We start from the raw sequence: 56,598 nt of genomic DNA on the forward strand, positions 1-56,598 counted from the left end.
TGCCCGCCGAAGCCGGGCTCCACCGACATCACCAGCAGCGTGTCAAAGTCCTTGAGCACCTCAAGATATGGCTCCAGCGGTGTGCCCGGCTTGATGCTCAGTCCGGCCTTGGCCCCAGCGGCGCGAATGTCACGGGCGACGGCGATGGGGTTGTCGGTAGCCTCCGCGTGGAACGTCACGTTGTGCGCCCCCGCCTCGGCGTACCCAGGTGCCCAGCGATCCGGGTTGTCGATCATCAGGTGGCAGTCGATCGGGATATCTGTAGCGGCCAGCAGGCTGTCGACAACGGGTAGACCCAGCGTCAGGTTCGGTACGAAATGTCCGTCCATCACGTCCACATGCAGCCAGTCGGCCCCTTCCACGGCCGCCATCTCGTCGGCGAGGCGTGCGAAATCGGCGGAGAGGATCGACGGGGCGATCATGGGAACGCGGTGAGACATGCCGTTCAGCTTATGTGCCGCTTCAGGGGTGTTTACGCAGGAGGGCGGTGAACATGGCGTCAGTGCCGTGCCGGTGTGGCCACAGCTGTACCGCATCGCTGTCGCCGAGACCGTCCACTCCGGGGAACAGCACGCGAGCATCCTCGGCGGTTACCGCATGACGCCGCACCGCATCGGAGACCACTCCCACGGTTTCCGCTAGATGCGGTGAACAGGTGCTGTACACGACAACCCCGCCGGGCCGGGTCAACTCGATTGCGCTGGAGAGCAATTCGCGCTGTAGCTTGACCAGGCCCGGAATATCGCCCGGTTGGCGCCGCCACCGAGCCTCCGGGCGGCGCCGCAGCGCGCCGAGCCCGGTGCAGGGGGCGTCGACCAATACGCGATCGAATGAGGCGGGCGCCAACCCGCTCTCGCGCCCGTCGACGGTGAGCACTGTCACCGGTAGGGATTTCGCGGCGGTGGCTACCAACTGCGCGCGGTGCGCGGCGACCTCGATAGCGGTGACCTGTGCGCCACGTTCGGCCGCCAACGCACCCAACAACGCCGTCTTGCCGCCGGGACCGGCGCACAGGTCGAGCCACCGCTCGTCGGAACCGTCCAGCGGGGCCAGCGCGGTCGCACGTGCGATGAGCTGGCTGCCTTCGTCCTGCACCTGCGCGAGGCCGTCGCGCACGGGCTCCAACCGGCCCGGATCGCCGCCCGGCAGATACACGGCGAAGGGCGAGTACCGACCGACGGTGCCGCCTACCGCCTCGGCCAGCGATTCGGCATCGATACGTCCCGGACGGGCCGCAAGGTGAACGAGCGGGCGCTCGTCGTCACTGGCCAACACCTCGGCAAGTTCCGAACCTGCCGGTCCCAGCGCATCGGAAAACGCTTGAGCGATCCACCGGGGATGCGCCGTCGTGAAGGCCAACCGGCCGACTCTGTCCGATTCCGGAGGAGCCAGCTCGGCCACCCATCCCGACTCATCGCGGCCCGAGATGGTGCGCAACACCGCGTTGACGAAACCTGCTCTGCCCTGGTCGAATTCGACGGCAACCGCGTCCACGGTCGTCGACAATGCGGCATGAGGCTCGACGCGGGTGCGCAGCAGCTGGTAGGCACCCAATCGCAAGGGGTCGCGCAGCCCCTCGTCAACCTGGTCGATCGAGCGATCCGCTGCCGCAGCGATGATCGCGTCGAGAAGGCCCCGAGCCCTGCATGTTCCATAGGTGAGCTCGGTCGCGAACGCGGCGTCGCGACCGGTGATGCCGCGCTCACGCAGCAGCGCGGGCAAGGCCAGGTTGGCGTAAGCGTCCTGACGGGACACCGCCCGCAGCACGTCGAGTGCGGCCTGGCGTGGTGGATCGAGCTTGCGGCGCGGACGATCCTGCGAGCGTGAAACCCGGCGAGAATCCTGATTGGGCCGGCGGCGCGGCGGACGCGTGCTCACAGTGCGCGCACCTGCCCGTCCAGTCGTGCGCCACGCGCCCAGTCCGCGGCGTTCATCAGCTTCTTGCCCTGAGGCTGCACCTCGTTGAGTGCGACCGCCGTGGTGCCGGTGCCGACCAGTACGTCACGTTTGCGGACCGCGATGGCGCCGGGCACCAGTTCCTCACCGATCTCCACTCCCACCGGTCCGACCTTGACCCGCGTCTGGCCGATCGTGGTCCAGGCGCCCGGTTCGGGAGTCATGGCCCGGACGTGGCGGTCGATCGCCTGTGCGGGCAGATCCCAGCGGATGCGCGCCTGCTCCACGGTGATCTTCGGAGCCGTGCTTACCCCGTCGGCCACTTGCGGCACCGCCACCAACGCGCCCTCCTCGATCCCGTCCATTGTCGATTCGAGCAGGCCCGCCCCGGATTCGGAGAGCCGACCCAGCAGCGCGCCTGCGGTGTCACTGGGTGTGATTCGTTCGGTGACCACTCCGTAGACGGGTCCGCTGTCCAATGCGGGCTCGATGAGAAAGGTCGTCGCACCGGTGATCTCGTCGCCGGCCGCGATGGCTGCCTGCACGGGGGCAGCGCCCCGCCACGCAGGCAGCAGCGAGAAGTGCAGGTTCACCCAGCCGTGCGTGGGCACCCCCAGCAGCTCGGGTTTGAGCAGCGCTCCGTAGGCAACCACCGCACAGCAGTCCGGAGCCAATTCGGCCAGTTCACCGACGAACTCAGGATCATTGGGCCGCGCCGGGGTGAGCACCGGCAGTCCGTGTTCACGCGCCAACTCGGCGACCGGCGAGGCTGCCGAGGCCCGGCCCCTGCCCGCACGGGCATCGGGCCGGGTCAGCACGGCCACGACCTCGTGACGGGATGCCAGCAGCCTTCGCAGCGACGGCAATGCCGGAGCCGGAGTACCGGCGAACACTATGCGCACCGCGTCAGTCTAGGAAGGGCGCACCGTCCACATCGAATCCCGACGTACCGGCATCCCCGGGATCGGCCGCCAAGATTCGCCCAGGATAGGGATAGATAGTCTGGATACATCCGATAGCATGATTTCGATGGCTACCAGAGGACGAGGCCGGCCGAGCGGCGCTCCCTACGATCGCAGACTGCGAACCGAGGAGCTGCTCGATGCCGCAGAGCGGGCGATTCGCAACAGTGGAGGCACTGTCTCCATTGCCGAGGTAGCCAGGGAGGCCGGGTTCGCCAGGTCTGCCTGCTACGCGGTTTTCCCCACCAAGGCCGACCTCCTGCGCGCGCTGAGCAGGCGCCACGCCGACAGACTGATCTCCGGGGCATGGCAGGACCGCATGGTCGGCGATACGCGCGACCAGATCCGGGCATTTTCCGCTCTGGTCATCGACTGGATCAGCGCGGAACCGGAACTGTACATCGCACTCGATCGAGACCTCACTGCCCAGGAACAGCTCGACCACGGGGTCTTCGACCTCATCGCGCAGGTGACAGAGGAGCATTTGCACGCACAGTTTCCCGACGAACACATGATCATGCTGGCGCCGATCTGGTCCCGGCTGGCGGTGGGCGGCGTGCTGATGACCATCAACTGGTGGAGCGCATCTCGGGTTATCAGTAAGGAACAGCTCATCGGCTACATCGTCGAGACATTCGCAACGGGAATCGCCAACCAGCCCAATCTCGTCTCCGCAAATAGCTGATATTCGCCGGATCACCCCACGTGTAGCGGATCGATCTGAATCCTGACGGGTTCGGCGTCGCGCCGTGCGCTCAGCGTTGCCACTCCACGGCGCAAAGCCGCGGCCATCTCGAGGCCTGCGGTGCGTCGAACCCGCACCAGCATGCGCACCACCTCGACGCCATCGGATATCCCGGCAGGTCGCCGCGCCCCTACCGGCAGGTCGACGGGGCCCAGCAGTTCCGCGCCCTCGGGAAGATCGGCGGTCTCGATGAGCGCACCCACCGCCGCCGAGGGCCCGTCGATGGCCGCGAGGTGCACCTGTGGGGGCAGACCGACCTCGGCGCGCGCCGCCAGCTCGGCGGCGGCATGCCCCACCGGATCCCACCGGATCAACGACTGCACCGTGGGAAGGGTGGCATCCGCGACCACCACAACCGTTCCCCCTTCCTCCTGCCCGCGCACCAGCGCGGCCGCGGCCATCCACTTGCGCAGGGTGTCCTCGGCGGCGCGTAAGTCCTGGCGACCCAGCAGCGCCCAGGCATCCAAGAGCAGCGCCGCGCCGTATCCATTGGGTGTCAAGGGTTCTGCGCCGGGCGTGCACACCACCAGGGTGGGCGGCCCGGTGACCGTGGCGTGAACCTCACCGCCGCCGGACGTCACCACCGGAACTCCCGGTAGCGCCCTGCCCAGCTCCTCAGCCGTTCTGCGGGCCCCCACCACCACGGCGCGTACCGCGGTGGAACCGCAGCGGGCGCATCGCAGGTCCGCGTCCACCCGTCCACACCATCGGCACGTAGGGCTGACGCCGTGGTGCGCCGCGCCGGGTCCTTCCAACGCCAGCGGGCCCGTGCAGTGCCGGCATCGCGCGACAGTCCGGCATTTCGTGCAGGCCAGTGCCGGCACATAGCCGCGGCGTGGAACCTGGACCAGCACCGAGTGCCCACGTTTGAGTGCGTCCCGGGCGGCCGTCAACGCGATCATCGGCAGGCGTGCCGATCGCGCTGCCGGATCGCGCTCCTGCGCGTACCCGCTGTCGTCCAGCGCGCTGATGCGCGCCGAGGCCTTCCGGACCACGGGCCGGGCAGCGACCAGGTCATGTGCCCAGCCGCTCTCCACCAGCGCCTGGGCCTCAGCCGTGCGCGCATACCCGCCGATCACCGCGGCGCAGCGCAGCTGATGTGCGCGCAGCATGGCGACGTCTCGGGCATGCGGGTATGGGGACCGGGGCTCGGCGAGGTTGTCGTCGCCGTCGTCCCACACCATCAGCAGACCCAGGTCGGCCACCGGCGCGAACACTGCAGCCCTGGTACCGATCACCACGGTCGCGGTACCGCGCAGCACCGCCAGCCAGCGCCGGTATCGCTCGGCAGGGCCCAGCTCTGCCGATAGCGCAATCACATGTTGTGCACCAACATGTTTCATGCATTCGGCGGACAACGCATCAATGTCTCGCTGGTCCGGGACCACCGCCAGCACTCCCCGGCCGGCGCTTGCCGTCGCCGCGGCGGCCTCGGCCAGCCGGTTGCACCAGGCCTCGCCCGGCAGCGCCTGCCACACCGCGCGTGCGGCCCGGCCCTGCGACAACGCCTCCATAAATCGCTCGCCGCGCTGATAGCGAGCCCAGCCCGAACCGTCCGGGGTCGGCACCGTGACGCCCTCGTCGAAGGCCGCGCGAACTTCCTTCTCGACACGCGCGTGGCGCGGTGGCAGCGCCAGGCGCAGCACATCCGCACGGGTTCCCGCATAGCGAGCCGCCACCGCATCCACCAGCCTGTGGACATCGGGCGTGAGCACTTGGGTCGGCGATACCACCCGGTCCAGCCATCCGAGCTTGCCGGGATGATCGCTGGCCGAGCGGCGTTCCAACAGGATGGCGTCCACCAAGCGGCCGTGGAACCGTACCCGTACGCGCACTCCCGGCTGGGCGTCATCGGATTGTTCCGCCGACACCTGGTAGTCGAATTCGCGGTCCAGGTGCGGCACGGTGAGCAGCGGCAGCACCCGAGCAATGGGCTCGTGTTCGGCCACCACCCGCGTCGCAGTCACCTGGTCGTTGTAGCAGACGCGCCCGACGTCTCCGAGCGTGCCGCTAAGGTGAGGCCATGACAGCCACCACCGGTATCGACCCGATCATCATCAAGATTCTGGAAGCTGTTCCGATTCAACTCGTTTCACCGGACGGTCCGCAGGCTTCCCGGGACGCGTATCGGGCCATCGCCACGGCGCGCGCGCCGTGGATCAAGGTTGCCAAGGTCGAAGACCGCACCATCCCGGGTCCCGCGGGCCAGATACCCGTTCGGATCTACTCGCCCGCCGAGGGCGGCATCCGTCCCGTTTTCGTGCTGATCCACGGCGGTGGCTGGGTCATCGGCGACCTGGACACCCATGACGCGGTGGCACGTGCCGCGGCCGTACAGGCCGACGCCGTGGTGGTGTCGGTGGATTACCGGCTGGCACCCGAGCACCCCTACCCGGCCGCGGTCGAGGACTGCTGGGCCGCGCTGCAGTGGGTGCACGCACATGCCGCCGAGATCGGCGGTGACCCGAGCCGTCTTGCCGTGGGTGGCGACTCGGCCGGCGGAAATCTGTCGGCGGTCATGGCGCAACTGGCCCGCGACAATGGCATCGCGCTGGCCTTTCAGGTGCTCTGGTACCCGGCCACCACATTCGACACGACGCTGCCCTCGATGATCGAGAATGCCGAGGCGCCCGTCCTGGACTTCAAGACCGTGGCCTCACTGAGCAAGTGGTACCTGGGCGAGACCAACCCCAACACCGCGGGCCCGACGCTGGTGCCGGCCCGTGCCGAAACCTTCGAAGGTCTCGCCCCGGCGTTCATCGGCACCGCGCAGTTCGATCCGCTACGCGACGACGGTGCCAAGTACGCGGAGCTGTTGAGTGGCGCCGGAGTGCCGGTGGAGTTGCACAACGCGCCGACGATGATCCACGGCTACCTCGGCTACGCCGACATCGTCCCGGCGGCTACCGAGGAACGCGACAGATCGCTGGCTGCGCTCAAGAAAGCTCTGCACGGCTAGTACCGCTCAGGCGTCGCCCCAGCAGATACATGAGGGCGGCGCCCAACAGTGCCCCCACCGGCCAGGAGAGGGCCGTCACGCTCTGCGCCCTCGGCAGCAGTGCGATGGCGACTGCCGCCGTCCCGGCGATGCCCAGCGAGATGAGTGCCGCTGGGTTGAACCCGCGGGTGTAGTGGTACGCGCCGGTGGCAGATTCCGAGTACAGGTCGGCGGTGTCCGTGTGCTGACGCCGCAGCAGGTAGTAGTCCACGATCAGGATGCCGAACACCGGCCCCATCAGTGCACCAACCCCGCCGAGGAAGTACACGATGGCCGCCTCGTTGCCCCAGATCTTCCAGGGCAGCACCGCGACCGAGAGTACCGCGGTGATGATGCCGCCGGTTCGGAAAGAGATGTACTTCGGTGCGACGTTGGAAATGTCGTACGACGGCGACACGAAGTTGAGCACCACGTTGATGCCGACCGTCGCGATCGCGAAGAGCACCGCCGCGACGACCACGATCGCATCGGAGTCGACATCCGCGACGAGTTCCACCGGGTCCGTCATCGCGCTGCCGTACTTCTTCAGTGCGGCAAGCGAAATGACGATCGATATCACCACGAAGGCGGTTTCGTTGAGCGGTATGCCCAGGGCGTTGCCCCGCAGTATCGCCGCTCTACTCGGTGCGAAACGCGCGAAATCCGCATAGTTGACCAGAGGCCCCGCCATGAAGGCGACCATCAGGAAGGCCACGCCGACGAAGGCCAGCACCGTGGCGCCCGCCGACAACGGTGCTCCGGCACGGGCACCGAAGTCGATGCTCCAGTCCACGCTGTCCAGCATCCATATCGCCAGTGCGATCATCCCGATCCAGACCACCGGGCCCGCCACGTCCGATGCCCTGCGCACGACCTCCATCCCGTAGTTGAGGATCAGCAGCTGCACGGTCCACAGCGCCAGGAACGCCGCCCAACCCAGGGCGTGCAGTCCCAGGAATGTCGGTTCGGTCCAGGAGCGCAATCCCGGATCCAGTCGCAGGAGCAGGACGATGACCGCCGTGGAGGCCAGATAGGTCTGGATGCCGTACCAGAAGATGGCGACCAGCCCACGCAACAGCGCCGGGATATTGGCGCCGAAGACCCCAAAGGTGGCGCGCGCGAAGACCGGGAAGGGCACGCCCACCCGCTGACCGGCGATGCCGATCAGATTGCTTCCCGCCCAGAGCACCAACACCCCCGTGAAGAGCGCCAGCATGGTCTGCCATCCCGTCAGCCCCAGCGCCAGCATCCCCACCGCGAACCCGTAGCTGCCCAGGCTGTGCGCCGACGTCATCCAGAGACAGAAAATGTCCCAGGTGCGCCAGGTGGCCTGTGCCGCGGTGGTGGGCGCCAGGTCTTCGTTGCTCAATCTGCCCGGCACCACCGCCGGGTCCATCGCGTCTACCACCGCTAGCTGCTCTTCGCCGTGATGTGTTGCGACAAAGCGGGAATCACGGTTTCCCCGTATATCCGCAGCGTCTCTTCCTTGTTGTCGTGCTGCAGGTACCCCGCGAACTGATCCACGCCCAGTGCCCTGAGCTCGGAGAGTTTGGCGATGTGTTCATCGGCGGTACCCAGCACGCAAAATCGGTCTACGACGTCATCACTGACGAATTCCGCGTGCGTGTTTCCCGCTCTGCCGTGCTGGTTGTAGTCGTATCCCTCACGCCCGGCGATGTAGTCGGTAAGAGACTGCGGTACTTGACCATTGGCGCCATAGCGGGCCACGATGTCGGCGACGTGGTTTCCCACCATGCCTCCGAACCACCGGCACTGACCGCGCATGTGCGCCCAGTCCGATCCCACGTACATGGGCGCCGCCACACAGATCCGTACCTCGGCGGGATCGCGCCTCGCGGCGACGGCGGCCTCGCGTACCGCGCCGATCATCCAGCGCGCGATATCCAGATCGGCAAGCTGCAGAATGAATCCGTCGGCGACCTCGCCGGCCAGCGCAAGGGCCTTGGGGCCGTACGCCGCCACCCACACCTCGAGCTCCGAACCCCGGCTCCAGGGGAATTGCATGGTGGCGCCGTGGTATTCGACGGGCCGCGAGTTCGCGAGTTCCCTGATGACGTGTATCGATTCACGCAGCGTGGCCAGGGTCGTCGGAGCCCCGCCCGTCACCCGAACCGCTGAGTCGCCGCGCCCGATGCCACAGATAGTGCGGTTGCCGTACATGTCGTTCAGGGTCGCGTACAGCGATGCGGTGACCGTCCAGTCTCGCGTGGCCGGATTGGTCACCATCGGCCCCACGACAATACGTCTGGTTTCATGCAGGATCTGGCTGTAGAGCACGTACGGCTCCTGCCAGAGCAGATGCGAGTCGAACGTCCACAGATGGCTGAAGCCATGGGCCTCGGCGAGTTTGGCGAGCTGCACGGTTCGCACCGCGGGTGGATCACATTGCAGGACAACTCCGAAGTCCATGGCGAGGCCCTCTCTATCAACCAGGCTCAGATGAGGTACTGACACAGGTCGCGGCGCAGGAACGCTCCGTCCCCCTTGCTGCCAAGGTATTCGTCGCCGTCGACGATCACCTTTCCGCGGGAGAGCACGGTGTCGACATGCCCGTCGATCTCGTACCCTTCCCACGCCGAGTGGTCCATGTTCATGTGGTGGGTCTTGCCCAACCCGATCGAGGTGTGCCCGTTGGGGTCATAGACCACGAGGTCCGCGTCGGCGCCCGGGGCAATCACGCCCTTGCGCCCGTAGAGTCCGAACATCCGGGCCGGCGTCGTCGAGGTGATCTCGACCCACCGCTCCACGGTGATTCGGCCATTCACGACGCCCTGATACAGCAGGTCCATCCGATGTTCGATCGATCCTATCCCGTTGGGAATCTTGGAGAAATCGCCGATGCCGATGTCCTTCTGGCCCTTCATGCAGAACGGGCAATGGTCGGTCGATACCATCTGGATGTCATTGGTGCGCAACGCACGCCACATTTCGTCTTGGTGGTGTTCGTGTTTGGAGCGCAGCGGCGTCGAACAAACCCACTTGGCGCCCTCGAACCCAGGGGCGCCCAAGTTGTCCTCGAGTGACAGATACAGGTACTGCGGACACGTCTCTCCGTACACGTTCTGGCCCGCATCACGCGCGGCCGCCAATTGGGCTACGGCCTGTTTCGCCGAAACATGCACCACGTACAGCGGTGCACCCGTCAGATTGGACAGCATGATGGCACGGTGCGTGGCCTCCTCCTCCAGCTGCCAGGCCCGCGCAATTCCGTGGTAGTACGGTTCGGTTTTGCCCGCGGCGAGCAGCTGGGCCACCAAAACATCTATGGCAGGGCCATTCTCGGCGTGCATCATCGTCATCAGCCCGGTATCGGCGCCCACCTGCATGGCACGCAGGATCTGCGCGTCATCACTGTAGAAGACCCCCGGGTACGCCATGAACATCTTGTAACTGGTGATGCCCTCGTCGGCGAGTTGGCGCAGTGCCGTCAGCGAGGCGTCGTTGACGTCTCCGACAATCTGATGGAACGAGTAATCCACCGCGCACTGGCCGGCCGCCATCTCGTGCCATGCCTGCAGCGAATCCTGCAGCCGCTCACCGAACTTCTGCACCGCGAAGTCGATGATGGTGGTCGTGCCACCCCAGGCCGCCGCCCGTGTCCCGGTCTCGAAGTCATCGGATGCTGTGGTACCGCCAAAGGGCATGGACATGTGGGTATGTGCGTCGATGCCACCCGGGATGACGTACCGGCCACCCGCTTCGATCACCCGGTCGACGGTTTTGGCCAGGTCCACCCCGAGCACGGTGCTGCCGGGCAGCAGGACGGCGGCGATCTTCTCCCCGTCGACCAGGACGTCCGCGGCTCCACGTCCTGTCGCCGACACCACAGTGCCGCCCCGGATCAATGTCGTTGCCATCACGGCCTCCTACGGCGCGGCGATCGGGCCGTAGGTATCGGGCCTGCGGTCCCGGTAGAACTGCCAGTCATCCCGCACCTCGCGGACCAGGGACAGATCCAGGTCCCGTATCACTATCTCTTCACCACTCTCGGAAGCGATTTCGCCGACATAGTTGCCGCGCGGATCCACGAAGTAGGAACTGCCGTAGAAGGTGACTGCCTGGTCTCCGAACTCGCCACTTTCGGTGCCGATCCGGTTGTTGGCCCCGACGAAGTACTGATTGGCCGCCGCGGCGGCGGGCTGTTCGATTTCCCAAAGCCGGTTGGACAAACCGGGTTTGGTGGCCGATGGATTGAAGACCAGTTCCGCTCCCCCGAGTCCGTAGTTGCGCCAGCCCTCGGGGAAATGCCGGTCGTAACAGATGTAGACACCGATCCTGCCGACCGCGGTATCGAAGACCGGATACCCGAGATTGCCCGGCCGGAAGTAGAACTTCTCCCAGAACCGGTCGAGATGAGGAATGTGATGCTTGCGGTACTTGCCCAGGTAGGTGCCGTCGGCGTCGACGACCGCGGCGGTGTTGTAGAGAACGCCCGGCTGCTCCTCCTCGTACACCGGCAACACCATGACCATGCGGTGTTCCCTGGCGAGCGCCGCGAATCGTTCGGTAACCGGCCCGGGTACGGACTCGGCGTAGTCGTAGTACTTCTTGTCCTGCACGATGCCGAAATACGGGCCGTAGAACAGCTCTTGGAAGCAGATCACCTGGGCGCCCAGCGACGCAGCCTCGACGACAAAGCGCTCGTGTTTGGCGAGCATCGATTCCTTGTCGCCAGTCCAAGTCGCTTGCGTCAGTGCGGCTCTGATCACCGTCATTGACTGACCCTATGCGCACTGCGCCCAGTGCGCGCGCCAATCGGTACAACCGTCGATCGGTAACCGAACGGCCGGGCACTCGTTGGACAGTGCCGATGGGCGTGGTAGAACACGTTACAGTTTTGCGGTTCGCATCAGGGCGACGCCGCTCGCTCACCCTAGGAACACGCCATGCATTGGTACACCGGCAACACCGTTTACGACACCGTGCTGACGGCAGCCTTCGGGTTCGCGGCATTCGTGGTCATCGGCGGCCTCTTCGCGCAAAGCTCGTATGGGCGCTTCTCGACGACGAAACTCGGACTCAATCTGAATCCGAAGCTCGGTTGGTGGCTCATGGAGATTCCGGCCACCGTGGTGTTTCTCGTCTGCTACCTGACCGGGCCCGCCCGGTTCGAGCCGACATCACTGGTGCTCACCGGGATCTGGCTGCTGCACTACGCCAACCGCGGCTGGTTCTTCCCACTGGCCATCCGCCAGGTACCCGGCAAGCGCAGTACCTTCAACGTCTCGGTCGTGGTCATGGGCATGCTCGTGACATCGATGCACGGGTACCTCAACGGCACCCTTTTCAGCCACGACTTCTTCGGGCAGTACACCAGCGCCTGGCTGCGTGATCCGCGATTCCTGCTGGGCCTCGCGGTCTACCTGTGTGGATTCGCGCTGCTCCTCAGCTCCGAGTCGATCGTGCGCAATCTGCGTGACAAGAACAGCCCCGGCGAAGCCGAATACCGCATCCCGTTCGGCGGCGGATTCCGCTTTGTCACCAGCCCGGCGTACCTCGGCGAACTGATCGCCTGGTCCGGTTTCGCCCTGCTCACCTGGGCGCTGCCCGGCGTCGTCATCCTGCTGATCACCGCGGGCAACCTGATCCCCCGCGCGCTGGCCACCCATCGCTGGTACCGGAAGAAGTTCACCGACTACCCGACCGACCGGAAGGCGTTGATCCCCGGCATCCTCTGAGCGCGAAGAGACACAAAAGCCCCGAACACTCGGCGTGTCGGGGCTTTTGTGTCTGTTCGGCAGAAAGGGACTAGATCGCGGCCTTGAGCGCGTCGACCCGATCGGTCCGCTCCCACGGCAGATCGATATCGGTGCGACCGAAGTGACCGTATGCGGCGGTCTGCGCGTAGATCGGCCGCAGCAGATCCAGATCGCGGATGATCGCGCCTGGGCGTAGGTCGAACACTTCGTTGATGGCTTTCTCGATCTTGGCCTGGTCGACCTTGTTGGTACCGAAGGTGTCGATGAACAGACCGACCGGAGCGGCCTTGCCGATCGCGTAGGCGACCTGAACCTCTACCCGGTCCGCCAGCTCGGCGGCCACCACGTTCTTGGCCACCCAACGCATCGCGTATGCGGCCGAGCGGTCCACCTTTGACGGATCCTTGCCGGAGAACGCACCGCCACCATGGCGGGCCCAGCCGCCGTAGGTGTCGACGATGATCTTGCGTCCGGTCAGGCCGGCGTCGCCCATCGGTCCACCCAGCACGAACTTGCCGGTCGGGTTCACCAGCAGGCGGTAGTCGGAGATGTCCAGCGAGTCCTGACCCAACTCGTCGAGGACGGTGTTGACGACCTTCTCGCGGATGTCCGGGGTCAGCAGGTTGTCCAGGTCGATATCGGCGGCGTGCTGGGTGGAGAGCACCACGGTGTCCAGCCGCACGGCCTTGTAGCCGTCGTACTCGATGGTGACCTGGGTCTTGCCGTCGGGGCGCAGGTACGGCAGCAAGCCGTCCTTACGCACCTCGGTCAGCCGGCGTGCCAGGCGGTGTGCCAGCGCGATGGGCAGCGGCATCAGCTCGGGAGTGTCGTTGATGGCGTACCCGAACATCAGCCCCTGGTCACCGGCACCCTGAGAGTCCAGCGGGTCGGCCGCACCTTCGACGCGGGCCTCGTGTGCGGTGTCGACACCTTGGGCGATATCGGGTGACTGCGCGCCGATGGCGATGTTCACACCGCAGGAGTGGCCGTCAAAGCCCTTCGAGGATGAGTCGTAGCCGATCTCCAGGACCCGATCGCGGACGATCTTGGGGATGTCGGCGTATGCGGAGGTGGTGACCTCTCCGGCCACGTGAACCTGACCGGTGGTCACCAGGGTCTCCACCGCGACCCGGGACCTGGGGTCCTGTTCGAGCAGGGCGTCGAGGATCGAGTCGCTGATGGCATCACAGATCTTGTCCGGGTGCCCCTCGGTCACCGATTCACTGGTGAAAAGCCGTCCCGCTGAGCTCACAGCGCAGCCCCTTTCAGATCGTTACGTGTCCTAATCATTATGGCCGACGAGCCCATGCTCGCGCCATGTCAGCTTTACTGACAAAGTCCGACAACGGCATCCACAATACGGCTTGCCATCAGAACCTTGGTGCCGTGCTCCAAGACAACTTCGGCGACCTCGCCATCGCCCTGGGCCGAAAGCAACCAACCATCGTTGCTGTCCACCTCGAAGGCGCGTCCCTCGCCAACAGCGTTGACCACCAACAGATCACAGCCTTTGCGCTTCAACTTGGCGCGGGCATGGAAGAGCACATCGCCATTCGCGTCACCGGTTTCGGCGGCAAATCCGACGATGGCGCGCATCTTCGGCAGCTGCCCGTCAGCGCGCGCGCGAACCACTCCGGCCAGCACATCGGCATTGCGCAGCAATTCGATGGGCGCATCGCCGTCGGCGTTCTGGCTTTTTTTGATCTTGTTGGTCGCAACGTGGGCGGGGCGGAAATCGGCCACCGCAGCGGCCATGATCAGCGCCTCTGCCTCGGGAGCGTGTTTGGTGACCGCGTCCTGCAGTTGTGCCGCGGAGCTGATGTGCACCACGTCGACCCCGGCCGGGTCGGGCAGCCCGACGGTGTGCCCCGCGATGAGGGTCACCTCTGCGCCACGCTGAGCGGCGACCCGGGCTATCGCGTATCCCTGCTTGCCCGAGCTGCGGTTTCCGATGAAGCGCACGGGATCCAGCGGCTCGCGGGTGCCGCCCGCGGTGACCAGGACGCGCACCCCTGCCAGATCGTGCGGCAAGGCGTCGGCGCGGGCCAGTAGTAGTTGCGCCAGGGTGGTGATCTCTTCGGCTTCGGGAAGGCGACCGGGACCGGTGTCGGCACCGGTAAGCCGCCCGGAGGCCGGTTCCAGCACCACGGCGCCGCGGTCGCGCAGCGTCGCGACGTTGTGCTGCGTTGCGGCGTGCAGCCACATCTCGGTGTGCATTGCGGGGGCGAAGAGCACTGGACAACGCGCGGTCAGCAGCGTCGCGGTCAGCAGGTCGTCCGCGCGACCGCTGGCAGCACGGGCCAGCAGATCCGCGGTGGCAGGGGCAACCACGACCAGGTCGGCATCCTGGCCCAGCCGCACATGCGGCACCTCGGGAACATCCTCGAACACCCCGGTGCGGGCCGGCTCACCCGAGAGCGCCTCGAAGGTGGCGGCACCGACGAACTGCAGAGCGGACTCGGTGGGAATGACCCGGACGCTGTGCCCGGCCTCGGTGAGCTGGCGCACCACAGTACAGGCCTTGTAGGCGGCGATTCCCCCGCCCACTCCGACGATGATCCGCGACACAGCCCGGACCTCAGGCCCGATGCTCTTCGCGCGAGCCGCTCATCGCAGCTTCTACTCGCCTTCGGTGTGCTCGAGCAGGTCGCCGTGGATCTCGCGCAGCGCGATCGACAGCGGCTTCTCCTGCAGACCCGGCTCGACGAGCGGACCCACGTATTCGAGGATGCCGTCACCCAACTGGTTGTAGTAGTCGTTGATCTGGCGGGCACGCTTGGCCGCGTAGATCACCAGGGCGTACTTGCTCGACGCACGCGCCAGCAGCTCATCGATCGGCGGGTTGGTGATGCCCAGCGGCGTGTCGAGAGCGGCGTCGTAGCTGTCGGTGCCCGGTTCGACGATGACGTCGGTCTGGGAGGTGCTCACTAAAGAATCTCCTGGATAGGTATATGGCGCTGAATATGGCTGGCGCGGTACTCGCGGTGCTGTGCCGGTTGCGGCCGGTCAACGTCCGGCCAATAACGATACCAACTGTGCGCAGGCATTATCCAACTGGTCGTTGACGACGACGACATCAAAGTCGGTTTGAGCCGCCATTTCCACCTCGGCGGTTTCCAATCGCCGGGCGATCACGGCCTCCGATTCGGTGCCACGACCGGTCAGCCGCTCCACCAGCGCCTCCCAACTCGGTGGCGCCAGGAAGACACTGAGGGCCTGCGGGAGCGCGGCCTTGATGGCCCGCGCGCCGGCCAGGTCGACCTCGATCAGAGTCGGCCTCCCCGCCTCCATGGCCTCGTGGACGGGCGCGGCAGGAGTTCCCGAGCGCTGCAGTCCGCCGTGGATATCGGCCCATTCCAGCAGTGCACCGGTGTCGATCAGCCGCTGGAACTCCTCGGCGGTGACGAAGTGATAGTCCACGCCGTCCACCTCACCGGGCCGTGGAGCCCTGGTGGTGGCGGAGACGCTGAAGAAGAGCCCGTCGACGTCATCGCGTAGCCGACGTACGACGGTGGATTTACCGACGGCTGAGGGGCCGGATAGGACTACTACCCGGCCCCTCGTCGAAGCTGTCATCTGGAGAAGATCAGGAGAAGTCGAACCGCTCCAGCAGCGCCTTGCGCTGACGGTCGCCGAGGCCACGCAGACGGCGGGTCGGGGCGATCTCCAGCTCGGTCATGATCTCCTGCGCCTTCACCTTGCCAACCTTGGGCAGAGCCTCCAGCAGTGCGGAAACCTTCATCTTGCCCAGGACCTCGTCGGTCTCGGCGTCCTTGAGCACCTGCTTGAGATTGGTGCCACCTTTCTTGAGCTTCTCCTTGAGCTCGGCCCGGGCGCGGCGGGCGGCAGCCGCCTTCGCCAACGCGGCGGCGCGCTGCTCGTCAGTCAACTGTGGAAGGGCCACGATTCCTCCGTCTCATACGAAACTCGTCGGTTTTTCTGATCGGCTGGAAAACAACCAGCCAGCGACAGCGACCGTACCCACGCCAACCGACATATGTGAACCCCACCCCCCTGTTCTCGGTGAAAATCGCCTGCTAGAGGGGCCGCAGGCGATCCTGTCGAGCAACCATCACATCCTTGCCATCTCACCCGGCATTTCACCAGGTCGCCGCTGAATTATGTTGCATCGCAATGTGTTTCGTGGAGACTTGACAACACCACCGATTTGTATACCCGAACCGGAGACAAGCAAACCGTGATTGCCGTGAGGGCAAACTGAAAATCTCGTGTGAATCTCGTGTTGCGCGTGTCGCGACCCGTCAACGTTCAGTTGAAGAGACGCAGGTGAACGCGCCGACATCAGAGCACCGTGAAGGTGCTTAGCAAGGCATAGCAGTTGCTGGGTAGGGTGCCGAATATGGGTGAGTCCGTGCGCCCATCACGTGAGCGTGATCGGGTTTTAGATGCCGTGAGGCTCGTGTCACTGGCCACCGTCGTGGCCTACCACGTCCTCGCGGGTAGCCCTACCCTCGTCAAGGGCAAACCAGCTATGTCGTCGAATTACAACGTGCACTGGCTGTTTTGGCTGATCCCACTGATGCCACTGTTCTTCTTCGCCGGAGCCGCAGCAAACCTCCCTTCCTGGGAGTCCGGCAGGTCCTGGGGGCAGTTCCTGATGGGCCGGGCCACGCGACTCTTCCGCCCGGTGTTCTATTTCCTGGCCTTCGTGGCACTGGCGACCACCTTGCTACGCATCACCATGGGCAACTCACCACAACTCCTGTATCTGGAGATGCGACACGTCGAGCTGCTCTGGTACGTGGGTGCCTACCTGCTGACGCTGGCATTCATGCCCTGGCTCGCTCGCATCGACAGCGGCGAGCGGCTCGGCTGGTTTGTAGCGGCAATGTGCCTGTTCACAGCCGTGATCGACACCATCAGCGTCATCACCGATACGTGGGTGACGACAGGCTGGGTGAACATGATCTTCATGTGGCTGGTACCCGCGGCGTTGGGCATCGGATATCAGCGCAAGCTCATCCCCAGCGGGACCGCGTTGACGACCGCGGCGCTCGCCCTGGCAGCCACGGTCGCGCTGGCGACAATCGGCCCGTACCCGTCGGGACTGATCGCCAACATGCCGCCCACCTTGCTGCTGACCACCAGCGCCATCGTCGAATGCCTGGCTGTGGTCGCCTTTGCGCCGGCCATCGCACGCTGGCTGCAGGGTGCCCGGACATGGCGATTCCTGGAGCTGTGCAACAGCGGCAGCATGACGATCTACCTGTGGCACTGGGTGGTCACTTTCCTGCTGTCCTACGGGGTCTACCTGGTTCTTCGTGTCGGACTACTGAGTCAGCACGACCCGTGGTACTGGCCGGGAAACATACTGCGACTGGTCATCGTGTGCGCCATCGTGGCCGTCTTCTTCGTCCCTCTGCGGGCCACCGAGCGCCGAGCGCTCCCCTGGTGGGACCGACCGGTGCCGGCGATGGACAGAGGGCGCGATATCACCGTCGGCGTGCTCGTCCTGGCCTGCGCGATACTCACGCTCGTCTACACCCGCATCTACGTGATCAATCCCCACTGGGGCGGTTTCACCCCGATCGGGAGGTGGGTAGTGGTCGCCTCGCTGCTGCCGCTGGTCGCCGCGCGCTTCTTATGCCGAAACCCGTTGTCCGGCTACGTCTCTCAGACCAGTGGCCAACTGGCGATGACGCCGTCAGCGAGGTAGGAAGCCAGGGATTTCAGTGTGCGGATTGTGTCGATTTTTCCATCGATTTTCGACCGGATTCGCACGCTCGACTGAAACCGCCCAGCTCAATCCCGCAGATAGGCGACGCTGTCACGCAACCGGCCGACCGCGGCGCGCAGTGCCGTCACATCAGGTCCGGCACGCAGTACCTCGCGTGAGACCGCAGGCAGCAGCAACGATCCCGCAGCCCCGCCCAATCCGCGCAGATCCTCGGGCCTACCGCCCTGTGCACCGAGCCCGGGAACGAGCACGGGTCCACCGATCGACGACAGATCGGGCGGATCGGCAACGGTCACCCCGACCACCACACCCACGGAACCCGGACCGGCCTCCTCGGCGTTCAGTGCGGCGACCTGGTCGACCATCGCCTGCGCGACGGTCGACTCCCCGGCACGAGCCCGCTGCACCGGGGGTGCTTCTGGATTGGAGGTGGCGGCGAGCACGAAGACGCCGCGATCGCGTTCGCGTGCCAGCTCCAGCAGCGGCGACAACGATCCGAAGCCCAGGTACGGCGAAGCGGTCACCGCATCGGAGCTCAACGGCGAGGCGCCCACCCAGGCCTGCGCGTACGCGGCCATGGTCGATCCGATGTCTCCACGCTTGGCATCGGCCAGCAGCAGCACACCGGCCTCACGCAATCCCGCGATGGCCCGCTCCAGTACCGAATAACCTGCGGCGCCGTAGGATTCGAAGAACGCAACCTGCGGCTTGACGATCGCAACATCGGCGAACGCCTCCACGCAGATATCGCTGAATCGGGCCAGCCCCGAAACGTCCGCCTCAAAACCCCACGAACGCAATAGCTCCGGGTGCGGATCGATCCCCACACACAGCGGGCCGCGCGCTGCAGTCGCGGCCTGTAACCGTGCACCGAAGGTCACCGCCCTCCCAGGCTCTTCGCCCGAGAGGCTCATCGCAGACCCGCGTGGAGTTCCTGTAGCGAGCGCACGCCGATATCGCCGCGGATGCCCGCCTCGATGCCCTGCACCGCCGCCGAGGCGCCCTGCACCGTGGTGATGCACGGGATGTTCATCGAGACCGCGGCAGACCGGATCTCGTAGCCGTCGACGCGAGGACCGGAATTCCCGTACGGGGTGTTGATCACCATCGCCACCTCGCCGGCCTTGATCACGTCCACCGCCGACTGTGCCGGCAGGCCGCCACCGGGCTCCTGGTAGTGCTTGCGCACCTCTTCACAGGGGATCCCGTTGCGGCGCAGCATCTCCGCCGTGCCTTCGGTCGCCAGCACCTTGAATCCGAGATCAGCCAGCCGCTTCACCGGGAACACCAATGAACGCTTGTCGCGGTTGGCCACCGAGACGAATATGGTGCCCGCCTTGGGCAGCGACCCGTAGGCCGCGGTCTGGCTCTTGGCGAACGCACTGCCGAAATCGGCGTCGATGCCCATGACCTCGCCGGTCGACTTCATCTCGGGCCCCAGCAGGGAGTCCACCCCGCTGCCATCGGCCTTGCGGAAGCGGTGGAACGGCAGCACGGCCTCCTTGACGGCGACCGGTGCACCTGGTGGCGAGGTGGCGCCGTCGCCCTGCGCGGGCAGCAGACCTTCCTCACGCAGACCGGCAATGGTGGCGCCCAACATGATCCGGGAGCATGCCTTGGCCAACGGTACCGCCGTGGCCTTGGACACGAACGGCACCGTACGGCTCGCACGCGGGTTGGCCTCCAGCACGTACAGCACATCGTCCTTGAGCGCGTACTGCACATTGAGCAGACCCACCACACCGATGCCCTGCGCGATGGCCTCGGTGGCCTTGCGCACCTTTTCGATATCGCTGCGGCCCAGGGTGACCGGCGGCAGCGCACACGCGGAGTCACCGGAGTGAATACCGGCCTCCTCGATGTGCTCCATCACGCCCCCGAGGTAGATCTCGGTGCCGTCGCACAGCGCGTCCACGTCGATCTCGATGGCGTCTTCGAGGAAGCGGTCCACCAGCACCGGATGCTCGGGCGAGAGCTGAGTGGCGCGGGCGATGTAACCGTGCAGGGTCTCCTCGTCGTAGACGATCTCCATGCCGCGCCCACCCAGGACGTAGGAGGGACGCACCAAAACCGGATATCCGATATCGGCGGCGATCTGCTTGGCCTGCTCGAAAGTCGTTGCGGTGCCGAAACGTGGCGCCGGCAGTCCCGCAGATACCAACAGATCCCCGAACACACCACGGTCCTCTGCGCGATCGATGGCGGCGGGGCTGGTGCCCACCACCGGCACCCCGGCGTCGGCAAGGCGCTTGGCCAGGCCCAGCGGAGTCTGTCCGCCGAGCTGCACGATCACCCCGACCACACCTGGTCCGCCACGGCCGGATTCGGATTCGGCGTGGAAGACCTCGAGCACGTCCTCGAACGTCAGCGGCTCGAAGTAGAGGCGGTCGGCGGTGTCGTAATCGGTCGACACCGTCTCCGGGTTGCAGTTGACCATGATTGTCTCGAATCCAGCCTCCGACAACGTGGTTGCCGCATGCACGCAGCTGTAGTCGAATTCGATGCCCTGACCGATGCGGTTCGGGCCCGAGCCCAGGATGAGCACCTTGGGGCGCTCGGTCTGCGGGGCCACCTCCGACTCCGCCGCCGGGTCCAGCTCATAGCTGGAGTAGTGATACGGCGTCTTGGCCTCGAATTCGGCGGCACAGGTATCGACGGTCTTGTACACCGGACGGATACCCATCCGGTGGCGCAACGACCGAACACCGTTCTCCCCTGCCAATTCCGGACGCAGCGCGGCGATCTGACGATCGGAGAGCCCGTAGTGCTTGGCGCGCCGCAGCAGTTCCTCGTCCAGGATCGGCGCCTCGCGCAGCTCGGTGCCGAGCCGGTTGATCTGGGCGATTTCCTCCACGAACCAGGGATCGACACCGGTGACCTCGGCCACCTGCTCGACGGGGGCACCCGCGGCCAGGGCACGTTCGATGCCGTAGAGCCGGCCGTCGCGCGGCACCTGCAACTCCTGCAGGAAGGCATCCAGATCCTCGATGGGTCCGGCGTTGTCCGTCCAGAATCCGGCCGCGGAAGTCTCCAGCGAGCGCATGACCTTCCCCAGCGCCTCGGCGAAGTTGCGGCCGAGGGACATCGCCTCGCCCACCGATTTCATGGTGGTGGTCAGGGTGGCGTCGGCGCCGGGGAACTTCTCGAAGGCGAACCGGGGCGCCTTGACGACGACGTAGTCCAGGGTCGGCTCGAAACAGGCCGGGGTCTCCTTGGTGATGTCGTTGACGATCTCGTCGAGCGTGTACCCGATGGCCAGTTTGGCCGCAATCTTGGCGATGGGGAAACCTGTTGCCTTGGAGGCCAGCGCACTTGAGCGCGACACGCGCGGGTTCATCTCGATGACGATGAGACGACCGTCGCGCGGGTTGATGGCGAACTGGATGTTGCAGCCACCGGTATCCACGCCGACCTCGCGCAGAATCGCGATACCGAGGTCGCGCATCTTCTGGTACTCACGGTCGGTCAGCGTCATGGCGGGCGCGACCGTCACCGAATCTCCAGTGTGCACGCCCATCGGGTCGACGTTCTCGATAGAACACACAACCACCACGTTGTCGCGGCCGTCGCGCATCAGTTCGAGCTCGAATTCCTTCCAGCCGTAAATGGATTCCTCGATCAGCACGTTCGCCGAGGGCGATGCCGAGAGCCCCTCCCCCGCCATCCGCTCGACGTCCTCGGGGGTGTAGGCCATGCCCGAGCCCAGGCCGCCCATGGTGAACGACGGGCGCACCACCACCGGCAGTCCGAGTTCCGAGACGGTTTCGCGGACCTCGTCCATGGTGAAACAGACCCGCGACTTCGCCGACTCGCCACCGACCTTGGCGACGATGTCCTTGAACCGCTGCCGGTCCTCACCGCGCTGGATCGCTTCGAAGTTGGCGCCGATGAGCTCCACGCCGTACCGATCCAGCGCACCGTTCTCATAAAGCGCGACCGCGGTGTTCAGCGCGGTCTGACCGCCCAGAGTCGGCAATAGGGCGTCGATCTTGTTGCCCTTCTCTGCCTGCGCGGCAAGAACTTTCTCTACGAACTCGGCGGTGATCGGCTCGACATAAGTGTTGTCGGCGTACTCCGGGTCGGTCATGATCGTCGCCGGGTTCGAGTTGACGAGGCTGACCTGTAACCCCTCTGAACGCAGCACACGGCAGGCCTGGGTGCCCGAATAGTCGAACTCGCAGGCCTGGCCGATCACGATGGGGCCAGAACCGATGACCAGGATGTGGTTGAGGTCTGTGCGACGTGGCATCAGCGATTACCCCGATTCTCAAGTGCCGTGACGAACTGGTCAAAGAGGTACTCGGCGTCATGAGGACCCGCCGCCGCCTCCGGGTGGTACTGCACCGAGAAGGCCGATCCGTCCAACAGCCGGATTCCTTCCACCGTGCCATCGTTGGCGCAGGTGTGACTCACCTCGGCGCGCCCGAACGGCGTATCGAACTGCTCACCCGCCTCACCCTCGAGGGCGAAGCCGTGGTTCTGCGCGGTGATGGCGACCCGGCCGGTCGAGTGGTCGATGACCGGAATGTTGATGCCGCGATGACCGAACGTCATCTTGTAGGTGGAGCGGCCCAGCGCCCGGCCCAGCAACTGATTGCCGAAGCAGATGCCGAACAGCGGAATTCTGCGTTCCAGCACCGCCCGTGTCACCGCGACCACATGGTCCGCGGTGGCCGGGTCCCCCGGCCCATTGGACAGGAAGACGCCGTCGGGTGCGAGCGCGAGCAGCTCGTCCGGGCTGATGGACGAGGGCACCACCTGCACACGGATGCCGCGTCGCGCGAGATTGCGCGGGGTGTTGGTCTTGATGCCCAGGTCCAGCGCCGCGACGGTGAACCGGTGCGCGCCATCGGGTTCGACCACATACGTGTCGTCGGTGCTCACCTCGCCGGCCAGGTCCGCCCCCAGCATCGAGGCTTGCCCGTTGACACGGGAGAGCAGGAAGTCGGTGGGCGCGTCGGCCACCGTTCCGCTGAAGATCCCGGCCTTCATCGACCCGCGGGTGCGCAGGTGGCGCACCACGGCGCGGGTGTCGATGCCGGCGATACCGACGACGTGCTGCGCCTTGAGGGCGTCGTCGAGAGAGCCGTTGGCGCGCCAATTCGATACCCGGTTGGAGGGGTCGCGCACCGCGTAGCCGGCGACCCAGATCTTGCCGCCGCGGCTCTCGTCGTCCTCGTCGTTCCACCCGGTGTTACCGATCTGGGGTGCGGTCGCCACCACGATCTGACGGTGGTAGCTCGGGTCGGTCAGGGTTTCCTGGTATCCCGACATGGCCGTGCAGAACACCGCCTCACCGAGGGTTTCACCCACCGCGCCGAACGGCTTACCGGTGAAAACGCGCCCGTCTTCGAGAACGAGCACCGCCTTGTCACTCATGACGCCTGCTTCCATTCCTCGTATTCACTGCGCGGTCGGGCCAAAAATCCGGTGTCGATCTCGGTGCCCGACGGCAGCCGCCACCGGATCGCGAGAATTCCCTCGTGGGTGAGCACCTTGCCCGCCAGCGCCTTGGCCGTGCGGATCTCGGTGATGACGTCGGCGGGGATCCAGATGTCACCGGTGCCACTGCGCTCCAACAAGATTCCCTGCGAGTAGCGGGTCAGCGTGGCATTGGATCGATAGCCCAGATCGCCCACCGCGATGCGGTCTTGCCAGTCCGGCGCGATGGTACTGCCGACATAGAGACCCTCCACGGGTTCGATGACGACGTCGCCCCGCTCGGCGGGCGTCATCGGCAGCTCGCCCACTACATCGGCCTGTCGCTGTGCGCGGGCGTGCCAGCCGCGCCACATCAGGCGAAAAAGCAGCACGGCCAAGGTCAGCGAGGCGCCCGCCATGATGAGCGCGCCGACAAAGTCCCCGTGGTTCATAGTGAATCCTCTTCGCGCGAGCGGCTCATCGTTCGACCACCTTCCCGTCCCGTGCGGTGACGCGACCGCGCAACAGCGTGGCGGTCACCGTGGCGGGCAACGTCATCGATTCGAATGGGGTGTTGGCCGACTTGCTGGCCAATCCGTCGCCGGTGACGGTCCAGGCGGCGTCGGGGTCGACGATGGTGAGGTTGGCCGGTTCACCGACCGCCAGCGGACGCCCCTGATCGGGCAACCCGACGATCTGCGCCGGGCGCTCACTCATCACCCTGGCGACATCGCGCCAGGTGAGCAGCCCCGACTTCACCATGGTCTCCACGACCACCGAGAGCGCGGTCTGCAGCCCGAGCATTCCGGGGCGTGCCGCCGCGAACTCGCAACATTTCTCGTGATCGGCGTGCGGTGCGTGATCGGTTGCCACACAGTCGATCACCCCGTCGGCGAGGGCCTGGCGCAACGCTGCGGCATCAGAGGACTCCCGCAGCGGCGGGTTCACCCGATACACACCTTCATACGACGCCAGTCGCCCGTCGTCGAGCAGCAGGTGGTGCGGCGTGACTTCGGCGGTGATGGAAATCCCTTGCCCCTTGGCCCATTTGAGCAGCTCGACAGTGCCCGCAGTGGAAGCGTGGCAGATGTGCACCGGGGCCCCGGTATCGCGGGACAAGATGGCATCACGCGCGACAATCGACTCCTCGGCGGCACGTGGCCATCCGGTCAGGCCCAGCCGCGCCGCGTTGGCGCCTTCGTGCGCGACCGACCCGACGGTGAGTCGCGGCTCCTCGGCATGCTGGGCGATGAGAACACCCAGCCCGTTGGCGTATTCCAGAGCGCGGCGCATCACCAGCGGGTCGTGTACGCACTTGCCGTCATCGGAGAACATCCGCACGCGGCCCGCTCCGCGCGCCATCATCGCCATCTCCGTGAGTTGCTTGCCCTCCAGCCCGACCGTCACGGCACCCACCGGATGCACGTCGACGAGTCCGACCTGCTGGCCACGCTGCCAGACGTGATCGGTCACCACAGGGCTGTCGGCCACCGGGTTGGTGTTAGCCATCGCGAACACCGCGGTATATCCACCCAAAGCCGCTGCCGCCGAACCGGAGTCGATGGTCTCGGTGTCTTCACGGCCCGGCTCGCGCAGGTGAGTGTGCAAGTCCACGAATCCGGGCAGCAGCACCTGGCCGGGTGCCTCGATGGCGGTATCGACCTCCGTCTCGATGCCCGGGCCGATACCGGCCTCGATGCGGGTGATCTGCCCGTCCTCGACGAGGACGTCGACCTGCTCGCCCTCGCCATACAGGCGCACGCCCTTGATCAAGATGCTCATGCGAGCACCGCCTCATCGGAACCGACCAGCAGGTGGAACAGCACGGCCATGCGGATATGCACTCCATTCGATACCTGTTGCAGAACAGCGGATTGCGACGAGTCAGCCACCGAGGACGCGATTTCCATACCGCGCAGCATCGGTCCTGGGTGCAGCACCACCGCATGCTCGGGGAGCAGCCGCTGCCGCGCCTCGGACAGGCCGTACAGCACCGAGTACTCGCGCGCAGACGGGAAGAACCCGCCGGTCATGCGCTCGGCCTGCACCCGCAGCATCAGCACCGCATCGGCGCCCGGAAGTTCGGCGTCCAGATCGTGGGTGACCGTCACCGGCCAGGTCTCTACCCCGACCGGCAGCAGCGTCGGGGGCGCCACCAACACGACCTCGGCGCCGAATGTACTCAGTAGCAAGGCATTCGATCGAGCAACCCGGCTGTGCAGAATATCGCCGACGATCACGATGCGCCGGCCCTCCAGCCCACCGAGTCGCTGGCGGATGGTGAGCGCATCGAGCAGCGCCTGGGTGGGGTGTTCGTGGGTACCGTCACCGGCGTTGACGACGGCCGGACCGCCCTCACCTTCGGCGGTTCCGTCTGAAGTCCAACGCGCCAGTTGTGCGGCTACCCCGGAGGCCGGGTGGCGGACGATCAACGCGTCGGCGCCGATCGCGCGCAGGGTCAACGCGGTGTCGCGCAGCGACTCCCCCTTGGCCACCGAGGAACCGGAGGCACTGACGTTGATAACGTCCGCGCTCATCCACTTGCCCGCGACCTCGAAGGAAACCCTTGTGCGCGTGGAGTTCTCGTAGAACATCGTGATGATGGTGCGGCCGCGCAAGGTCGGCAGCTTCTTGACCTCGCGTCCCGCCAGCGCCTGCAGGAACCGGTCGGCGTCGTCGAGGATGGCGGTGGCCTCATCACGCGTGAGGTCGGCCGCGGAGAGTAGATGCCTCATGAGTCGGCACCCTTGATGATCACGGCGTCGCAGCCGTCGTGTTCGGCCAGCAGCACCTTGACGTCCTCCGAGCGTGCCGTCGGCACGTTCTTGCCGACGTAATCCGCCCGCAGCGGCAGCTCGCGATGTCCGCGGTCGACCAGCACCGCCAGCTGCACCGCACGCGGCCGGCCCAGGTCCCGCAGCGCGTCGAGCGCAGAACGCACGGTGCGGCCCGAGAACAAGACGTCGTCGACGAGCACCACGAGGGCACCGTCGACGCCACCCTCGGGAATGGAGGTACGTTCGAGCGGGCGGTGTGGTTTGTTGCGCAGGTCGTCGCGGTACAGCGTGATGTCCAGGAATCCCGCGGGCACCTCGACACCGGAGAATTCGGTGATGTGGGCGGCCAGCCGCTTGGCAAGGGTGGCACCGCGGGTGGGAATACCGACCAGGACGACACGTGGGGCGTCACCGGAATCGGAAAGCGCGGTCTTTTCGATGATTTGATGCGCGATACGCGAGATGGTCCTGCCGACATCTGCGGCGGACAACAGTTCTCGTCCTTCTTGTGCTGCGCCCACGCTTACGCGAGACCTCCTTCTCCGCCTCACTGGACGGATCGTTAAAGGATGTCACTTATCGCCAGGGAGCTTAGCATCCGGGCACCCGCCAGCCTCCGCTGACAGTATGGAGAGATGGCCGAACCCGATTCCACCTTCGACGCTGCCCTCGCCCCGATCCGTGCCGCGGTGGACGACCGCATCCTGGCGGGCGCGGTGACGCTGGTGTGGCAGGGCGGGCAGCTCAGACATCTGGGCGCCACCGGCTACCGCGATGTCGATGCCGGCCTGTCGATGACCGAGAACACCATTTTCCGCATCGCCTCCATGACAAAGCCCGTAATCAGCGCGGCGACGATGGCGCTGGTCGACGACGGCACGATCCGTCTGAGTGACCCGATCACCACCTGGCTGCCGGAGTTCGCCGAGATGCGAGTGCTCAGAGACCCCGACGGCCCCCTGGATGACACATTCCGGGCACCACGCGTGATCACGGTCGAGGATCTGCTGACCCACCGCAGCGGGCTGACCTACGACTTCATCTCGACCGGACCGATCGCGAAGGCCTATCACCCGTTGCACACCGCGGCGTTCAGCGAGCCCGATGAATGGATCGCTGCCATCGCCGCGCTGCCGCTCGTCTACCCGCCGGGAGAGCGCTTCCACTACAGCCATTCCACCGATGTGCTCGGCCTCCTCATAGCCCGCGCGTCCGGGCTGCCGCTGAACACGCTGTTGCGTCGGCGCATACTGGACCCCCTCGGGATGAACGACACCGACTTCTTCGTACCCGAGCACAAGGCGAGTCGACTGGCGCGCCTGTACGGCCTGGGAGACGACGACCGAATCGTGGTGGCCGACCATGGCTATCTGACCTCGATGCCCACCTCGGCGCCCACGCTGTGCCGTGGCGGCGGCGCTCTGGCCAGCACCGCACGCGACTACCTGACCTTTGCGCGGGCCCTGCTGGGCGGTGGCCAGGCAGACGGAGTCCGCATCCTGTCCCCCGAATCGACGGCCGCGCTGCGCACCAACCGGCTCACTCCGGCCCAGCGCAAGCTGCCGTCTTTCGGCCTGCCGTACTGGACCGGGCGCGGGTTCGGTCTCGGCCTGTCCGTCGTCATGGACCCCAACGAGGCCGCGCTGTTCGGGCCGGGTGGCACCGGCACCTTCGGCTGGCCGGGAGCATTCGGCACCTGGTGGCACGCCGATCCGAAGGCCGACGCGATCCTGATGTTCTTGCCGCAGTGGCGCATGCCCGACCTTGATCCGAAGGCCGCGCTGGGGCGCACCGCGACAATTCGCCTGCAGCTGCTACACGTGCAGTTCGGGCAGGCGGTGTACGCCTCGCTCTAGACGCGGCGAGGCTCTGTAGGCGTTCTTGAGCCGTGGGTACCACCATTCAGACATCGCCTGTTCCACCGCCAACGCCGACCGACACGAGGTACGAAGATGACGATCCTGGCTCCGGAGGCCGTCGATGAATCGCTCGATCCGCGTGATCCGTTGTTGCGGTTGAGCACGTTCTTCGATGACGGCAGTGTTGAGTTGTTGCATGAGCGGGACCGCTCGGGTGTGTTGGCTGCTGGTGGCACGGTCAACGGGGTCAGGACTATCGCTTTTTGCACCGATGGCACCGTGATGGGCGGGGCCATGGGGATCGAGGGCTGCCGCCACATCGTGGCCGCCTACGACACCGCCATCGAGGAGCAGTCCCCGATTGTGGGGATCTGGCATTCCGGTGGTGCCCGTCTGGCCGAAGGGGTTTCGGCCCTGCACGCCGTGGGGCTGGTCTTCGAGGCCATGATCCGCGCCTCCGGTTACATCCCGCAGATCTCGGTCGTGGTCGGCTTCGCCGCCGGCGGCGCCGCGTATGGCCCGGCACTGACCGACGTCATCATCATGGCCCCGGAAAGCCGCGTGTTCGTCACCGGACCCGACGTGGTCCGCAGCGTCACCGGCGAGGACGTCGACATGGCCACCCTGGGCGGCCCCGAAGCCCACCACAAAAAATCCGGTGTGTGCCACATCGTGGCCGACGATGAACTCGACGCCTACGCCCGCGGCCGCAAGCTGGTCGGATTCTTCTGCCAACAAGGCGTATTCGACCGCGGCCGCGCCGAAGCCGATCACACCGACCTGCGCGCACTGCTGCCCGAATCAGCCAAACGCGCCTACGACGTACACCCCATCGTCAACGCCCTGCTCGACTCCGATGACCCGTTCGAGGAATTCCAGGGCAAATGGGCGCCGTCGATGGTCATCGGCCTGGGCCGCCTGGCCGGGCGAAGCGTCGGCGTGCTGGCCAACAACCCACTGCGTCTGGGGGGCTGCCTGAACTCCGAAAGCGCCGAAAAAGCCGCACGCTTCGTGCGCCTATGCAACGCCTTCGGCATCCCGCTGATCGTGCTCGTGGACGTGCCCGGCTACCTACCCGGTGTCGGCCAAGAATGGGGCGGGGTGGTGCGCCGCGGCGCCAAACTCCTACACGCCTTCGGTGAAGCCACCGTTCCGCGCGTCACCCTGGTCACCCGCAAGATCTACGGCGGCGCCTACATCGCCATGAACTCCCGCTCACTGGGCGCCACCAAAGTCTTCGCCTGGCCGGACGCCGAGGTCGCCGTCATGGGCGCCAAAGCCGCCGTAGGCATCCTGCACAAAAAACAACTCGCCGCCGCCGCCCCCGAAGACCGCGAAGCCCTGCATGAGGAACTCGCCCTCGAACACGAACGCATCGCCGGCGGCGTCGACCGCGCCATCGAAATCGGCGTCGTCGACGAAGAAATCGAACCCTCACAAACCCGCGCAGTACTCACCCGCGCCCTCGCCGAAGCCCCCTCACGCCGCGGCCGCCACAAAAACATCCCCCTATAAACATGGGACGCAGCCATCATTTCTGATCGGGCATACTGAGTTGTGCCAGCAGGCTTTTGAGCCTTTCACGTTCTTCGCGCGTCAGGCCGGCCGTCACTCGGCGTTCTGCCACCGTGACCTGTCGGCGAGCTAGTTCCAGACGCTGCAATCCTTCTCCGGTGAGAGAGGCCGGCAATGTGCGCCCCTGCTCCGCAGCGGTTGGCCGGTCCACCAGCCCGTCGTCCTGAAGCTGTTGCAACACATCGCACATCGCCTGCCGACTCACATGCGCTCGACGCGCCAGCTCGGAATTGGACAATCCCGGAGCGGCGCACAGAATCTGCAGGCAAATGAAGGCCGGCAGCGACAGCCCAAGAGGCTCCAGCCGTACAGTCACGTGTTTTTGCAGCAGCGTCGCGGTACGGGTGAGCAAGTAGCCCAGGGGCACGCTCTCCTCGGTGTCGGCTGAACCGGCAGTAGAGCACTTGCCTGTCACGACACCAGGCGCGGAGGCGATGCGGCACCCTCACGCCGGGTGAGAGCCTCCCGGACCAGCACCAGGGTTTCCGGCGCCGATGCTTGAATTGCCTGCGGTGCTGGGCTTTCCCGCCGTGTCAGCCCACTGAGCGCACCCTTGCCCAGCTCCACGCGAATATCGGCGCGGTACTGCCGGAGCGAACGGACGCAAAGATCCCACCGCACCTGGCGCGTCAACTGCCGGACCAGGCGGTGTTTGAGATCCAGCGGCCCGGTGACGAGCGTGCCATCGGCGTTCGACAGCAGCGGGTATCGGGACATCACGACAGCCGTGTTCTCGAGCGCGGCACCGAATTCCTGTTCCGCAGAGGCCATGTACGGCGAATGGAAGGCCCCGGCCACCTGCAGCAGCTTTATCTGGGTATCGGGCGGCGGCGAGGCACGCAACTGATCCAGGTCCTCCAGCCGCCCGGCGGCCACCACCTGTCCCGGGCCGTTCACGTTCGCCACGAACAGTCCTAGTTCCTCGACCGCTCGAGTCACCTCGCATAGGCCGCCGCCAACCACCGCCGCCATTCCGGTGGGCTCGTGGTCGCAGGCGCTGCGCATCGCCAGTCCCCTGAGCCTGGCCAACCGAACGGCATCGTGTGGGCTCATCGCACCGGCCGCCGCGGCGGCGGCCAGTTCTCCCACCGAGTGTCCGGCAAAGATCAACCGGTCCGGCAGCGTCAGCTCACTGCGAAGCCTGTCGAAGACCAGCAGCGACGTGGCCACGATGAGTGGTTGAGCGATCGCGGTATCAGTGATCTCGTCGTTCTCTGCCACTGTGCCGTAGTAGCGCAGGTCGAGATCGGCAGCCTGCGAGAATTCGTCGATCAGGGCAGATCCCGCGTCATCCAGCCACGGTGTGATCATGCCCTTGCGCTGGGCTCCTTGTCCGGGCATCACCATTGCGAACATGTTCATCCTCCTGAGGACCGTTAGACGGAACTGACAACGTCGCGATAGGTGAGACGCGGCAATCTGGGGTGCCAGGCGTCGGGGCCGGGCTTGCCGATGTTCACCACCACCAGGGATTGATGCACCCCGTCCGGAAAGAACTCCTTGTCGACCTCACCGGCATCGAATCCGGTCATCGGTCCGGCCGCCAACCCGGCTGCCCGGATACCGAGGATGAAGTACCCGACCTGGATCAGCGCATTGGTCCGCGCGGACGCGGTGCGTGCGGACACATCCTCGAAATAGTCCTTGGCTTCCGGAAGGTGCGGAAACTGCGTCGGAAGCTCTTCGTGGAAATTCAAGTCAGCGGCCAGGATCGCCACCAATGGTGCGGACTGAGTCTTGGCCTGGTTGGCGCCGAGCATGTGCTGCACGAGCCGTGATCGCGCATCACCGGAACGGACCAGGACCACGCGCAACGGCTGCTGGTTCATGGACGTGGGCGCGAACTTGATCAACTCGTAGACAGCCTGCATCTGCTCGTCGGATACCGGCTCGTCGGTGAACGTGTTGGCCGTCCGCGCCTCACGGAAGAGTAGATCTTGCGCGGCCGTGGGCAACGCCAACAACGCCGGCTCGGGCTCCGTTACCCCTTGCAGCAGTGGAGAATCACTGTCATACCTGACATGACGTGATTTGGTCTGCAGATCGCCGTCCACCCGGACGAGCACATCGTGGACCACACAGCTCGGATTGGCCTCCGCGGGCTTGCCCGGCCGGGTCTTGATGACCAGGCAGTAGACCGTGGAACGAATCTCGTCCGCATCGATGTATTCGAGGTCGATCATCGAGAAGTAGTGCCGCTTCTGCACCGGATCGTGTTTGCCCATCTCGCGGAAGTCATACAGGTCGTTGATGATTCCGGCTCTCGTGACGCTGGCGGGCAGGGCCGTGGTGTGGTCGAAGATCGCATCCTCGGTGAAGGTCGCCGCATAGCCTTCGATGTCCTGCGCATCGAGCCGCTGCATCTGCCTGGCGTAGAACTGCTGCACCTCCGTGTAGAGGCTCGTGCTGATCTCAATGGTCGTCATGGTCGGTTCCCCTTGATCTCATCTTCGGTCTCGCCAGTTTCATTAGCGCAGCTCGAATCTCGGTCAAGGGCGGCATAGCAGGGCTTGACCGGAGCTATAGCGCCGCCGTGCATAGTCGCTTTCATGACTTCGACAACGACTCGTAAAGTTGCTCTCATCACCGGTGCGACCAGTGGCATGGGTTTGACGATCGCGCAGCATCTGGCCAAGCAGGATTTCGCCGTTTTCCTGTGCGCCCGCAGCGAGGAGTCACTGGCCCAGACCATCAAGCAGCTGCAGACCGACGGCTACGAAGCCGACGGGGTGACCTGCGATGTGACCGATCCCGAGCAGATACGCGCCTATGTCGCCGCTGCCGTGGATCGTTATGGACCAGTTGACATACTGGTCAACAACGCCGGCCGCAACGGCGGCGGAATTACCAAGGACATCACCGACGAACTCTGGTTCGACGTCATCAACACCAATCTCAACAGCGTCTTCCTGATGACCAAGGCGGCACTGACCACCGGCGGAATGCTCGACCAGGGCTGGGGCCGAATCGTCAACATCGCCTCCACCGGCGGCAAGCAGGGTGTGCTCCACGGCGCACCGTACTCGGCGTCAAAGCACGGAATGGTCGGATTCACCAAGGCATTGGGCCTGGAACTGGCCAAGACCGGCGTGACGGTCAACGCCGTATGCCCCGGCTTCGTCGAGACGCCGATGGCAGAGCGTGTCCGCGAAACCTACGCCACGCTGTGGGGTGTGGATGCCGAGGAGGCTGGCAAGCGTGTCGCCGCGCGCGTACCCATCGGCCGATATGTGGACACCGAAGAGGTGGCGGCCATGGTCGATTACCTGATCAGCCCCGGCGCCAATGCGGTAACCGCACAAGCCCTCAATGTCTGTGGCGGGCTGGGGAATTACTGATTTCGCCGCCAGGTCAGTATGCGCCGCTGCTGCCTGTCACCCTGCTGGAGCGCACCGATCAACGTCAGCCTATCGACACCGAAGTCGTACTGACGGGTCTGCACGGTGCCAGCCCAGGCCGGATTGGAGCACACCGTGATGTGGTGCAGCACTATCGATCCGTCCACTTGCCAGTGCCCGGCGTATCCCATGAACGGGACCGCGCCGGGCACTGGTTCGCCACGCATCATGCTCACCGACAGCGCGCCCTCGGCACCGTAGTAAAGCAACCCCACCGGCGAGGGACCCAGCGGCCCCTCACTGGTGACCCCGCTCTCGTCGAGATCGTAATAGGACTCCAATCGCCACTGCCCCACGAAGTCACGGGGCCGTACCGACTCACTGGACGGCATGTGCGGACCCCCGGCGGGCGTGGGCTTGCACCAAGTCCGCAAGCGCCTCAGCCAGCTCGTCGGGCATGGTGATCATCGCGTCGTGCCCAGTCTCCAGTTCCCGGACGGGTTCGCCCACGGGCGGATAGGAACGCGGCATCAACTGCGCCCGCAGCGACGTCCATGCCTGGCCACCACCGGAACAGTGGATGTGCGCACGCGGGATGCCCTGCAGCCGTTCCGGATTGTTCAACCGCATGACATCGGTGAAGGTACGCAGCGACTGTGGGCTCTGCATCGAACGCACCCAACTCAGGTCGGGCTCGTCGGTCACGCCGTAGCAACCCTCGACGCCCGGGGGCATGCCGGCCACCGGCACCCGCCAGCCGTCGCCCTCGGACTGCGCCGCCTCGGCGAAGGCCTGCACGTTGACCGGAAGAATATCGGCCACAGCCTCGCCATCGCGCGCGACGAAGGTATCCAGATACACCAGTAACCCTATGCGGGAGGGAATCTGGTCCGCGACAGCCGTCACGACGATGCCGGCGTAACTGTGCCCTACCAGGACCACGTCGGTCAGATCCTCGTCCGTGATCAGGCCCACGATGTCGTTGACGTGGACATCCAAACCCACCTGCGGCCCCAATTCGGACGCTCGCTCCCCCAGCCCGGTCAGGGAGGGGGCATAGACGTTGTGTCCCGCGGCTTCGAGCACCGGAGTCAGCCTTTCCCAGCACCAACCACCGTGAAACGCACCATGTACCAACACATATGTCGTCATGTCTAAGCCTCCATGGATTCGGAACGCATCCCCACCGCCGGCGGGGGCACTGGTTCGGGACGCAGGCCCCGGCCTATCACCCGGGCAATCAGTCTGGGCAACAAGGGAAATGCTCGGATCAGTCGTATCAGCAGCGGACGTTCGGCGGGCGGACGACCGGCGGTCGGGTAAAGATCCGCCAGCAGATACAGCTGTGCCCACTGCACTATCTGGGCCGGATACTGGCGGCGGCGCTGCACACGGGCCAGCTGCGCCACCGAGGGTCGAGCACCGGAAGCCAGCACCGGGCCCAGCATGCGTGCCGCGGCAACGGCGTCTTGCACGGCAAGGTTTATGCCCACGCCGCCGGCCGGCGACATCGCATGTGCCGCATCGCCGATCGCCAACAAACCCGGTCGGTACCAGCGCCGCAATCGATCCACGCGTACATCGAGAAGGTGAAAGTCGCTCCAGTCGTCCAACTCTTCGGCCAGTCTGCCCGCGAACACCGGATAGATGGCGGCGATCGCGGTCTTCAGGGCGTCCAGCCCCTCGCGCCGGATCTGTTCGTAGCCACCCTTGGGGATCATGTAGGCGATCTGCCAATAGTGTCCACGATTGAGGCAGACGATGAAGTAGCCCCTGCCGCTGCGGACCGCCGAAACCGGATCGTCGGCCGCACGGCTCAGCCGGAACCACAACACGTCCATCGGTGCCGTAGACGCGGCCAGGCCGAGTTCTCCGGTGGACCGCACGAGTGACCGCCGCCCGTCTGCCGCGATCACCAACTTGGCCCGAATCTGCAGCACGCCACCGGGGCCGCTGGCTCTCACCCCCACCACGTCCTCGCCCTCGTGAATCAACTCGGTGGCCTGAACCTGCTGCAGGAGTTCAAATCCCGGATAGCGCCGGGCCGCGGAGGCGACGAAGTCCAGCACGTCCCACTGCGGCATGAAGGCCAGGTACCGGTATCTGCCAGGTAGCGCCCGGAAGTCCGCGAACAGCAATTGGCCGGAGTCGGTGGCGATCGGCAGAGTCTCGGCCTTTGCATGCGGCAGCTCGAGAAACTGGTCGATCAGCCCCAGCTCGTCCATCGCCTGCAGTGTCGAAGGGTGAACCGTATCGCCGCGGAAGTCCCGGAGAAAATCGGAATGTTTCTCCACCACCGTCACATCGAGACCGAATCGGGCCAGCAGCAGACCGGCCATCAGACCGGCCGGGCCACCACCGATGACACACACGTCGACGGCTACGCCAGGCATTCGGGCACCTGACCGTCGTTGTATCTGACCATGTCGTCGAACGCGGCCATCACGTCAAGCGGTACCCCAAACTCACCTTCGTGTGGTGCGGCACCGAGTTCGGCATAGGCGCGGTAGAGGTTACCCACGAGCCGTTCGGAGTCGATCAAGCCTGCGAATTCGCCCAATTCGGCACGGTGAGCGACCTCGAGCGGTCCGATGCCCTCGGCAGACCCCTCGGCAGCCAAGCGCTGGACCCAGGTCAAGTAGGCGATCGTCTGCTCGAATACCTCCGGCCCGGTCAGTGGACCGTGCCCGCACACCACCGTGGTGGCACCGAACTCCGCGAGCCGGCGAATGACCTGTAGCGCTCCCGCCACCGAGCCCATCAGGTTGAACGGCGTCGCCCCCGAGAGCACGATGTCACCGGCGAAGAGAATCCGATCCTGCGGAAGCCAGACCACGGCATCGTTGGTGGTGTGTGCCGGACCAAGGTGTATCAACTCGGCCGCACGGTTCCCGATGTGCAGCTGCAAGCGCTCGGTGAAGGTCACCGACGGCAGGGTGACTCGGACGTCTCCCCATTCGACGTCGGGCCATAGCCGGGTGAGGGCAAGGCCGGCCTCGTCCATCTCCACTCGGGCGCGCTCGTGCGCGATGATCGTGGCCTGGGGGCCGAACAGATGGTTGCCGAAATGATGATCACCGTGGAAGTGGGTGTTGACAACGGTGCGCCGTGCACCGGGGGCCAGCCCGTCGACCGCCGCCACCAACCGCCGATTGCGGCTCTCGGTAGCGAGGGTGTCGATCACTACCGCCCCCTCCGGGCTCACCACGATTCCCGAGTTACTGAGGCACCAGCCCCCGGGCAGCTGAAGATAGGCGTAGACCCCGTCCGCGATCTCGGTGATCCGATCGGTGTCCTGTGCCGCCAGCCCGCGGGTCAAGTGAGGTTTTCCGCGAGGGACTCTGCCCAGTACCCGGCATGGGTGAGGGTCGATCTACTATTGGCTCCCAGTGCATTACGCAGATACTGCTGTGCATCCGCGATGCCCTGCCCTTCGCCCAGCACGGTGGCTATCGCCGCCGGGTTGATCGCGACCATGTGTTGCGACCTGGCGACCGCCCCCTCCGGCCCGTCGGTGAACTCCCACACCCCGCTGTGCCCGAGCAGCAGTGCGGGCGGCAGTTGCTGTTTATACACAATCTTGCTGGGGCTGAAACACAACCTGACCGACCTGGTGGTGTGACTGCTGCCGTCGCCTGTGACGGTGTCCATCTCCATGTCTTGCACACCACCCGCGGCTTCGACGAGGTTGACCCGTCCCACGTGAGGCAAGCGTTGCGGCCATAGGTCGCTGCGTTCTACGAACGTGTAGATATCGGACGCCCGACCCGAGAGATGCACGGTGTCCTCGAACACCTGGATGATTTCCGCCGGCGCATAACCGCATTCGGCCACCAGTTTCAGCGCGGCCAGTTCTTTTTCACTGTTGGCGTTGACCGCCTCGACGATGGACTGCTGTGCGGCATCATCGCCATCGACTGTGAAGTGGTGGTCGAGCACGACCTCCGTGCGGCCACCGGGACGCTGGGCAAAGCTCCAACTGCCTCCCATCGACGCTATCGGGGCGGCGCTGCGTTCTTGAGCGAACTCGACACGTTTCGCCTCAGGGTCGAAGGTCCTGCGAGAAACCCAATCCCGCACAACACCGTTGACTGTCGCCCAGATGTGAAAACGCTCCGCCTGTTGATCGTGCTCAAGCAGATCTACGTAGACCGTCGGACCGAAGATGACGGGCCAGCGGGTGACATCGGCCACCAGCGAATAGACCGACTCCACGGGGGCCGTCATCTCCAACGTGTGCGTCAGAGTATGCGTTGCCGGAGAAGTCATGCCGCACCCGCCAATTGGGCGTTGATGACATCCAGCATCTGCTGCGGCGTGGTGAGGTCGGCCAGCTCTTCTTCCGCGATATGCACTCCGTACTCGCGTTGCAGACGTGCAGCCGTTTCCATGAGAGCCAGGGAGTCGTAACCGAGCTCTTCGAATTCCGTTGTCGCACTCTCCGGGCTGATTTCGGTGTCGTCCTCACCACCGGCGCACGCCACCAGGATCTTATGCAGCTGAGCGAGGGTAATTTCGGCCATTTCCATTCTCCTTCGGTAATTTTGCGTGTTCAGCGGCGGACGACGACGGCAGAGTTGAAGCCCCACCGGCCGCGCGCCAGTATCAAGGCGGCCGACAATGACGCCTCGCGTGGTTGACCGTGAACGAGGTCGAGCTGGTATTGCTCGGGAACCTCGGTGGTACCGACCGTCGGTGGGATGACTCCGTCACGCAGCGACAACAACGCCGTTGCCACATCCAACGGTCCGCCCGCGGCATAGAGCCGACCGGTCATCGACTTCGGAGCCGTCACCGGCACGCCACGCGGCGAGAAGGTCGCCGCGATCGCCTCCGCTTCCGCTGCGTCGGCCCCGGTCACACCGGCCGCGTCCGCAAAGACCACATCGATATCGGCCGGGGTCAACCCGGCATCGGCGATCGCCATCTGTGCGGCCCTGGCCAGCCCGCTGGGCAGCCCGAGTCCTGGCGCGGGATCGAATGTCGAGGCGTATCCGGCGATCTCCCCGTGAATGTTGGGAGCATTGCGCGCCGTCGCGGAGTCCGCGTCCTCACAGATGAGGATGCAGCCGCCCTCACCCGGTACGTATCCGTTTGCATGCTGATCGAACGGCAGATATCCCTCGGTCGGGTCCGTTGCCCTGGTGATGTTCCCGGTCGATATGTGCGACGTCCAGCCCCATGGGTCAAGAGCCGAATCCGCGCCACCGGAAACCACCAGTGCGGTGCCGCGCCGAACTGTACGACGCGCGTGCCCAAGAGCATCCAGACCGCCCGCCTGCTCGGCCACCAAAGCGCTACTGGGGCCACGCATTCCGTGCCGAATCGAGATCTGCCCGGTGTTGACCGCGTAGAACCAGGCAAAAGATTCGTACACGCTGACATGCTCCGAACCCTGGGACCACAGTTTTTGGAATTCTCGGTGCGTGAACTCGAACCCGCCCGAGGCCGTCGAGGTGACCACGCCCATCTCGTAGTCGGTGAATTCCTCTGGATCCACCTTGGCATCCCCCAGAGCCCACTCCGCGGCCACGAGCGCGAGCCGCGTCGAGACATCGGTCTGCGGCAGCAGCCGTCCGGGCAACAGTTCCTTGGCATTGAAATCCTTGAGCTGTCCGGCCAGGGTGCTTGAGTACCCGGAAACATCGAATCTATCCAGGGTTGAGATGCCGGTATGCCCAGATACCGTTGCTTCCCAGTAGTTTTCGGTACCCAAGCCGTTCGGCGCCAGCACGCCGATACCGGTGATCAAGACCCGCTTCATGCCGATGCTCCCAGCATCTCGGCCGGACGGCTCAGCACCATCGCGGTCTGGAAGCCACCGAACCCGCTGCCCACCGTCAGCACATGCTCCATCTTGTGATCGCGTGCCGTCACCGGCACATAGTCCAGATCGCATTCCGGGTCCGCCTCATGCAGATTCGCGGTCGGTGGGACAACTTGGTTCTTAAGGGCCAGTAACGAGGCCGCGATCTCCACGGACCCGATGGCTCCCAGGGAATGACCCACCATCGACTTGATCGAACTGACCGGTGTGCTGTAGGCGTGCTCGCCCAAGCTGCGCTTGAAGGCCGCGGTCTCGTGACGATCGTTCTGCCGCGTACCCGATCCGTGGGCATTGACGTAGTCGATCTTTGTCGGGTCGAGCCGCGCCTCGTCCAGGGCGATGGTGATCGCCTCGGCCATTTCCCGCCCGTCGATCTTCAGCCCGGTCATGTGATAGGCGTTGCAGCGGGTGGCATACCCGGACACCTCGGCGTATATCTGTGCACCGCGGGCCCGTGCGTGCTCGAACTCCTCCAGCACGAACATGGCCGCACCCTCGGCCAGCACGAATCCGTTGCGCGAACCGTCGAAGGGGCGCGACCCCGTCTCCGGGGTGTCGTTACGCGTGCTGGTGGCCTTGATGGCATCGAAGCAAGCCACCACGATGGGTGTGATGGGCGTGTCCGAGGCACCGGTGAGCATCACGTCGGCACTGCCCTCGCGAATCAACGCCGCCGCATGGCCCACCGAGTCCAGTCCCGAGGTGCACCCGTTGGACACCATGGTCACCGGGCCCTGAGCCCCTACGGTCCAGGCCACCTCTGCGGGCATCACGCTAGGGATCATGTAGTCAAACATGTGTGGCGACAACGCCTTTGGATCAGAGAGCCAGTCCCGCCCGGAATCCGACAGCACCAGATACTCCTGCTCCAGGCTGGTCGCCGCCGCAACCGCGCTACCAAGGCTGACCCCGAGGCGGTATGGGTCGAGCCCATCGACATCCAGCCCGCTGTCGGCCACCGCCTCGCGGGCGCAGACCACTGCGAACTGGGTGGCGCGATCCATGCGTCGAATTTCCTTGTGCGACAGACCTTCTTGCTCGGCGTCGAAATCAGCCTCGGCGGCGATCCGAGACCGGTAGGGGGACGCATCGAAGTAGGAGATGCCACGGGTCGCAGTCCGTCCCGCGGCCAGCAGTTTCCAGAAATCGTCGGCGCCGCGACCACCGGGTGCGCGTACACCGATGCCGGTGATGACTACTCGTCGGTTCATCTCCCACCTCTCATTTTGTATCGTTATTACCGTCCGACCTATTGTGGAGAGGCCCTACTCAAAGACCGCTCAAGCTGTCATATACGAGCCGAAAAACGCGAAGACCGGTGCCAATCAGCAAAAAAAATCCACCAGCGTTGCTGGTGGATTTGATGAGCTTGTCTTGTCAGGAAACCTGAGACGTAAGTCCAGTAACAGTGTGCGGAATCAGACCGGTGAGATACCGGCCGTGTTCTGTTCTCATTCGATTGGCGACGGTATCGTCCGATGAGGAAAGGATGTCGCCGTGCAATCTTTGCAGCTTTATGCAAGGCTCTAATCCGAGACCGGCGGCCAGTGTTTTCCTGGCCAACTGAAATACACCCAAGGCTTTGTCTCGCCAGCCCGCAAGACATAGCGCATACATATAATATGCGTATAACCGCTCGTGGTAAGGGAACCGAGAAACCCAGAGTGCCAGGTCGATGGCGGCTTCCCGATATCGCTCAAGGCGTAGTTGAGCCTCGATACGTAATTCGAGATTTGCCAGAAATATACACTCGAATTGATCTTTCTCCGATGCGAGCAGTCGCCCGACCTCGATGTCGACAAATGCCGGACCGGTCCATATCTTCTCGGCATTGCCGAACAGCAGAACCGCCTGATGATCGTTCCCGGACTCCTTGGCGCATCGCGCCGACTCGATGCAACTTTGATACCTACGCAGGTCAAGGCTTATTTCTTGAGTGCTGAACAAGTAGCCCATGTTCTTGGTCTGCAGCATCGACGAGGCGACCTGAGTCACACTCATGTCGAATTCCTTGGCTATTGTCTTGCGAATACTCAGGATGTAGGTCTGCACAACGGTAGTGGCACTCTTGGGTGGTTCTTCATCCCATAGTTCGTCGATCAGCACCGCCGCCGGGACAAAACGTCCGGCCCGAGCCAGGAGCATGGCAAGGACCTGTCGTTGTTTTTTCGCCGACGGTGTGGCGTCCCGCTCCCCCGCGGGCAGAGATAACGTCAATGACAATGGACCGAGAATATTAGCCTCTGCGCGAATTACCATACTTCACTACCTCCGCGTGGTACCATTAAGGGGCACGCCAATGTGCTACTGATCTACGGTTATCGATATCCTCTCAGGATCTTCCAAGCCTAACTGGTTACATCCATTGCCGCTTGGCGTATGCGTTACCGTACGATTAACATCGCATGATCTCGGCGATCGTACGTGACAATCTTCACCGCATATGACATATTCGAAGATTACTTGTTGCCAAGCTCCGTTCCGCCATCCGCCGTAATGATCTGTCCGGTCATGTAACTGACTCTTTCACTGGCGAGAAATATCAGCATCTCTGCTATTTCTTCTGGGGTGCCTATTCGGCCGAGCAATGACGATTCGGCTTCCGCGCGACTCGCCGGGCTCAACCCGGCCACCAGATCGGTCTCGATCAGGCCTGGGGCCAGACCATTGACCAGAATCTGCGGAGCAAGTTCTTTGGCGAGTGCCACGGTGAAACTGTTGAGCGCCGCCTTCGACGCCGAGTAGGCCATTCCCCGTGCGGTGGCCATCGACAGATTCCCGCGCATGGACGAGACGTTGACGATCCGTGCACTGCCGTCACGCGGCATATGTGGCGCCACCGCTTGGCAGAAGTTGAATACACCAATCAGATTCGCGTTCAGATGCCGATCCCAGTCCTGTCTGGTCAGTTCGGCGAAGGCTCGGGGCGCTGCCACCCCGGCGCAGTTGACCAAAGAGTCAATGCGGCCGTGGACACGTACAACCTCCCGGACCGCGTCGGCGACCTCGACAGAATCACCGACATCGGCCACCACGCACTGGCCGCCGATATCGGCTCCGTGTTGTCGCAGGGCATCGCTGTCGGTGCGACCATGCAAAACAACGTCCGCCCCGGCATCCTTCGCCAACCGTGCGGTCGCCAACCCGATCCCCCGCGAGGAGCCGGTGATGAGTACTACCCGACCCCGCATAACACCCCGTCCTTGAGCTCTTGCCTTCCTTCGCCGTCTGTTGTGACCAATGTTCCGTCGATAGCTCAAGAACGACTCAAGCACCGTCCGGTGCGCCGCGCCGCGAACTGCGATCCTTCGCATTGCCGACCTCGGCTTTCAGCGCAGGCCGTAGGCTCGATACGCCACCGAGAGAATCGAGATGACGATGACCGATCCAGCAGGCACCGAGCAGTCGTTCAACGAGGCCAACATCGCCGAGTTCCGTGCCAACGGCGGCAAGGTCGGCGGCCAGTTCGAGGGTTTTCCGCTGATGCTGCTGACCAGCACCGGGGCCAAGTCGGGCGCGGAGCGGGTTAATCCCTTGGCGTACTTCGATATCGACGGCAAGGCCTACATCGTGGGCTCGTCGGCGGGCAGGCCCAAGAATCCGGCCTGGGTGGCGAACCTGCGCGCCAACCCCGACGTCGAAGTGGAGATCGGCGCCAAGCCGAAGGCTAGGGCCACCGCTGTTGAACTCCCCCGGGCCGAGCGCGACCGCATCTTCGAGGTCGTCAAGCAGCGAGCACCCGGCTTCGCCGAATACGAGACTCTCACCGACCGGGTGATCCCCGTGTTCGAGATTCGGCTCGGCTGAATTACTCGGCGGAGCCGGAGGCCGAACCGCCGCGGATGTGCGGGGTCACCAGCATCAGCTGACCCAGGACCCCGTTCACGAAGGCCGGCGAGTCATCGGTGGAGAGCTGCTTGGCCAGCTCGACCGCCTCGTCGACGGCCACCACCTCGGGCACGTCCTCGGCGTGTAGCAGCTCCCACACCGCAACCCGCATGATCGCGCGGTCGACGGCGGGAAGCCGGGCCAGCGTCCAGCCCTGCAGATGCGAAGAAATCAGCTCGTCGATGTGCGCGGCATGCTCGGTGACACCGTGCGCGACCGTCAACGTGTACGGGTTAAGCGGATCCACGTCGGGCTTCGACTCCGCCAGCGCACGACGCTCCTCGGCCACCGCAGCGGCCGTCATATCGCGCGCCTCGGCCTCGAAGAGCAGGTCCACGGCCCGCTTACGCGCCTTGCGGCGGCCTCCCTTGGCCGACGCCCGGCCGGTCGAGCCGCTATCAGCCATTCACGCGGCCGAGGTAGCTGGCATCGCGGGTGTCGACCTTCAGCCGGTCGCCGGTGTTGATGAACAGCGGCACCTGAATCTCGGCACCGGTTTCCACCGTCGCCGGCTTGGTGCCCGCGCTGGAACGGTCGCCCTGCAGACCCGGCTCGGTGTGCGTCACCACCAGCTCGACCGAAACCGGCAGCTCGATGTAGAGCGGCGCACCCTCGTTGAACGCCACCTGCACGGTCATGCTCTCCAGCAGGAATCGGTGTGCATCGCCCACCAGCTCCGGGGACAGGTGATGCTGCTCGTAGTCCTGGCTGTCCATGAAGACGAACGAGTCGCCGTCGCGGTACAGGTAGGTGGTGTCGCGGCGGTCGACGGTCGCGGTCTCGACCTTGACACCTGCGTTGAACGTCTTGTCGACGACCTTGCCCGAGAGCACGTTCTTGAGCTTCGTACGCACGAAGGCCGGTCCCTTACCGGGCTTCACATGCTGGAACTCGGTGATCTGCCACAGCTGACCATCGATGTTGAGCACCAGGCCGTTCTTGAAATCGGCGGTTGAAGCCACGTGTTCAGTCTCCTCTTATCACTGCTCAGTCGATAACGATGAGTTCCTTGGGGAACCGGGTCAACAGCTCCGGCCCATCGGGCCGCACCACGAGCGTGTCCTCGATGCGGACTCCGCCCCGGTCGGGCAGGTAGACCCCTGGCTCGACGGTCACCGCCGAGCCAGCAAGCAGTGTACCGGTGGCTGCAGACCCGATGCCCGGTGCTTCGTGGATCTGCAGACCCACACCGTGTCCGAGGCCATGGCCGAAGTTCTGTCCGTATCCGGCGGCAGCGATGACATCACGTGCCGCCGCGTCGACGCCCTTCAGCGATGCTCCGGGCGCCAGGGCCGCCCGTCCCGCCGCCTGCGCGCTCAGCACCAGCTCGTAGATCTCCTGCTGCCAGGGCGCCACCGATCCCAGTACCAGGGTCCTGGTCATATCGGAGTGATAGCCGCCGACCAGCGCACCGAAATCGATCTTGACGAAGTCGCCGGCAGCCAATACCGCCTCGGTGGGCCGGTGATGCGGGATCGCGGAGTTCGGCCCGGCGGCGACGATGGTCTCGAAGGACACACCGTCCGCGCCATGCTCACCCATGAGGTTCTCCAACTCACGCGCTACCTTGCGTTCCGTGCGCCCGGGCCGGATCCCTCCGGTCTCGATGAGCGCCGACAAGGCGGTATCGGCTGCCGCACAAGCCCTTTCCAACAACAGAACCTCGGAGTCATCTTTAACTTCGCGGAGTTTCTCCACCCGGTTGGGCGCCCGCACCAGCTCGACTTCGCCGTCCGCGGCCGCCAGTTTGTCGAATCCGTCGACGGTTACCACGTGGCTTTCGAAACCCGCTCGCCCCGCTCCGGCGAGCGCCACCAGCGCCGCGCCATAGCCGCGGTCGATCAGGGCACGCAGATCCGGAACCTGCGCCGCGGCCTGGGTGCGGTACCGGCCGTCGGTGCACAACACGGTCGCCTTCTCATCGGGTCCGTCCGCGGCGGCGACCCACAGTGCCGCCGCGGATCCGCTGAAACCCGTCAGATAGCGAATGTTGATCAGGTCGGTCACCAGAAGCGCGTCGAGTCCGTCGGCGCGTAGCCCCTCGCGGAGCCGTTGCCTACGGTCGACGTGACTGCGGACGGTCGTCATAGGTGTCGACGCTACCGCGATACGCTGGGCCCATGCCCGAAGCTGGAACACGTTCCATGACGACACAATGGCTCGCCCGCGGTGCCGTCTTCGCGGTCCTCATGGTGTTGATCCGTGTGGTGCAGGGATTGGCCATCAGCCTGTGGGAGACCCACGGCACGGCCATCAACGTCGTACTCGTCCTGGTCTTCATCGCGGCGGTGTCGGCATGGGCCGTCGCGGACGGCCGCGGGGATGCTCAGCGCAATCCCGATCCCGACCGTCGCGACGATCTGGCCATGTGGTGGCTGCTGGGCGGTATCTTCGCCGGCGTCGTCAGTGGTCTGGTGGTCTGGCTGATCAGCCTGTTCAACGACGGAATCTATGCCGCGAGCATTCTCGCCGAGCTCACCACCACCGCGGCGTTCGTGGCTCTCCTGGTGTTCGCGCCCGCCATGGTCGGCGTCTTCGTCGGTCGGCTGCTCGTGGATCGCAAGCACAAGGAGCACGCCGCTCTGCAGCAGTCCGATACCGACGTGTTTCAGGCCGTTCAGGAAGAAGCGGACGTCACGAAGTAGCGCAGGGCCAGCAGGTATCCCTGCACGCCCAGCCCGACGATCACTCCCGTGGCCAACGCGCTGAGGTAGGACTTGTGCCGGAATTCTTCGCGGGCGTGCACATTCGAGATGTGCACCTCGATCAGGCCGGCGGTCAGCTCCGCGCAGGCATCTCGTAGCGCCACAGACGTGTGGGTGAAGGCGCCGGCGTTGAGGATCACCGGATCTTTCGCGTCGGCGGCATCGTGAACCCAGCCCAGCAGTTCTGCTTCGCTATCGGTCTGGCGCACCTGAACCTCGACACCCAAGGCGCCGGCCTCGGCCTCGATGAGAGAAACGAGCTCCGCGTAGGTGACGCTCCCATAGACCGCAGCCTCGCGCTTGCCGAGACGGCCCAGGTTCGGGCCGTTGAGAACCTGAACCGTCACAGGAACACTCCTTCGCCGCGCGCCTCGCCCGCCACCACCGAGTAGGCAGCTGCCAGCAGCGACGGATCGGGTCCTTCCAGACGTCCCGGCTTGGCCAATCCATCGAGCACCACGAAACGTAGTATGCCCGAACGGGTCTTCTTGTCGCCCTGCATATATTCGACCAATTGCCCCAATGCGTCGGCGTCGTAGCTGACCGGCAGCCCCAGTGCGGAGAGCACCCGGGCATGACGATCGGCGGTCTCGTCGTCCAAACGCCCTGCCAAACGGCCCAATTCGGCAGCGAACACCAAGCCGACCGACACCGCGGCGCCATGACGCCAGCGATACCGCTCTCGCCGCTCGATGGCGTGACCAAGGGTATGGCCGTAGTTGAGGATCTCGCGCAGTTCGGCCTCTTTCTCGTCGGCCGCCACCACCTTGGCCTTGACCGCGATCGAGCGTTCGATGAGTTCGCGCAACACCGGCTTGGACGGATCGATCGCCGCCTGTGGATCGGCCTCGATGAGGTCGAGGATGGCGGGGTCCGCGATGAAGCCCGCCTTCACCACTTCGGCCATCCCGGCGACGATCTCGTTGCGCGGCAACGAGTCGAGGGTCGCCAAGTCCACCAACACCGCCCCCGGCTGATGGAATGCACCCACCAGATTCTTGCCCGCCTCGGTGTTGATGCCGGTCTTCCCTCCCACCGCGGCGTCGACCATGGCCAGCAGCGTGGTGGGCACGTGGACCACCTTCACTCCGCGCAACCATGTGGCCGCGGCGAACCCGGCGGTGTCGGTAGCCGCTCCTCCCCCGAGGCTGACGACGGCGTCCGTGCGCCCGATCCCGATGCGGCCCAACACTTCCCAGATGAAGCCGAGCACGGCCAAGTCCTTGCCCGCCTCGGCGTCGGGAATCTCGACGCGATGCGCGTCGATTCCGGTGTCGGCCAGGGTCTTCCGAATCTCCTCGGCGGTGACGGCCAGGGTGGGCTGATGCAGGATCGCCACTTTGTCGGAGCCCTTCAGCGCGTCCACCAGCTCACCCAGCAGACCCGTCCCCACGATGACCGGGTAGGGCGGATTCACCTCGACGGTGATCGTCGTCGGGTTGGCGCTAGTCATTGTCTGCTCTTTCCTTGGTTTGGGTTCCGGGAGTGTCGGTGTGCGGGGCGCCCGAGGCCCGGCGCCGTGAGCGTGGGCGCCGACGAGGCCGCCGCCGCCGCGAGGAGACGGGACCGGTACCCGTCTCAGGGTTCTCCAATCGCGAGACGATCATCCGCACCACCGCACCGGGGTTTCGCCTATCGGTGTTCACCTTGATGGTGGCGACCTCCCGGTACAGCGGTACGCGCTGCGACATCAGTGCCTGATACTTCTCGGCGTGGTTCGGCCCGGCCAGCAGCGGACGCACCACGCTGCCACTGGTACGTCGAATGCCTTCCGTAGCACTGATTTCCAGATACACCACGGTGTGCCCGGCCAGGGCTTCCCGAACGCCCGGGGTGAGCACGGCGCCGCCACCCAAGGAGACCACGCCGTCTTGTTGATCCAATGCCTGCCGAATCACCGATTCCTCGATGCGCCGGAACTCCGGTTCTCCGTCGGTGGCGAAGATATCGGCGATGGTGCGCCCGGCCTCGGTTTCGATACCGGTATCGGTGTCATAGACATTGACGTTCAACGCTTTTGCCAGTCGACGGCCGATGGTGGACTTACCCGACCCGGGTAGCCCGACGAGGACGGCTTTGGGGCTCATCCCGCTGTATTAGCCGCTCTTCGCGCAGGCTGCTCATCGGAAGCCTCCCGGCGCGGCTCCCGCTGCGCCACCGCGTCCAGATACGCGCCGACGTTGGTCTTGGTCTCGGACAGGGAGTCGCCACCGAACTTCTCCAGGGCGGCGCGCGCCACCACCAGCGCCACCATCGCCTCGGCGACCACACCGGCGGCCGGAACCGCGCACACGTCCGAACGCTGATGAATGGCCACGGCCTCGTCGCCGGTGGACATGTCCACCGTCGCCAACGCCCGCGGAACGGTCGAGATGGGCTTCATGGCCGCGCGCACCCGCAGCGGCTGGCCGTTGGTCATGCCGCCTTCCAGGCCGCCGGCGCGATTGGTGGAGCGCAGGATGCCGTCGGGGCCGGGGTAGATCTCGTCGTGCGCGGCACTACCGCGACGACGCGCGGTGGTGAACCCGTCGCCGATCTCCACACCCTTGATGGCCTGGATGCCCATGATGGCGGCGGCCAGCTGGCTGTCCAGCCGGTCATTTCCGCTGATGAACGACCCCAGACCCACCGGCAGACCCGAGACCACGACCTCCACCACGCCGCCCAGGGTGTCGCCGTCCTTCTTGGCCGCCTCGATCTCGGTGATCATGGACTGTTCGGCCTGTGCGTCGAACGCCCGCACCGGGCTGGCATCGATGGCAGCCAGGTCCGCGGCACCGGGAACCGGCCCGTCGTAGGGATCGGAGTCGCCGATGGAAATGACGTGCGAGATGACATCGACGCCCAGGGCTTGTTTGAGGAAGGCCTTGGCGAGGGTCCCCACCGCCACACGTGCGGCGGTCTCGCGCGCACTGGCCCGTTCGAGCACCGGTCGGGCGTCATCGAATCCGTACTTGAGCATGCCGGCGTAGTCCGCATGGCCCGGCCGCGGCCGGGTCAGGGGCGCATTGCGCGCGATGTTCTCCAGCTCAGCGGGATCCACCGGGTCCGGGGACATCACGGTCTCCCACTTGGGCCATTCGGTGTTGCCGACCTCGATGGCCACCGGACCGCCCAGGGTCAGGCCGTGCCGGACGCCGCCCAGCATGGTGACCTGGTCGGCTTCGAAAGCCATGCGCGCGCCACGCCCATAGCCCAAGCGGCGGCGCGCCAGCTGCCTGCCGATGTCCTCCGATGTCAGTTCGACACCAGCGACCATGCCTTCCAAGACCGCGACCAACGCGCGTCCATGCGATTCACCTGCCGTGATCCAGCGCAACACGTGCACCATTGTCCCATGCGGGCTGGCCGGTCCTCCAAATCGATCCGCACAGTGGTTGGTTCTTTGTCAGATGCTCCTCAGATACCCGGTGCAAGGGTGCACAGCCCGGCCGCCACCGCCGTCGCCAAGCACATCGACGGCCCATGCGGAACCGACACTTGCCGGCGGCCCAGTGCCAGCAGAACCACACCGATCAGCCCCGTCACCAGCGGCGCACCGATCGCCGCCAGAAACCAGGCGTCCACACCGAACGCCCCGGACAGGCCGCCGGTGCCGAGGGCGAGCTTCACGTCCCCCGCCCCCATCGCCCGCGGCGACAGCGCGTGCGCCACCAGATACATGACGGCCAGCCCCACCGCACCGGCCAGTGGCAGCGCACTGCGGTCGAGTACCGCCAGCACGACAACCACTGCCGCGGCGGACAGCGTGAGCCAGTTCGGCAGCCTGCGATACCTGATGTCGTAATACGACAGTGCCGCCATCCAGCACAGCACCACCGCCCCCACCCCGTAAATCATGTGGGGAATGTAACGCCACGAGGCTAGATTTGGAGTAGTGACGAGAACATTGTGGAGTCCGCAGGAATACAGCCGGTTCGGCGATGAGCGCAGTCGTCCGTTCTACGAACTTCTCGCCCGCGTTCCGGCCCCGAACCCACGCACCGTCGTCGATTTAGGTTGCGCCAGTGGCGCCTTGACGGTGGATCTGGCGAATCGCTGGCCGAACGCCTCGGTGCTCGGTCTGGATTCTTCCGCGGAACTGCTCGCGACGGCCCCCGCCGATCTACCCGCCAACCTTCGCCTTGAACAAGCCGATATCGCCGATTTCCATGCCACCGGAGTGGACGTGCTGTTTACCAATGCGGCCTTGCAATGGCTTCCGCAGCACCGCGAACTCATCGCCAGGTGGGCACAGCAGCTCAATCCCGGCGGGTGGCTCGCCTTCCAGGTTCCGGGCAACTTCGGTGCACCCTCGCACGCCCTGATGCGCCGGGTCGCCGAATCGCCACGCTGGGCATCGCGTTTGGATGGGGTCCTCCGCGGTACCGAGAGCACCGATACAGCCGAAAATTATGCGCGCCTGGCGATTTCCGCCGGCTTGGTTCCGGATGCCTGGGAAACGACGTACGTGCATCTGCTCAGTGGAGACGACCCGGTGCTGCGCTGGGTACACGGCACCGGTCTGCGGCCGGTGATCTCGGCGCTTACTCCCGACGAATTCGCCGAGTTCGAGCAGAAATACGCGGCACTGCTGCGGCACGCCTACCCGCGCACGGGTGATGTGACACCGTTCGGATTCCGCCGAATCTTCTGTGTGGCTTCCAAGCCCGATACGGGTCGATAGACTCAGCCGGTGCCGGATACCAATGCCCAGGAACGCTCACTGACCGGGCATGAGGCCCGTTGGGAACGGCACAACTCGGCTCGGCAGACCCGAATCGTGGAATCAGCCGTCGAATTGCTCGACGAAACGCCGCCCGGCACCGAGATTCCCGTGCAGTCGATCGCCAAGCGAGCCGGACTGGCCAAGTCGGTGGTGTACCGACAGTTCGAGGGACGCGAGGACCTGGACCGCCGAATCCGCTCGTATCTGCTGCAGGACTTCGACGCGACAATCTCCTCACAGCTGGACGTCAACCGGGGTTCGATCATCGATATCGCCACCAGAACCATTCGGGCGGTTCTGGATTGGATGACCGACTACCCGCATCGTTATGAGTTCATGCGCTCCGGCGCCACCGACGAGGATCCCGGCGTCGACGCGATCAGCACAGTCAAACTCCGCATGGAGCAACGTGTCCGAGGCGTTCTGATCCCGATCACCGAGATGCTCGGGATCGATTACAGCCCGTTCGAGTCGGTTACCTATGCGGTGGTGACCATGGTCGAAGGTTCGCTGTCCCGATGGTTGCGCGAAGCCGAGCCCGTACGCAACCGCACCGAGATCGTCGAGGATCTCGCGAACTACGTCTGGTACGTGTTGGACGGAGCGGGTGGTTCGGTCGGCGTGTCGCTGGACCCGACGACCGAACTCGTGACCGCACTGGCCAAACTGTCAGGCGCCAACCGCTAGCGGCGTGCCCGCGGGCGAACGATCCGGCTCGCTGCGGTACCGCGACGGACGACCGTCGATGTGCAGCACCTTCCACAGCGGGCGCACCCACCACGGCCGCATTCCGATGTCCTCGGTGAGCTTGCGCATATCCCCGAAATACTCGGCAAGAGTGTGACGGGCATGCGCGCTGCGCCAGAAGGCCTGCTTGAAAACCTCACGCGGGATACCGAACTCGGCGGCGAAGCTCCGTGGCGGAATCATGATCTCGTTGGCCAGCAGCTTCATGACGACCGGGAACAGCAGGGTGCACAGAGCGCGTTTGCGCGCGCTCATCAGCGGCATGTGTACGCGCAGGAATTCACCGGCGAAGGAGATGTGCCGCGCCTCTTCGGCGACGTGGATTTCCATCGTGCGCCGGACGGCCGGCGGCAGGTCGACGTCCTTGCGGATCAACGACTTCTGGTAATGGTCGATGGGCTCTTCACCGCCGAGGATGCCGATGAACAGGACCACATGGGCCCAACCGCCCGCTACACCGATTATCGGTGACAGCCTGCGGAACCACTTGCGCATGCCCGGCACGTCGTCACCGATGCGGTTGACGAGCTCCTGGAACATCTGGATGTGGTTGCACTCCTCGGTCATCTCGTGGAGGCAGTAGCGGAACTCAGGCGAGCCGTTCGGCAGCTTCATGAGGTACTGCATCATGCCGCGGATCAGAATGCTCTCGAAGGCGAGTCCGACCTTGACGCTGTTGGCCAATCGCCAGCGGCCGATCTCGATTTGACGGTCGAGGGGCAGATCCCGGTACCACTGGGTGGCGCCGAGGGTGTCCAGCTCGGGGTTCAGCACCCAGCGGGGGTCGTTGCGATCGATTTGATAATCGGGCGCATCCCAGTCGATGTCCGTGAAGGGATCGAAGTGCAGACGCACCGAGCCTTCGGACAGCGTGTGCAGTGTCTGCAGGTACTCCGCGTCGAAATCGCTCGGCCCGGGGACGGTGTAAAGCGGCATTGCTTCCTCCTCGAATTGCCTACCAATTTACTGGGACGCGGCATCCCACGCAACATCTGATGGGACCGAAAGTCCCACAAATTTCATTACCGCAGGTGAGTAGGGAGACCCCAGCAGCGGACATGCTCGAATGCGCGTGCAAACGCTCTCTTCAGGGATGTTCAGGCACGCGCGGAGTGTCAGCGCAGAACCGCGTCCATCGCCGCACGCGGGGCCGCCTGCCCGGTGAACAGCTCCACCTGGGTGAACGCCTGGTTCAGCAGCATTTCCAGGCCACCGACCACCACCGCTCCCCGACGCTGCGCCACGGCGGCCAGTTCGGTCGGCCACGGGTGATAGATGACGTCGAGAATCGCCGGAGCCGCGGCCAGGGACTGCGCGTAGGGAGCGGCCCCGTCTGCGGGAACCGTGCTGATCAACACCCCAGACGATCGGCACACCGAGGACAGCGCCGCATCGTCGAAACCAAGCACCGAGACCGGCAGGCCCAGCTGCTCGGCGAGTTCGACAACGCCCCGAGCTCGGCCCGCGTCACGCGCCACCACGGTGAGAGACTGCACACCCATGGCCGCGAGCGCCACGATCGCCGGACGGGCGGTCCCGCCGGCACCCACGATCACCGCCGGCTTCCCGCACGGGTCGATGCTCGCGCTCCGCAGTGCCCCGGACACCCCGTCGACATCGGTGTTGTCCGCATGCCAGCCGTCACCGGCGTGCACCAGCGTGTTGGCGGCACCGATCGAACGGGCCCGCTCGGTGGCACTCGACGCGAACTCAAGGGCGGCGAACTTGCCCGGCATGGTTACCGAGAAGCCCACCCACTCGGGCCCGGCGCCGCCGACCACATGGGGCAGCTGCTCGGCCGTGCACTCGATGCGTTCGTAGGTCCAGGAGGCCAGACCCAACGCACGGTAGGCCGCCAGGTGCAGATCCGGTGAGCGCGAATGCCCGATCGGCGAGCCCAGCACCGCCGCGCGGCGAACGTCAGCTGCACTCATGCTCTTCGCCCGGGTGGCTCATCGCGCACTGTCCAGGATGCCGTTCTTCTTGGCCAGCTCGATATTTGCCAGGTGCTCGTTGTAGTCGGCGGTGAACAACGTGGTGCCTTCGGCATCGATGGTGACGAAGTACAACCAATCCCCCGGCTCGGGATGCTCGGCGGCTCGCAATGCCTCCGGGCTCGGCGAACTGATCGGTGTGGCCGGAAGCCCCTGCGACACATAGGTGTTCCAGAGTGTCTTGCGCTCGCGGTCGTCGTCGGTGGTCGCGACTTCCTGCCGATCCAATGGGTAGTTCACCGTGGAGTCGAATTCCAGCTTCTGATGCTTGGCGAGCCGGTTGTAGACCACCCGCGCCACCTTTGCGAAATCACGAGGTTTGGCCTCGCGCTGCAGCAGCGAGGCCACCACCAGCACCTCATACGGCGACAATCCGGCCGCGTCGGCGTTGAGCAGGCCGAGCTGCTGGTATTGCGCGCTGCTCTCCCGGATCAACGAGGCGAGAATCTGCTCCGGCTCGGCCATCGGGTCGAAGTCCCAGCGCCCGGCGGCGATCAATCCCTCGATGCGGCGGTGATCGTCTCGCACGGCGTTGACACCGTTGGACGCCCAGTCCGGGACCGCCAGCTCGGCCTGCGACGCGGTCGTGGCGGCCTGACGTAGATCCGAGGCGGCCACACAATGCTTGTCGCCGTCGAGGTCCACACACGAGGCCCGGGCGATCAGGGTGAAGATGCCCTCGGTGACCGCGCCGTTGGCTACCGCGGAGACATCATCGAGCTGACGGCCCTCGGGGATGACCAGCAGACCGACCCGGTTCTCCTGCTCCGCGAGACGGGCGACGGCCTCCTTACCGGGGATCTTGGTGCGCAGCTTGTAGAAACCTGGCTGGATCGCCGCGATGGCCTGATTGCCCTGCGCGGCATCGGTGAACGCGCTCGGGGTGGCCACCACACCCTCATCCTTCAGCCGCTGTCCGATGACCTTGGTGGTGTCGCCACGGTGCACCTCGAAAACGAAGTCCTTGACGCCGGACCCCGAGTAGTCGGTAACGGGAGCGTCAGCGCCGAACAGGCTGTCCCACAGCTTGGCTCCGCCGACGACCGCCGCGACCGTGATGATGACAACCAGCGCCAGGCCCAGCAGGCCCGCGTTACGCCGGCGACGCGCCGCTGCTCTGCGCCGAGCCCGTTCACGACGAGTCTCACGCGGGCGGGGGCCAACAGCGACCGGCACGGCCCGGCGGCCGCCTCCCCAGTCGTCGTCCTGCTCCTGGCGATCGTCCCAATCGCGCCAGTCGCTCAACGCGAGCCCCCCTCACTGTCAGACGCTCTTCGTCCGAGAGCCTCATCACCGCCGCACCGGCGCCGCTGCTCAAGCCAATCCTGCAGAATGGCCACCGCTGCCGCCTGGTCGATGATGCCGCGCTGCTGACGAGACCGTACTCCTGCTTCGCGCAAGGAACGCTGGGCGGTGGTGGTAGTGAAACGCTCGTCTACTAAACGCACCGGCACCGGGGCGATACGTTCACCCAGTTCGCGGGCGAACCCGGCCGCGTCGCGTGCCGATGCCCCCGTGCCCTCACGCAGGTTGCGTGGCAGGCCGACGACGACCTCGACCACGCTCATCTCCTCGACCAGCTCGGCGATACGCCGGAAATCACTGTCTTCCTTGCTATCCCGCGCGACCGTCTCGACTGGTGTGGCAAGAATTCCGTCCGGGTCGCTCGACGCGACGCCGATCCTGACGGTACCCACATCCACGCCGAGACGACGCCCTCGGCCCGGGTCGTCGGGGCCTGGACGATCCGGGGAGGGAGCTGCGGTATCGGGCACTCGGTTCAGGCCCGGCGGATCTGGTCACGCAACGCCTGCAGCGCCGCGTCGATGCCGGAGGGATCCTTACCGGAACCCTGTGCCGTATCGGCCTTGCCTCCGCCCCGGCCGTCCACGGCCGGGCCGATCGCGGCCACCAGGTCGTTGGCGCGCAGCCCGGCGTCTTGGGCCGCCTGATTGACCGACACCACGAAGGGCACCGAGCCGTCGCCCGCGGCGATCAACGCGACGACGGCGGGATCGCTGCCGAGACGGCCGCGGATGTCCCCCACCAGGCTGCGCAGATCGCCCGCACCCGTTCCGTCGGGTAGCCGGTGCGCCACCACCGTGGCGTTGCCGATGCGTTCCGCGTTGTCCACAAGTGTCGCGATCGAAGCCTTCACCGAAGCCAAACGCGTTTGTTCGAGCTCCTTTTCGGCCACCTTGAGCCGCTCCACCAGCGTGGCGACACGCCCGGGAACCTCGTCGGAGGGCACCTTCAAACTCGACGAGAGCGCCGCCATCAGCGCGCGTTCCTTCGACAGATAGCGGAACGCATCGAGTCCGACGTACGCCTCCACGCGACGGACACCTGAGCCCACCGAGGATTCCCCCAGCAGAGTCACGGGGCCGATCTGTGAGGAATGCGCCACGTGGGTGCCACCACACAGCTCCAACGAGAACGGTCCACCGATATCGACGACGCGCACTCGGTCGCCGTAGTTCTCGCCGAAGAGCGCCATCGCACCCATCGACTTGGCCTGGTCCAGATCGGTGACGAAGGTGTTGACGGGGTAGTTGGCCTCGACCGCCTTGTTGGCGACGTCCTCGACCTCTTGGCGCTGGGCGTCGGACAGCGCACCTTGCCAGCTGAAGTCGAAACGCAGGTATCCGGGACGGTTCAGCGATCCTGCCTGAACGGCGTTGGGGCCCAATACTTGCCGTAGCGCGGCATGCACCATATGGGTACCCGAGTGGCCCTGGGTCGCGCCGTGACGCCAGTGCGGATCCACCGAGGCGACCACTTGATCGCCCTCGACGAACTCACCGGATTCCACCGTCACCTTGTGCACGAACAGTGTTTTCGCGATCTTCTGAACATCGGAGACCTTTGCCTGCGAGGTGGCATTGGTCCCGTCTCCACGAATGGAACCGACGTCGGCGATCTGGCCACCCGACTCGGCGTACAGCGGGGTGCGATCCAGCACGATTTCGGCCTCGGCGCCCGCCGAGGCGACCGGTACCCGGGCACCATCGACAAAGATGCCCAGAATCCTTGCCGCCGAATCTAATTCGTCGAATCCGGTGAACTCCGTGGGGCCCGCGTCGACGAGTTCGCGATAGACCGTCAGGTCGGCATGGGCGTGCTTACGGGCGGCGGCGTCGGCCTTCGCGCGCTGCCGCTGCTCGTTCATCAGGCCCCGGAAGCCGTTCTCGTCCACCGAGAGTCCGGCCTCGGCGGCCATCTCCAGGGTGAGCTCGATCGGGAAGCCGTACGTGTCGTGCAGCGTGAACGCGTCGGTGCCCGAAAGAGTGGTTTTGCCTGCCGTTTTGGTCTTGTCCGCGGCATCTTCGAACAACTTGGAGCCCGACGCCAGGGTGCGGTTGAAAGCGGTCTCCTCCGCTACCGCGATGCGGTTGATGCGCTCGAAATCGGTGACCAGCTCCGGGTATGACGGGCCCATGGCGTCACGTACAACAGCCATCAGCTGGCCCATCATCGGCTGCTCGACGCCAAGGAGTTTGGTGGAACGGATGATCCTGCGTAGTAGGCGGCGCAACACATAGCCGCGGCCTTCGTTGCCGGGGCTCACCCCGTCGCCGATGATGATCGCCGCAGTACGCGCGTGGTCCGCGATGACGCGGTAGCGCACGTCGTCCTCGTGACTGCCTTGCCCGTACCCGCGCGGGGCAACCGCCGCCACGCAGTCGATGACGGGCCGCACCAGATCGGTCTCGTAGACGTTGTCGACGCCCTGCAGCAGACAGGCGATGCGCTCGACACCC

General features: G+C 65.3%; 57 protein-coding genes and 1 pseudogene (2 of these 58 cut by a window edge). 11 read left to right on the forward strand and 47 right to left on the reverse strand.

Going from position 1 to position 56,598, the window contains the following annotated elements; genetic code table 11:
- The 3 genes in view from rpe to fmt are tightly spaced (at most 40 nt apart) and all read right to left on the reverse strand, a layout consistent with a single transcriptional unit that may run on beyond the window.
- Positions 1-422, reverse strand: partial view of a ribulose-phosphate 3-epimerase gene (gene rpe, locus MYCSP_RS12720; RefSeq protein ID WP_162266360.1) — the 5' portion only. It extends 244 nt beyond the left edge of the window; 422 of the gene's 666 nt are visible here — the first part of the coding sequence; it begins with the start codon at positions 420-422; its stop codon lies beyond the left edge, outside the window.
- A gap of 40 nt (positions 423-462) precedes the next feature.
- Positions 463-1,878, reverse strand: coding sequence for an RsmB/NOP family class I SAM-dependent RNA methyltransferase (locus tag MYCSP_RS12725; protein WP_083013148.1), 1,416 nt, complete (start codon positions 1,876-1,878; stop codon positions 463-465).
- On the reverse strand, positions 1,875-2,798 hold the full coding sequence (gene fmt, locus MYCSP_RS12730; RefSeq protein ID WP_083013147.1) for a methionyl-tRNA formyltransferase: 924 nt from the start codon (positions 2,796-2,798) through the stop codon (positions 1,875-1,877). The genes MYCSP_RS12725 and fmt overlap by 4 nt, the downstream gene beginning before the upstream one ends.
- A gap of 178 nt (positions 2,799-2,976) precedes the next feature.
- On the opposite strand from fmt, the gene MYCSP_RS12735 reads away from it, so the two are divergent.
- A complete protein-coding gene (locus MYCSP_RS12735) occupies positions 2,977-3,543 on the forward strand; it encodes a TetR/AcrR family transcriptional regulator (protein ID WP_083013343.1) in 567 nt (188 codons plus the stop codon).
- A gap of 11 nt (positions 3,544-3,554) precedes the next feature.
- On the opposite strand, the gene MYCSP_RS12740 is transcribed toward MYCSP_RS12735, so the two are convergent.
- The gene (locus MYCSP_RS12740) at positions 3,555-5,570 is read right to left on the reverse strand and encodes a primosomal protein N' (protein ID WP_088413900.1); all 2,016 of its coding nucleotides are present in this window, start codon (positions 5,568-5,570) and stop codon (positions 3,555-3,557) included.
- Between the two features lie 56 nt (positions 5,571-5,626).
- Here MYCSP_RS12740 and MYCSP_RS12745 point away from each other — a divergent pair, with 56 nt between their 5' ends.
- Positions 5,627-6,562, forward strand: a complete 936-nt coding sequence (locus MYCSP_RS12745) for an alpha/beta hydrolase (RefSeq protein WP_083013146.1) — start codon at positions 5,627-5,629, stop codon at positions 6,560-6,562.
- On the opposite strand, the gene MYCSP_RS12750 is transcribed toward MYCSP_RS12745, so the two are convergent.
- The 4 genes from MYCSP_RS12750 to MYCSP_RS12765 are packed head-to-tail and all read right to left on the reverse strand — an operon-like array spanning position 6,540 to position 11,316.
- Entirely contained in the window at positions 6,540-7,976 is a 1,437-nt protein-coding gene (locus tag MYCSP_RS12750; RefSeq protein WP_083013341.1) for an NCS1 family nucleobase:cation symporter-1, read from the reverse strand. The genes MYCSP_RS12745 and MYCSP_RS12750 overlap by 23 nt on opposite strands.
- A gap of 14 nt (positions 7,977-7,990) precedes the next feature.
- Entirely contained in the window at positions 7,991-9,010 is a 1,020-nt protein-coding gene (locus MYCSP_RS12755; RefSeq protein WP_088413901.1) for a TIGR03842 family LLM class F420-dependent oxidoreductase, read from the reverse strand.
- A gap of 26 nt (positions 9,011-9,036) precedes the next feature.
- Complete coding sequence (gene hydA, locus MYCSP_RS12760; protein WP_083013144.1) at positions 9,037-10,458, reverse strand: dihydropyrimidinase; 1,422 nt, start codon at positions 10,456-10,458, stop codon at positions 9,037-9,039.
- A 9-nt stretch (positions 10,459-10,467) separates the two neighbouring features.
- Entirely contained in the window at positions 10,468-11,316 is an 849-nt protein-coding gene (locus MYCSP_RS12765; RefSeq protein WP_083013143.1) for a nitrilase-related carbon-nitrogen hydrolase, read from the reverse strand.
- 171 nt (positions 11,317-11,487) lie between these two features.
- On the opposite strand from MYCSP_RS12765, the gene MYCSP_RS12770 reads away from it, so the two are divergent.
- Positions 11,488-12,279, forward strand: a complete 792-nt coding sequence (locus tag MYCSP_RS12770; protein WP_088413902.1) for a phosphatidylethanolamine N-methyltransferase family domain-containing protein — start codon at positions 11,488-11,490, stop codon at positions 12,277-12,279.
- Between the two features lie 70 nt (positions 12,280-12,349).
- On the opposite strand, the gene metK is transcribed toward MYCSP_RS12770, so the two are convergent.
- The 5 genes from metK to mihF all read right to left on the reverse strand — a co-directional run bounded on the left by metK (position 12,350) and on the right by mihF (position 16,204).
- On the reverse strand, positions 12,350-13,552 hold the full coding sequence (gene metK, locus MYCSP_RS12775; protein ID WP_070910361.1) for a methionine adenosyltransferase: 1,203 nt from the start codon (positions 13,550-13,552) through the stop codon (positions 12,350-12,352).
- A gap of 74 nt (positions 13,553-13,626) precedes the next feature.
- Positions 13,627-14,868: a bifunctional phosphopantothenoylcysteine decarboxylase/phosphopantothenate--cysteine ligase CoaBC gene (coaBC, locus tag MYCSP_RS12780; RefSeq protein ID WP_088413903.1), complete on the reverse strand. Its 1,242-nt coding sequence runs from the start codon at positions 14,866-14,868 to the stop codon at positions 13,627-13,629.
- Positions 14,869-14,919: 51 nt separating this feature from the next.
- A complete protein-coding gene (gene rpoZ, locus MYCSP_RS12785; RefSeq protein WP_005057694.1) occupies positions 14,920-15,228 on the reverse strand; it encodes a DNA-directed RNA polymerase subunit omega in 309 nt (102 codons plus the stop codon).
- A 78-nt stretch (positions 15,229-15,306) separates the two neighbouring features.
- The gene (gene gmk / locus MYCSP_RS12790; protein WP_070910363.1) at positions 15,307-15,876 is read right to left on the reverse strand and encodes a guanylate kinase; all 570 of its coding nucleotides are present in this window, start codon (positions 15,874-15,876) and stop codon (positions 15,307-15,309) included.
- 10 nt (positions 15,877-15,886) lie between these two features.
- Entirely contained in the window at positions 15,887-16,204 is a 318-nt protein-coding gene (gene mihF / locus MYCSP_RS12795) for an integration host factor, actinobacterial type (protein ID WP_030093544.1), read from the reverse strand.
- A 456-nt stretch (positions 16,205-16,660) separates the two neighbouring features.
- Between mihF and MYCSP_RS12800 the strand changes: the two genes are divergently transcribed.
- On the forward strand, positions 16,661-17,977 hold the full coding sequence (locus tag MYCSP_RS12800; protein WP_088413904.1) for an acyltransferase family protein: 1,317 nt from the start codon (positions 16,661-16,663) through the stop codon (positions 17,975-17,977).
- Positions 17,978-18,063: 86 nt separating this feature from the next.
- On the opposite strand, the gene pyrF is transcribed toward MYCSP_RS12800, so the two are convergent.
- Genes pyrF through pyrR form a run of 7 tightly spaced genes read right to left on the reverse strand, consistent with a single transcriptional unit; the run spans position 18,064 to position 26,690 of the window.
- Entirely contained in the window at positions 18,064-18,912 is an 849-nt protein-coding gene (gene pyrF, locus MYCSP_RS12805) for an orotidine-5'-phosphate decarboxylase (protein WP_083013140.1), read from the reverse strand.
- Positions 18,909-22,247 carry a carbamoyl-phosphate synthase large subunit gene (gene carB, locus MYCSP_RS12810; RefSeq protein ID WP_088413905.1) on the reverse strand — a complete coding sequence of 1,113 codons (3,339 nt, stop codon included), beginning with the start codon at positions 22,245-22,247 and terminating at the stop codon, positions 18,909-18,911. The genes pyrF and carB overlap by 4 nt, the downstream gene beginning before the upstream one ends.
- Entirely contained in the window at positions 22,247-23,392 is a 1,146-nt protein-coding gene (carA, locus tag MYCSP_RS12815; protein ID WP_407661543.1) for a glutamine-hydrolyzing carbamoyl-phosphate synthase small subunit, read from the reverse strand. Before carA ends, carB begins: the two co-directional genes overlap by 1 nt.
- Positions 23,374-23,871, reverse strand: a complete 498-nt coding sequence (locus MYCSP_RS12820; protein WP_070910367.1) for a PH-like domain-containing protein — start codon at positions 23,869-23,871, stop codon at positions 23,374-23,376. Before MYCSP_RS12820 ends, carA begins: the two co-directional genes overlap by 19 nt.
- A 25-nt stretch (positions 23,872-23,896) precedes the next feature.
- Positions 23,897-25,201, reverse strand: a complete 1,305-nt coding sequence (locus MYCSP_RS12825) for a dihydroorotase (RefSeq protein WP_083013138.1) — start codon at positions 25,199-25,201, stop codon at positions 23,897-23,899.
- Complete coding sequence (locus MYCSP_RS12830; RefSeq protein ID WP_070910369.1) at positions 25,198-26,154, reverse strand: aspartate carbamoyltransferase catalytic subunit; 957 nt, start codon at positions 26,152-26,154, stop codon at positions 25,198-25,200. The genes MYCSP_RS12825 and MYCSP_RS12830 overlap by 4 nt, the downstream gene beginning before the upstream one ends.
- A complete protein-coding gene (gene pyrR, locus MYCSP_RS12835; RefSeq protein WP_234795489.1) occupies positions 26,151-26,690 on the reverse strand; it encodes a bifunctional pyr operon transcriptional regulator/uracil phosphoribosyltransferase PyrR in 540 nt (179 codons plus the stop codon). The genes MYCSP_RS12830 and pyrR overlap by 4 nt, the downstream gene beginning before the upstream one ends.
- Before the next feature lie 141 nt (positions 26,691-26,831).
- On the opposite strand from pyrR, the gene MYCSP_RS12840 reads away from it, so the two are divergent.
- Complete coding sequence (locus MYCSP_RS12840; protein ID WP_083013136.1) at positions 26,832-28,052, forward strand: serine hydrolase domain-containing protein; 1,221 nt, start codon at positions 26,832-26,834, stop codon at positions 28,050-28,052.
- Between the two features lie 96 nt (positions 28,053-28,148).
- Positions 28,149-29,570, forward strand: coding sequence for an acyl-CoA carboxylase subunit beta (locus MYCSP_RS12845; protein ID WP_088413906.1), 1,422 nt, complete (start codon positions 28,149-28,151; stop codon positions 29,568-29,570).
- Positions 29,571-29,586: 16 nt separating this feature from the next.
- Here MYCSP_RS12845 and MYCSP_RS12850 read toward each other — a convergent pair whose 3' ends face one another.
- From MYCSP_RS12850 to MYCSP_RS23520, 4 genes and pseudogenes are all read right to left on the reverse strand, one after another.
- The gene (locus tag MYCSP_RS12850) at positions 29,587-29,997 is read right to left on the reverse strand and encodes a MarR family winged helix-turn-helix transcriptional regulator (RefSeq protein ID WP_088415604.1); all 411 of its coding nucleotides are present in this window, start codon (positions 29,995-29,997) and stop codon (positions 29,587-29,589) included.
- Between the two features lie 44 nt (positions 29,998-30,041).
- Positions 30,042-30,986: an ACP S-malonyltransferase gene (locus MYCSP_RS12855; protein ID WP_157886183.1), complete on the reverse strand. Its 945-nt coding sequence runs from the start codon at positions 30,984-30,986 to the stop codon at positions 30,042-30,044.
- A gap of 20 nt (positions 30,987-31,006) precedes the next feature.
- Entirely contained in the window at positions 31,007-31,624 is a 618-nt protein-coding gene (locus tag MYCSP_RS23515) for a malonic semialdehyde reductase (protein WP_407661702.1), read from the reverse strand.
- 39 nt (positions 31,625-31,663) lie between these two features.
- Positions 31,664-32,056: pseudogene (locus tag MYCSP_RS23520) on the reverse strand (nuclear transport factor 2 family protein); the annotation flags it as partial.
- 123 nt (positions 32,057-32,179) lie between these two features.
- Here MYCSP_RS23520 and MYCSP_RS12865 point away from each other — a divergent pair.
- Complete coding sequence (locus MYCSP_RS12865) at positions 32,180-32,968, forward strand: SDR family NAD(P)-dependent oxidoreductase (protein ID WP_083017091.1); 789 nt, start codon at positions 32,180-32,182, stop codon at positions 32,966-32,968.
- Here MYCSP_RS12865 and MYCSP_RS12870 read toward each other — a convergent pair.
- From MYCSP_RS12870 to MYCSP_RS12915, 10 genes are all read right to left on the reverse strand, one after another.
- A complete protein-coding gene (locus MYCSP_RS12870) occupies positions 32,962-33,360 on the reverse strand; it encodes a lipocalin-like domain-containing protein (protein ID WP_088413908.1) in 399 nt (132 codons plus the stop codon). The two genes, MYCSP_RS12865 and MYCSP_RS12870, sit on opposite strands and share 7 nt — an antisense overlap.
- The gene (locus tag MYCSP_RS12875; protein ID WP_083017087.1) at positions 33,347-34,120 is read right to left on the reverse strand and encodes an alpha/beta fold hydrolase; all 774 of its coding nucleotides are present in this window, start codon (positions 34,118-34,120) and stop codon (positions 33,347-33,349) included. The genes MYCSP_RS12870 and MYCSP_RS12875 overlap by 14 nt, the downstream gene beginning before the upstream one ends.
- A gap of 2 nt (positions 34,121-34,122) precedes the next feature.
- On the reverse strand, positions 34,123-35,361 hold the full coding sequence (locus MYCSP_RS12880; protein WP_088413909.1) for an FAD-dependent oxidoreductase: 1,239 nt from the start codon (positions 35,359-35,361) through the stop codon (positions 34,123-34,125).
- Positions 35,349-36,287 carry an MBL fold metallo-hydrolase gene (locus MYCSP_RS12885; RefSeq protein WP_209435411.1) on the reverse strand — a complete coding sequence of 313 codons (939 nt, stop codon included), beginning with the start codon at positions 36,285-36,287 and terminating at the stop codon, positions 35,349-35,351. Before MYCSP_RS12885 ends, MYCSP_RS12880 begins: the two co-directional genes overlap by 13 nt.
- A complete protein-coding gene (locus tag MYCSP_RS12890) occupies positions 36,284-37,237 on the reverse strand; it encodes an aromatase/cyclase (protein WP_083017083.1) in 954 nt (317 codons plus the stop codon). Before MYCSP_RS12890 ends, MYCSP_RS12885 begins: the two co-directional genes overlap by 4 nt.
- Positions 37,234-37,491 carry an acyl carrier protein gene (locus tag MYCSP_RS12895; protein ID WP_207547372.1) on the reverse strand — a complete coding sequence of 86 codons (258 nt, stop codon included), beginning with the start codon at positions 37,489-37,491 and terminating at the stop codon, positions 37,234-37,236. Before MYCSP_RS12895 ends, MYCSP_RS12890 begins: the two co-directional genes overlap by 4 nt.
- Before the next feature lie 29 nt (positions 37,492-37,520).
- Positions 37,521-38,732, reverse strand: a complete 1,212-nt coding sequence (locus MYCSP_RS12900) for a ketosynthase chain-length factor (protein ID WP_083017081.1) — start codon at positions 38,730-38,732, stop codon at positions 37,521-37,523.
- Positions 38,729-40,006, reverse strand: coding sequence for a beta-ketoacyl-[acyl-carrier-protein] synthase family protein (locus tag MYCSP_RS12905; protein WP_083017079.1), 1,278 nt, complete (start codon positions 40,004-40,006; stop codon positions 38,729-38,731). The genes MYCSP_RS12900 and MYCSP_RS12905 overlap by 4 nt, the downstream gene beginning before the upstream one ends.
- 166 nt (positions 40,007-40,172) lie before the next feature.
- Positions 40,173-41,054 carry an AfsR/SARP family transcriptional regulator gene (locus MYCSP_RS12910; RefSeq protein ID WP_083017078.1) on the reverse strand — a complete coding sequence of 294 codons (882 nt, stop codon included), beginning with the start codon at positions 41,052-41,054 and terminating at the stop codon, positions 40,173-40,175.
- Between the two features lie 200 nt (positions 41,055-41,254).
- Positions 41,255-41,986: an SDR family NAD(P)-dependent oxidoreductase gene (locus MYCSP_RS12915; protein WP_157886184.1), complete on the reverse strand. Its 732-nt coding sequence runs from the start codon at positions 41,984-41,986 to the stop codon at positions 41,255-41,257.
- A gap of 187 nt (positions 41,987-42,173) precedes the next feature.
- On the opposite strand from MYCSP_RS12915, the gene MYCSP_RS12920 reads away from it, so the two are divergent.
- On the forward strand, positions 42,174-42,602 hold the full coding sequence (locus tag MYCSP_RS12920; RefSeq protein WP_070910742.1) for a nitroreductase family deazaflavin-dependent oxidoreductase: 429 nt from the start codon (positions 42,174-42,176) through the stop codon (positions 42,600-42,602).
- Position 42,603: 1 nt separating this feature from the next.
- Here the strand turns inward: MYCSP_RS12920 and nusB are convergent, their stop codons facing one another.
- Genes nusB through MYCSP_RS12935 form a run of 3 tightly spaced genes read right to left on the reverse strand, consistent with a single transcriptional unit; the run spans position 42,604 to position 44,771 of the window.
- Positions 42,604-43,089, reverse strand: a complete 486-nt coding sequence (nusB, locus tag MYCSP_RS12925; RefSeq protein WP_088413910.1) for a transcription antitermination factor NusB — start codon at positions 43,087-43,089, stop codon at positions 42,604-42,606.
- Positions 43,082-43,645 carry an elongation factor P gene (gene efp, locus MYCSP_RS12930; protein ID WP_070910384.1) on the reverse strand — a complete coding sequence of 188 codons (564 nt, stop codon included), beginning with the start codon at positions 43,643-43,645 and terminating at the stop codon, positions 43,082-43,084. Before efp ends, nusB begins: the two co-directional genes overlap by 8 nt.
- A 25-nt stretch (positions 43,646-43,670) precedes the next feature.
- Complete coding sequence (locus MYCSP_RS12935) at positions 43,671-44,771, reverse strand: M24 family metallopeptidase (RefSeq protein WP_088413911.1); 1,101 nt, start codon at positions 44,769-44,771, stop codon at positions 43,671-43,673.
- Between the two features lie 32 nt (positions 44,772-44,803).
- On the opposite strand from MYCSP_RS12935, the gene MYCSP_RS12940 reads away from it, so the two are divergent.
- Entirely contained in the window at positions 44,804-45,328 is a 525-nt protein-coding gene (locus MYCSP_RS12940) for a B-4DMT family transporter (RefSeq protein ID WP_209435412.1), read from the forward strand.
- On the opposite strand, the gene aroQ is transcribed toward MYCSP_RS12940, so the two are convergent.
- From aroQ to MYCSP_RS12965, 5 genes are all read right to left on the reverse strand, one after another.
- Positions 45,301-45,735 (reverse strand): type II 3-dehydroquinate dehydratase, encoded by a 435-nt coding sequence (gene aroQ, locus MYCSP_RS12945; protein ID WP_088413912.1) that lies wholly within the window; start codon positions 45,733-45,735, stop codon positions 45,301-45,303. The genes MYCSP_RS12940 and aroQ overlap by 28 nt on opposite strands.
- On the reverse strand, positions 45,732-46,841 hold the full coding sequence (gene aroB, locus MYCSP_RS12950) for a 3-dehydroquinate synthase (protein ID WP_088413913.1): 1,110 nt from the start codon (positions 46,839-46,841) through the stop codon (positions 45,732-45,734). The genes aroQ and aroB overlap by 4 nt, the downstream gene beginning before the upstream one ends.
- Positions 46,834-47,475 (reverse strand): shikimate kinase, encoded by a 642-nt coding sequence (locus tag MYCSP_RS12955; RefSeq protein WP_083017066.1) that lies wholly within the window; start codon positions 47,473-47,475, stop codon positions 46,834-46,836. Before MYCSP_RS12955 ends, aroB begins: the two co-directional genes overlap by 8 nt.
- Positions 47,472-48,710 (reverse strand): chorismate synthase, encoded by a 1,239-nt coding sequence (gene aroC, locus MYCSP_RS12960; RefSeq protein WP_083017117.1) that lies wholly within the window; start codon positions 48,708-48,710, stop codon positions 47,472-47,474. Before aroC ends, MYCSP_RS12955 begins: the two co-directional genes overlap by 4 nt.
- Before the next feature lie 77 nt (positions 48,711-48,787).
- Entirely contained in the window at positions 48,788-49,228 is a 441-nt protein-coding gene (locus tag MYCSP_RS12965; protein WP_083017064.1) for a prepilin peptidase, read from the reverse strand.
- A 37-nt stretch (positions 49,229-49,265) separates the two neighbouring features.
- Between MYCSP_RS12965 and MYCSP_RS12970 the strand changes: the two genes are divergently transcribed.
- Together MYCSP_RS12970 and MYCSP_RS12975 are read left to right on the forward strand one after the other, a co-directional pair.
- Complete coding sequence (locus MYCSP_RS12970) at positions 49,266-50,054, forward strand: methyltransferase domain-containing protein (protein ID WP_088413914.1); 789 nt, start codon at positions 49,266-49,268, stop codon at positions 50,052-50,054.
- Between the two features lie 9 nt (positions 50,055-50,063).
- Complete coding sequence (locus MYCSP_RS12975) at positions 50,064-50,783, forward strand: TetR/AcrR family transcriptional regulator (protein ID WP_083017060.1); 720 nt, start codon at positions 50,064-50,066, stop codon at positions 50,781-50,783.
- On the opposite strand, the gene MYCSP_RS12980 is transcribed toward MYCSP_RS12975, so the two are convergent.
- The 5 genes from MYCSP_RS12980 to alaS all read right to left on the reverse strand — a co-directional run.
- Entirely contained in the window at positions 50,766-51,779 is a 1,014-nt protein-coding gene (locus tag MYCSP_RS12980) for an AurF N-oxygenase family protein (RefSeq protein WP_083017058.1), read from the reverse strand. The genes MYCSP_RS12975 and MYCSP_RS12980 overlap by 18 nt on opposite strands.
- A gap of 179 nt (positions 51,780-51,958) precedes the next feature.
- On the reverse strand, positions 51,959-52,777 hold the full coding sequence (locus MYCSP_RS12985) for a shikimate dehydrogenase (RefSeq protein ID WP_083017055.1): 819 nt from the start codon (positions 52,775-52,777) through the stop codon (positions 51,959-51,961).
- An 18-nt stretch (positions 52,778-52,795) separates the two neighbouring features.
- On the reverse strand, positions 52,796-54,082 hold the full coding sequence (mltG, locus tag MYCSP_RS12990; protein ID WP_070910394.1) for an endolytic transglycosylase MltG: 1,287 nt from the start codon (positions 54,080-54,082) through the stop codon (positions 52,796-52,798).
- The gene (ruvX, locus tag MYCSP_RS12995; protein ID WP_083017053.1) at positions 54,079-54,612 is read right to left on the reverse strand and encodes a Holliday junction resolvase RuvX; all 534 of its coding nucleotides are present in this window, start codon (positions 54,610-54,612) and stop codon (positions 54,079-54,081) included. Before ruvX ends, mltG begins: the two co-directional genes overlap by 4 nt.
- Positions 54,613-54,617: 5 nt before the next feature.
- Positions 54,618-56,598, reverse strand: partial view of an alanine--tRNA ligase gene (gene alaS / locus MYCSP_RS13000; RefSeq protein ID WP_083017051.1) — the 3' portion only. 695 nt of this gene lie beyond the right edge of the window; only the last 1,981 of its 2,676 coding nucleotides appear in the window; the start codon falls outside the window, past its right edge; its stop codon occupies positions 54,618-54,620.

The sequence above is a fragment of the Mycobacteroides saopaulense genome (assembly GCF_001456355.1).
GTDB classification, from domain to species: Bacteria; Actinomycetota; Actinomycetes; order Mycobacteriales; family Mycobacteriaceae; genus Mycobacterium; species Mycobacterium saopaulense.

Excerpts from the sequence above, each read along its gene's own strand:
- pyrF (WP_083013140.1), bottom strand. The coding sequence starts at position 18,912 with ATGAGCCTCTCGGGCGAAGAGCCTGGGAGGGCGGTGACCTTCGGTGCA.
- MYCSP_RS12765 (WP_083013143.1), bottom strand. The coding sequence starts at position 11,316 with ATGACGGTGATCAGAGCCGCACTGACGCAAGCGACTTGGACTGGCGAC.
- gmk (WP_070910363.1), bottom strand. The coding sequence starts at position 15,876 with ATGACAGCTTCGACGAGGGGCCGGGTAGTAGTCCTATCCGGCCCCTCA.
- MYCSP_RS12870 (WP_088413908.1), bottom strand. The coding sequence starts at position 33,360 with ATGCCGTCCAGTGAGTCGGTACGGCCCCGTGACTTCGTGGGGCAGTGG.
- MYCSP_RS12830 (WP_070910369.1), bottom strand. The coding sequence starts at position 26,154 with ATGAGGCATCTACTCTCCGCGGCCGACCTCACGCGTGATGAGGCCACC.
- MYCSP_RS12985 (WP_083017055.1), bottom strand. The coding sequence starts at position 52,777 with ATGAGTGCAGCTGACGTTCGCCGCGCGGCGGTGCTGGGCTCGCCGATC.
- MYCSP_RS12845 (WP_088413906.1), top strand. The coding sequence starts at position 28,149 with ATGACGATCCTGGCTCCGGAGGCCGTCGATGAATCGCTCGATCCGCGT.
- MYCSP_RS12910 (WP_083017078.1), bottom strand. The coding sequence starts at position 41,054 with ATGGTAATTCGCGCAGAGGCTAATATTCTCGGTCCATTGTCATTGACG.
- MYCSP_RS12755 (WP_088413901.1), bottom strand. The coding sequence starts at position 9,010 with ATGGACTTCGGAGTTGTCCTGCAATGTGATCCACCCGCGGTGCGAACC.
- MYCSP_RS12855 (WP_157886183.1), bottom strand. The coding sequence starts at position 30,986 with ATGTTCGCAATGGTGATGCCCGGACAAGGAGCCCAGCGCAAGGGCATG.
- MYCSP_RS12900 (WP_083017081.1), bottom strand. The coding sequence starts at position 38,732 with ATGAAGCGGGTCTTGATCACCGGTATCGGCGTGCTGGCGCCGAACGGC.
- aroB (WP_088413913.1), bottom strand. The coding sequence starts at position 46,841 with ATGACTAGCGCCAACCCGACGACGATCACCGTCGAGGTGAATCCGCCC.
- nusB (WP_088413910.1), bottom strand. The coding sequence starts at position 43,089 with ATGGCTGATAGCGGCTCGACCGGCCGGGCGTCGGCCAAGGGAGGCCGC.
- hydA (WP_083013144.1), bottom strand. The coding sequence starts at position 10,458 with ATGGCAACGACATTGATCCGGGGCGGCACTGTGGTGTCGGCGACAGGA.
- carA (WP_407661543.1), bottom strand. The coding sequence starts at position 23,392 with ATGGAAGCAGGCGTCATGAGTGACAAGGCGGTGCTCGTTCTCGAAGAC.
- carB (WP_088413905.1), bottom strand. The coding sequence starts at position 22,247 with ATGCCACGTCGCACAGACCTCAACCACATCCTGGTCATCGGTTCTGGC.
- MYCSP_RS12980 (WP_083017058.1), bottom strand. The coding sequence starts at position 51,779 with ATGCCGCTTTACACCGTCCCCGGGCCGAGCGATTTCGACGCGGAGTAC.
- MYCSP_RS12820 (WP_070910367.1), bottom strand. The coding sequence starts at position 23,871 with ATGAACCACGGGGACTTTGTCGGCGCGCTCATCATGGCGGGCGCCTCG.
- MYCSP_RS12915 (WP_157886184.1), bottom strand. The coding sequence starts at position 41,986 with ATGCGGGGTCGGGTAGTACTCATCACCGGCTCCTCGCGGGGGATCGGG.
- MYCSP_RS12750 (WP_083013341.1), bottom strand. The coding sequence starts at position 7,976 with ATGGACCCGGCGGTGGTGCCGGGCAGATTGAGCAACGAAGACCTGGCG.
- MYCSP_RS12840 (WP_083013136.1), top strand. The coding sequence starts at position 26,832 with ATGGCCGAACCCGATTCCACCTTCGACGCTGCCCTCGCCCCGATCCGT.
- MYCSP_RS12880 (WP_088413909.1), bottom strand. The coding sequence starts at position 35,361 with ATGCCTGGCGTAGCCGTCGACGTGTGTGTCATCGGTGGTGGCCCGGCC.
- MYCSP_RS12875 (WP_083017087.1), bottom strand. The coding sequence starts at position 34,120 with ATGACGACATATGTGTTGGTACATGGTGCGTTTCACGGTGGTTGGTGC.
- MYCSP_RS12770 (WP_088413902.1), top strand. The coding sequence starts at position 11,488 with ATGCATTGGTACACCGGCAACACCGTTTACGACACCGTGCTGACGGCA.
- MYCSP_RS12865 (WP_083017091.1), top strand. The coding sequence starts at position 32,180 with ATGACTTCGACAACGACTCGTAAAGTTGCTCTCATCACCGGTGCGACC.
- MYCSP_RS12825 (WP_083013138.1), bottom strand. The coding sequence starts at position 25,201 with ATGAGCATCTTGATCAAGGGCGTGCGCCTGTATGGCGAGGGCGAGCAG.
- MYCSP_RS12800 (WP_088413904.1), top strand. The coding sequence starts at position 16,661 with ATGGGTGAGTCCGTGCGCCCATCACGTGAGCGTGATCGGGTTTTAGAT.
- MYCSP_RS12940 (WP_209435412.1), top strand. The coding sequence starts at position 44,804 with ATGCCCGAAGCTGGAACACGTTCCATGACGACACAATGGCTCGCCCGC.
- MYCSP_RS12920 (WP_070910742.1), top strand. The coding sequence starts at position 42,174 with ATGACCGATCCAGCAGGCACCGAGCAGTCGTTCAACGAGGCCAACATC.
- MYCSP_RS12965 (WP_083017064.1), bottom strand. The coding sequence starts at position 49,228 with ATGATTTACGGGGTGGGGGCGGTGGTGCTGTGCTGGATGGCGGCACTG.
- MYCSP_RS12895 (WP_207547372.1), bottom strand. The coding sequence starts at position 37,491 with ATGGCCGAAATTACCCTCGCTCAGCTGCATAAGATCCTGGTGGCGTGC.
- MYCSP_RS12890 (WP_083017083.1), bottom strand. The coding sequence starts at position 37,237 with ATGACTTCTCCGGCAACGCATACTCTGACGCACACGTTGGAGATGACG.
- MYCSP_RS12745 (WP_083013146.1), top strand. The coding sequence starts at position 5,627 with ATGACAGCCACCACCGGTATCGACCCGATCATCATCAAGATTCTGGAA.
- MYCSP_RS12905 (WP_083017079.1), bottom strand. The coding sequence starts at position 40,006 with ATGAACCGACGAGTAGTCATCACCGGCATCGGTGTACGCGCACCCGGT.
- MYCSP_RS12935 (WP_088413911.1), bottom strand. The coding sequence starts at position 44,771 with ATGACGACCGTCCGCAGTCACGTCGACCGTAGGCAACGGCTCCGCGAG.
- MYCSP_RS12955 (WP_083017066.1), bottom strand. The coding sequence starts at position 47,475 with ATGAGCCCCAAAGCCGTCCTCGTCGGGCTACCCGGGTCGGGTAAGTCC.